This is a genomic window from Roseibium sp. TrichSKD4 (assembly GCF_000148725.1).
Lineage (GTDB): Bacteria > Pseudomonadota > Alphaproteobacteria > Rhizobiales > Stappiaceae > Roseibium.
Window position 1 is genome coordinate 57,672 of the sequence record NZ_GL476315.1, and the last position, 55,976, is coordinate 113,647.

Consider the following 55,976-nt stretch of genomic DNA (forward strand, 5'->3'; position numbering starts at 1 on the left):
GCGATGGCCCGTCAAATGAAGGCCGAGCGTGAAAAGCGGGCAGCCATTCTCGAAGCTGAGGGTAAGCGGCAGTCCGAAATCCTGAAAGCCGAAGGCGAAAAGCAATCGCTGATCCTAGAGGCTGAAGGCCGCAAGGAATCTGCTTTCCGCGACGCTGAAGCCCGCGAACGTGAAGCGGAAGCTGAAGCCAAGGCCACACAAATGGTCAGTCAGGCAATCGCCACCGGAGATGTTCAAGCCATCAACTACTTCGTTGCCAACAAATATGTCGAAGCGTTCAAGGAACTGGCAACCTCCAGAAACCAGAAGACCTTAATCCTTCCAATGGAAGCCTCGTCCCTGCTTGGATCGCTCAGTGGAATCGGTGAGATCGCCAAGGAAGCCTTTGGGCGAGATGGAGACAGCAACAAGTCCTCTTCTGGCCGGGTGCCGACGATGAACCGCAATGACAGCGGAGACGGCGCATGATCATGCGCTTGATTGAAGAGCTGGGTCCGTGGAGCTGGTGGCTCCTCGGACTGTTGCTTCTAGGGCTGGAAATACTGGTCCCCAGCACCTTTTTTCTCTGGTTCGGCCTGTCCGCATTTGTTGTTGGCGCATTGGGGTTTTTCACTGATTTTGCCTGGCAAGTTGATCTGGTGATCTTTCTTGTGCTGTCGCTTGCTGCCCTGCTGATTGGCCGCAAATATATGGCAAAGGGTGATGATCAGTCCGGTGATCCAAACCTGAATAAACGCGGCAGCCGTTATGTCGGTCGTCATTTCGTTTTGGCAGCACCCATCTTGCAAGGGGAGGGCAAGCTGTCCGTCGACGATACTGTCTGGAGAATTTCTGGGCCAGACCTGCCCGCTGGAACCACGGTGGAAGTCACCCAACTGGATGGTTCCAAACTGGTTGTTGACGCTGTGACGTCTGAAAATCCAACTGCTGAGAATTAGGGATTATGACCCGGTGGGATTGGTGGGGCTTCTGCTTTCAGCAGGATCTCCACCCGCCGGTTTGAGGCGAGATAAGGATCGTTCGGGAAGAGCGGTTCGGAATCAGATTTCCCGATTACAGCATAGAACTGGTTTGACGGTACCCCGTATTCCGCCAGAATTTGTCGTGCAACATTTGCGCGTTCGGCGGAGAGATCCCAACCTGTATAGGCTGGATCAACTGAACGTCCGCCCGCGGTCGTATGTCCAGTGATTTCCACCCGATTTGGCATCTGGGACAGGACAGGTGCCATTTTTGCAAGAAGGCGACGGGTTGTCTCATACGGATACTTGGAGCCTTCGCGGAACATGGATCGACCGTCCTGATCGACCAGCATGATGTTGAGGCCTTCTTCGCTTTCTTCGAGAATTATATTGCTTGAGATTTCGGTGATCTCGGGCATTTCCTGCCAGGCTTGGCGAAGGGATGCAGCAGCTGTGGCAAACTGACGAGGGCGCTCGATTTCAGCCTCTTCCGTCTCGTGCGTGTTTGCTTCCGGGCCTTGTTTACGCTTTCTGTCATGGACCTCCTCGGAAAAATCCGAATCCATGTCCTGCTCAACCTGGCTGATATCCTTCATGTATTGGCGGATCGGAATGCCTTCCACCTCGATAACACCTGTTTTTCGGGAGTTCTCCTTCACACCAAAGGCTTCTGCCATTGAGCCAGCGACGACTTGTAGTTTCTCCTTGTCCTGAATGGAGAAGGAGATGATGAGAACGAAGAAGCACACAAGCAGAGACATAAGGTCGGCAAAAGTCACAAGCCATTCTGGAGCGCCGCCGCCGCCTTCCTTTTTCTTCTTTGCCACGTGGTGTGCCTCCGGTTGGGATTAGGCTGCTTCGGCGAACTCTGCCCGAGCTTTCTCTGGCAGGTAGGCCAAAAGCATTTCCTGAATAAGAGCCGGGCTCTTGTTCTCCCGGATTTGGAGAACCCCTTCGATAATCAAGGTCTGGTTCAATTCGTCGACGTCGAACTTTGCGTCCAGCTTTTCCACCAAAGGCAGACAGAGAACGTTGGAAAGGAGCGCGCCGTAGAGAGTGGTCAAGAGCGCAACCGCCATGGACGGGCCAATTGCGGCTGGGTCGTCCATGTTGGCAAGCATCTGCACCAGACCGACCAGCGTTCCAATCATGCCGAAGGCAGGTGCTGAATCTCCAAGAGCCTTCATGACGCGCTTGCCCTCTGACAATCGGGTCAGATTGAGATCTCGCTCGCGCTCCATGGAATCCTTGATGAATTCCGTCTCGTAACCGTCGGCGATGTACTGGACACCCTTGGCGAGAACGGGGTCAGAAATGTCTACGTTCTCAAGGCCTAGTGGGCCTGACTTGCGAACAATGTCGCCGAGATTCGTGATTTCCGCAATCAGGTCGCGCGGGTTGGCGGCCTTGCCAGTGAAGGCGCATTTAAAAGCTGTGATAAAGGCCGTCGCAATGTCATTCAACTGAAACCGGATCAAGGTGGCCAACAAACCACCACCGATAACGATCAGGATTGACGGAACGTCGATGAACTGACTGAAGCTGCCGCCCAACAGGATAGCGGTCGCCACAATACCGAAGGCGCCGAGAACACCGATTAGAGTTGCTAAATCCATCAAGCACACCAAACTCGTGGGCCTAGGCCCGTTAACTGCTGATGCTTAATGTAGGTAGAACTAGGCTAATCAATTCCTAACCATAAAGAAGAAAGTGCTCTTCCAGGGTCGGATTTTTGAATTCTTCGTCAGGCAGCGCCAATTCGCAAAAGATCATGAAGATGAACGATGCCAACCGGTTTTTGTTCTTCAACAACGAAAACCGAGGTAATCGATGAACTGTTCAACAACTCAAGAATAGCCGCTGCCATCATGTCGGAGCGAATGGTTTTCGGGCCGGCCGTCATAATTTCTGAGGCCGGAAGATCCAGGAAGTCTGAGCTGATGTGACGGCGTAGATCACCGTCCGTTATGATGCCGACAAGATTTCCGGTTTCATCAGTAACGCCAAGAGCGCCAAATCCCTTTTGTGTCATCAACACGATGCCTTCACGCATCGGCGTGGAACTGTTCACAAGGGGCAAAGTCTCACCCTTGTGCATGATGTCTCGTGCATTTGTGAGGCTTGCACCGAGCTTTCCGCCTGGATGGAAAACCCGGAAATCCTGAGCTGAAAAATCTCTGCTTTCCAAAAGAGCGACGGCCAGTGCGTCGCCCATAGCCAGTTGAGCGAGGGCTGATGTTGTTGGGGCAAGACCATGAGGGCACGCCTCGGTGACCTTCGGCAGGTTTAAGACAACATCTGCGGCTCGGCCTAATGTGCTGTCCAGGCGAGAGGTTACGGCTACCAGTGGCACCTTGAACCGTCGGGCATAGGCAACAATTCCGGCGAGCTCTTGCGTTTCCCCAGACCATGACAGAGCAATGACAACATCATTTTCCATGATCATGCCAAGATCGCCGTGACTGGCTTCACTGGCATGGACAAAGAATGCTGGCGTTCCGGTGGAGGCGAGGCTGGCGGCCAGCTTTGTACCAATGTGACCGCTTTTCCCAATCCCGGACACAACAACACGGCCCTTGCTTTCTTTGATCAGGCGAACCGTGTCTGCAAAGGGTTTGGCCAGACTGTCCTTCAGAGCCGCGCGCAGTGCGCTGAGTCCCGCAATCTCTGTTTCTAGCGTTCGTTCTGCAGAAACCAGACTTCTTGATTGCAGATCATCAAGCTCGTTTTGTCCTGTTTCTGAAGTTTTCGTGGTCATGCAGGTGCTCATTTGTTCGGCTGTTTGCTTGCAGACCCATAAGGTGTTCTGAGAGGTGCTGCAAGCTGGTGCGTTTGGGTCGTTCGGATAAAGGCTATTGAATTACGTGTGTTGCAGGTGGGATTTTCGCTTTTTGCAACAGCTGGAAACAAAGCATTAACCATAGTTTGGGAAGTATTAAGGCAGAAAACCTCTTATTATATGATCCAGGACCGGAATGCCGCGCCTTTCCAAGTACTTTCTGACCGTTTGGCTTGCCATGGGCACAGCTGTGTTCGCCCAGGACGCGGGTCTGGATTTGCGTGGCTCCGTGGCAGATGACAATCTGGGTCCGCTGGCGGAAGATCAGCCGGAAGCTGGAACTGCGCAAAGAAACCCAGCTCAAGCAGATGTCGGGCTGCCCGGCGCCTCCAATACAGCCACCGAAGAAGTTGGCTCTACCGGTTTGCGATTGGGTAATCGGGCCACACCTGTGCGGCCGTTTTCTGACCGTCTGGCTGCTGTGTCGCGGATAGGCGGCAACGAGAACCAATTGGATCCTGGTGTTTATGGTGGGGACACCACCTTCGATGAAGCGCGCGGTTTGCGGGTAGGGACCTTCACTATATTCCCTGAGCTCACTCTCACGGGTGGGTGGACGGACAATCAGTCCGGCTCTGCCAATGGTGAAAGCGGTCAGCTTTACCGGATAACTCCGAACATCACAGCGACATCAGATTGGTCCCGCCATCAGCTGGATCTTGCACTGCGCGGAACTTATGTCGGTTATCCCGGATCAACTGATGATGATGAAGGTAATGTCCTTGCATCTGCTCGTTTGCGTCTCGATGTTTCAAACCGCACGACGGTCAATGGCGGTCTTGCCTATACCTACTCTCAAGAAGATGGCTCCAGCCTTGAGAGTGCCAATGGCACGGACGATGTCCACTCTATTTCTCTTGACCTTGGTGCAACTCGGGATGCGGGGCTACTTTCGGTAACCGCAAGTGGTGGTGTCGATCGGAGCATCTACACAGCAGATGATACAAATAGCGCGACCAATTCCAGCTCCAGAGACAATACGCTTTATTCCGCGAACCTGAGGCTTGATAGCAACGGTGGGGGCGTGTTGTCGCCTTTTGTTGAAGGTTCATTTTTGTGGCGCCGGTTCGACAAGACATGCAGTGACGCCATTTGTGAGGATCGGAACTCGAAGGGATATGCGCTTCGCGGCGGTGTTGTTGTTTCGTCTGGTCCCAAGCTGAACGGTGAAATTAGTGCCGGTTACCGGATTGAGGATCTGGATGATAAGCGGCTGGAGGATCTAGCGGGGCTTACCGTGGATGCCTCACTCGTTTGGTCGCCGAGCCGTTTGACAACGGTTACTGCAGGGCTCGGTACAAACTTCGATACCACAGATGTGGACGGTGCCAGTGGCTCGATCATTTATTCAGGCGATTTGCGAATCGCGCACGGATTTAGCGATCGGTTCGCAGCGGAAGCCGGGATTGGCTATGAGCTGCGTGACTATCAGGGCATTGATGTCGAAGAGCGGACGGCGACCGGCCTTTTGGGGCTGACTTACGCGATTTCCCGCAATGTCGCTTTGACAACACAATATACGCATAGACGTTTCGACAGCAGCGACAACGGAAGTGATTACACGGAAAACAGCATCGAGGCAGGCGTTCGTATTCGCCATTAAGGCTTTGGTTACCGTTTTCGTCGATTTGCTTAGGGACAGTCACGATGCTGGGGGGCACGTTACCGCGTCATGGGCACCGGGAGGCTAGTATGAATTTCAGAGTTGTTGATCCACACATGCGTCTCAGCGGATTTAAATGGTTCTCACGCCTTAAGGTGAGCCTCTTCAGCCTTGTCTTCCTGTGCACGGGCCTCCAAGCCCAAGCGGACCCGGGCTTCAATCAGTTCCTACGGGACTTCTGGCCAACAGCCCAATCGTATGGAATTCAGCCAGACGTCTACAACAAGGTTTTTATCGGCATGACGCCAGACAAGGACACACTCCGCTTGATGAACAAGCAGTCGGAGTTTGTGAAGCCAATCTGGGAGTATCTCGACAGCGCTGTCTCTGAAACACGTGTAGAGCGCGGACGAGAGTTGCTGGTCGAATACCGTGACGTTTTGGCTGCAATTGAGGCGCGTTATGGCGTGGACCGGGAAGCCGTGCTGGCGATCTGGGGCATGGAGACCAACTACGGCAGCTTCATGGGCAAGCATAACGTCATTCAGGCACTGGCGACCTTGGCTTATGGCGCACCGCGCCGCCAAAAGTTCTGGCGTAAGGAACTTTTGAAAGCGCTGGCGATTGTCCAGGGCGGGCACGTAAAGTTTGAGGATATGGAAGGCTCCTGGGCCGGAGCCATGGGCCATACCCAATTTATGCCAACCAGTTGGAATGCCTATTCTGTCGACTTTGACGGCGATGGTCGCCGCGATATCTGGACGACCATCCCCGATGCCCTTGCTTCAACGGCCTTCTATTTGAAAAAGCATGGCTGGCAAACCGGCAAGACATGGGGCTATGAGATCTCTCTGCCGCGGAACTTCGACTTCCGCCTTGCTGACGACGACACCACGCTGACACTTGGCGAATGGGCACGACGCGGTGTTGGCCGGGTGAATGGTCGTCAGTTCCCGCGTCCTTCAGACCGGGCTGTGCTCGTGATGCCAGCGGGCGTGAATGGCCCGAAGTTCCTGATGCTCAAGAATTTTTACGTCATAAAGCGGTATAATAATGCCACTGCATACGCTCTGGCCGTGGGACACTTGGCTGATCGTTTGATCGGCGGTGGGCCTTTGGCGGGCGATTGGTCTCGGGAGCATTTGCCACTGAAACGCAGTGAAGTTGCCGAGCTGCAAAACGCGCTCAACCGGAAGGGCTTTAGCGTTGGTAGCGCTGACGGAAAGGTGGGTCCTGCAACACGGCGTGGTATCCGGGCTTTCCAGCGCTCTCGTGGCTTGATCCCGGATGGGTATGCTTCTGTGGTTTTGCTGGCGAAAGTCCGTCAAGGCAGTTAAACTCGTCGGAAGTTTAACTGTTGGAGCGGATCTTGGTGGCCGGACCAAGCTTCAAATTTGAAAACCACAAAGGTGGCTGGACATTCAGCCACCTTTTGTGCGTCTTGATGCTCATAACCGCTTTTGCCGCGACCGGGTCCATTCAGAGTGCCGTTGCGCAGAGCTCCGGCGGTTCGTTCCAAGTGGCGCAGAACAATCAGGGCTTCAACCCGTTTCGTTCGTTCTTTGGTATCTTCAAAGGTAAACAAGAGCCGAAAAAAACAAAACGCAAAACCAACAGGCGTCGGTCTGCACCTGCAGTGCGGGCGGCGCCACAGGTGGTGGAGCTGCCCAAAGACCCGAATGCGGGGGTCATCCTTGTTGTTGGCGATCAAATGGCTGACGGCGTTGCCGACGGTCTTCGCCGCGTTTTGGCCGAACAGCCTGCTGTCAGGGTTGATCGGCTTATTCATAAAAGCAAGGGATTGGCTGGGATTGAGGTTCCCGATTGGTCGACCGAGATATTGTCCCGGATCCGTGGGTCAGACGTTGAGGCTGTCGTCGTCATGTTGGGTCGATATGACCGGCGTGAGCCAATGCCCGGAGATCCGCCTATCCCGTTTCTTGAGCCGGGTTGGGACACAGCTTACCTAAAGAAGGTTCAGTCCATCGTCGCTACAGTGCGCCGTGAGCGGTTGCCGATCGTTTGGGTCAGTCTTCCACCAACGGGTGCCCGCAAACGCAACGCTGATTTCTTGGCGCTGAATGATAATTACCGACAGGCTGCAGAAGATCGGCGGACACGTTTTGTCGATATCTGGGACATCTTCTTGTCCGAAAACGGCAATTACACCTCGTTTGGTCCGGATGTGGATGGTCAGCGGCGACGTTTGAGAAGTCAGGACAAGATCGGCTTCAACTGGTCAGGCAACCAAAAGGTGGCCTTCTTTGTTGAACGCGAGCTTCTTCGCTTGCTCGGCGGCTATGGAGGTTTGGCGTTTGAGGGGGTTGAAGATGACCCGAATTTCATCGTGCTGACAGGGCGGACAACCTCACCGGAAGCGGAACTTTTGGGTGGTGATGCTCGCACTGAAGATCCGGATGCAGATGGCGCCACATATGGTTTTCTGGTGCGCGGCGAGGCTTTGCCGCGGGTCGAGGGCCGGGTTGACGATACGCGATTACAATAAATCGTAGCCCAATAAAAAGCCGCCAGCGGATTCCGCTGGCGGCTTTTTCATTCGTGATTTTCATCGTTTAGCGAGGTAGGTCGCTTGATCCGGTCAGGAACTCGTCGACAGCGCGGGCTGCTTGCCGGCCTTCGCGGATTGCCCAGACAACCAGTGACTGTCCACGGCGCACATCGCCTGCAGCAAAAATCTTGTCCATGCTTGTCTTGTAGTCTTCGGTGTTGGCCTTGACGTTGGTTCGGCCATCCAGCTCCAATTTTTCTCCACTCTGGGAGACAAATGTATCGAGCAATGGACCGGAAAAGCCAATAGCCGCCAGAACGAGATCAGCACGAAGAATAAATTCAGATCCTTCGATTGGAGCGCGCTTCTCATCGACCCGAGCGCATTTTACGCCGGTCACGCGCCCTTCCTCGCCAAAAAGAGCGAGGGTGGCTGCAGAAAATTCACGTTCTGCCCCCTCGGCTTGCGAGGAAGAGGTTCGGAACTTGGTCGGCCAATACGGCCAGAAGGCCATCTTGTCTTCCTTGATCGGCGGGATCGGGCGGATATCGAGCTGTGTGACAGAAAGTGCACCCTGACGGAATGATGTGCCAACGCAGTCAGAGGCTGTGTCGCCGCCGCCGATGACAACGACGTGTTTTCCACCTGCCCAGATCGGAGCTTCACCGGTTTCCGGTTCGCCACCAACCCGGCGGTTTTGCTGTACCAGATACTCCATGGCCCAGTGGCATCCTTCCAGCTCCATGCCGGACACGCCCGGATCACGCGGGCGCTCAGCTCCAGCACACAGAATTACGGCATCATGACGATCTGCCAGGTCTTCAAGGGTTTCATTGACCCCGATGTTCACACCGTAATGGAATGTGACACCTTCAGCTTCCAGCTGTTCAACGCGGCGGTCGATATAGTGTTTTTCCATCTTGAAGTCGGGAATGCCATAACGCAGGAGGCCGCCTGCTTTCGGCTCGCGCTCATAAACGTGCACGGTATGGCCAGCCCGGGTTAGTTGTTGCGCTGCGGCCATGCCTGCAGGACCTGCGCCAATAACAGCGACAGCTTTGCCGGTTTTGATTGCAGCGGGCTGCGGGACAATCCAACCCTCAGCAAAACCCTTGTCGGCGATGGCTTGCTCAACGGATTTGATGTTAACCGGCACATCTTCCAGATTAAGCGTGCAGGCTTCTTCGCATGGGGCGGGGCAAATTCGACCCGTAAATTCCGGGAAATTGTTGGTGGAATGCAGGTTCTGCAGCGCCAGTTCCCAGTCGCCCTGATAGACAAGGTCATTCCAGTCCGGAATCTGGTTGTTCACCGGGCAACCGGTCGGTCCGTGGCAGAAGGGAATGCCGCAGTCCATGCAGCGTGCGGCTTGATTTTCAATCTCCGCCTCTTTGAGCGGGATTGTGAACTCGCGAAAATGGCGAATACGGTCTGATGCTGGCTGGTACTTTTGTTCCTGCCGGTCGATTTCCAAAAATCCGGTAACCTTGCCCAAGGTGACCTCCTCAGTTGCTTGGCTTCACTTGGAGAGCTGCCATCGGGTGCTTGAGCACCCGAGAGCTTTCCGTGTGGTGGCTTGATTATTCGGCGGCGACCATACCCAGACGCTGCTGTTCCATTTCGCGCAAGGCGCGGCGATATTCAACTGGCATTACCTTCACGAATTTCGGTCGGAAGGTTGCCCAGTCATCCAGGATTTCCTGAGCACGCGTGGAGCCTGTGTACTCGACATGCTTTTGCAGCAGTTGCCGCAAACGCTCGTCATCGTGACGGGTCATGTCGCCGGTGACGTCTACACGGCCCTTGTGCTCAATATCCCCGCCATGGTGGTGGAGCTTTTCGAGAAGATCGTCTTCTTCGGAGACTGGCTCCAGTTCAACCATGGCCAGATTACAGCGTGATCCGAAGGAACCGTCCTCGTCCAGCACATAGGCGATGCCACCTGACATACCAGCTGCAAAGTTGCGTCCAGTTTGCCCGATAACGACAACTACGCCGCCGGTCATGTATTCACAGCCATGATCGCCAACGCCTTCAACGACGGCAACTGCGCCGGAATTGCGAACCGCGAAACGTTCGCCAGCTACCCCCCGGAAGTAACACTCACCGGTCGTTGCACCGTAAAGAACGGTGTTGCCGACAATGATGCTGTCTTCCGGAACAATCCGGGTGTTTTCAGGTGGGCGAACAATAATGCGGCCACCGGAAAGGCCCTTGCCGACATAGTCGTTGGCATCGCCTTCCAGGTCGATTGTGACGCCCTTGGCAACGAACGCTCCGAAGGCCTGACCGGCAGTGCCTTTCAGATTGATCTTCAAAGTGTCGTCTTTCAGGCCTTTGCTGCCGTAACGCTTGGCGATTTCACCAGACAACATGGCACCAACAGACCGGTCGACAGAACAGATGGTCTCGTTGACGACGGTCTGTTCCTTGTTCTCGATTGCGGGCTTTGCAGCTGCGATCAGACGACGGTCGAGAATATCGTCAATCGGGTGTTCCTGGGTCATCGTCCAGCGGATGTCTTCTGCAGGAGCATCCGGCATGTGGAAGATCCGGGAGAAGTCGAGGCCCTTGGCTTTCCAGTGCTCGATGGCGGCTTCCTGATCAAGGAATTCTGTCTTGCCAATGATCTCATCGAGTTTGGCGACACCAATCGATGCTATCATTTCCCGCAGCTCTTCTGCAACAAAAAAGAAGTAGTTGACGACCTGCTCGGGAGTGCCCTTGAAGCGCTTCTGCAGAACAGGGTCTTGCGTCGCAATTCCAACCGGGCAGGTGTTGAGGTGACACTTGCGCATCATCAAGCAACCCGCTGCGATCAGCGGAGCGGTTGAGAAGCCGAACTCATCTGCGCCAAGCAAGGCACCGACTAGCACATCGCGTCCTGTTCGCAAACCGCCATCAACCTGCAGACAAACCCGTGAACGCAGACCGTTCAAAACCAAGGTCTGTTGGGTTTCCGCAAGGCCAATTTCCCATGGGCTGCCTGCATGTTTGATAGATGTAAGCGGGGATGCGCCCGTTCCGCCATCAAAACCGGAAACGGTGATATGGTCTGCCCGTGCCTTAGCCACACCGGCGGCGACTGTACCAACACCCACTTCGGACACCAATTTGACCGAGATGTCTGCAACCGGGTTCACATTTTTAAGGTCGTAGATCAGCTGAGCCAGATCTTCGATGGAATAAATGTCGTGGTGCGGTGGTGGTGAAATCAGACCCACACCCGGTGTTGAATGGCGTACCTTTGCGATCACGGCATCGACCTTGTGACCGGGCAACTGACCACCTTCACCAGGCTTTGCACCTTGGGCCACTTTAATCTGGATCATATCGGAGTTGACCAGATATTCAGTGGTGACCCCGAAGCGACCGGACGCGACCTGTTTAATAGCCGAGCGTTGCGGGTTTGTTGATCCATCTGGTAGCGGATTAAAGCGCTCTGGCTCTTCGCCGCCTTCACCAGTGTTCGACTTGCCGCCAATCTGGTTCATGGCAACGGCCAGCGTGGAGTGCGCTTCCTTGGAAATCGATCCAAAGGACATCGCCCCTGTGCCGAACCGCTTGACGATGTCTTGCGCGGGTTCGACTTCGGAAATGTCGATGGGCTTGCGGCCCAACTCATCGGCTGACTTGATGCGGAACAGACCGCGGATCGCAAAACGACCGCTCTCTTCATTCACTGACTTGGCAAACTCGCGGTATTTCTCCGGCAGATTGGAGCGAACCGCATGTTGGAGATGAGCGATGGAATCCGGCGTCCACATGTGGTTTTCACCGCGGATCCGATAGGCATATTCGCCGCCAACTTCCAGAGACCGCTTGAGAACATGAACGTTGCCAAAGGCTTCGTTGTGGCGGTCGACGGTTTCCTTGGCAACTTCATCAAGGCCGATGCCTTCGATCATGGTTGCCGTGCCGAAGAAGTATTTTTCAACGAATGTGTTTGACAGGCCGATAGCGTCAAAAATTTGAGCGCCGCAATAGGACTGGTAGGTCGAAATGCCCATTTTGGACATGACCTTCAAGATGCCCTTGTCGATCGACTTGATGTAGCGATGGACAACCTCGTCCGCGTCCACTTCTTCCGGGAACTCAGTGTCGGCATGCATGGACAGGAGCGTCTCGAAGGCAAGATACGGGTTGATCGCTTCAGCGCCATAACCTGCCAGAACACAGAAGTGATGAACTTCACGTGCTTCGCCAGTTTCAACAACCAGACCGACAGATGTCCGAAGACCTTTGCGGATGAGGTGATGGTGGACTGCTGCGGTTGCCAAAAGGGCCGGGATTGCGATCCGGTTCCGCGAGATCATGCGGTCAGACAGGATGATGATGTTGTCACCATCACGCACGGCTTTTTCAGCACGTTCGCACAGACGCTCGAGAGCGCCTTCCATGCCACCTGCACCCTTTTCGGAGTTATAGGTGATATCCAGCGTTTTAGCGGAGAACTGGTTGTCGCCAATGTCGCCAATAGCCCGGATTTTCTCCAGATCTTCATTGGTCAAGATCGGTTGGCGAACTTCCAGACGCTTGGACGTGGAGGCGCCTTTAAGATCAAAGATGTTCGGGCGTGGGCCGATAAACGACACCAGGCTCATGACAAGTTCTTCGCGGATCGGATCGATCGGTGGGTTGGTCACCTGCGCGAAGTTTTGCTTGAAGTAAGTGTAAAGTGGCTTCGATTTGTCAGACAGGGCAGACAGCGGAGTGTCAGTGCCCATAGAGCCGATGGCTTCCTGACCAATTGTCGCCATGGGCTGCATCAAAAGTTTGATGTCTTCCTGACTGTAGCCAAAGGCTTGTTGGCGGTCGAGCAGGCTTTCGCCGGCAACAGGGGCCCGGCCCCGCACACCCGGCATGTCTTCCAGAACGATCTGCGAGCGGTGCAGCCAGTCTTTATAAGGATTGGCCGTGGACAAATCGCGCTTGATTTCATCATCAGAAATGATGCGACCCTGCTCAAGATCAAGAAGCAACATTCGGCCCGGCTGTAGGCGCCATTTCTGAATGATCTTTTCTTCTTCAACCGGCAGAACGCCGACTTCAGACGACATGATGACAAAGCCATCGTCGGTGACGATATATCGGGCAGGGCGCAGGCCGTTCCGGTCAAGCGTTGCGCCGATTTGACGGCCATCGGTAAAGGCTACGGCAGCTGGACCGTCCCACGGCTCCATGAGCGCTGCGTGATATTCGTAGAAGGCGCGACGGTTGCTGTCCATTAGCGGATTGCTGGCCCAGGCTTCCGGGATTAGCATCATCGCTGCATGTGCCAGCGAGTATCCACCCATGACAAGGAACTCGAGCGCGTTGTCAAAGCAGGCTGTGTCCGACTGGCCTTCGTAAGAAATCGGCCAGAGCTTGGAAATGTCCGAGCCAAGCAAGTCGGATGAGACGGACGCCTGACGTGCGGCCATCCAGTTGACGTTGCCGCGCAGAGTGTTGATCTCGCCGTTATGGGCAACCAGCCGGTAGGGGTGAGACAGATCCCAGGACGGGAATGTGTTGGTGGAAAAGCGCTGGTGGACGAGTGCCAGTGCTGAAACAAAACGGTCGTCGCTCAGGTCTTTATAATAGGCACCCAGCTGATAGGCGAGGAACATGCCTTTGTAGACGATCGTGCGGCTGGATAAGGATACGATGTAGAAGCCGTGCTTCACTGCATCAGTTTCAGCGCGAACCTGATTGGAAATCACCTTGCGCAGAACATAAAGGCGTCGCTCGAGCGCGTCCTGATCTTCGTCGCTGCGGCGCTGGATGAACAGCTGCTTGGAGACAGGTTCCGTTGCCGCAATATCAGGTGTTTTGGAAAGGCTGGAATTGTCGACCGGAACTGTCCGCCAACCGATCAACGTATGGCCTTCCTGCTCGATGACCCGAGAAACGATCTCTTCGCACTTGGCCCGAAGGGTATCGTCTTGCGGAAGAAAGAAAAAGCCAACACCGTAGGCACCCTCTTCCGGCAGCTCTGTTCCGGCTGCTGCCAGATCTTCCTTGAAGAATGAATGCGGGATCTGCACGAGCATGCCCGCGCCGTCGCCCATCAACGGATCGGCGCCGACCGCACCGCGGTGAGTCAGGTTTACAAGAACCTTGAGACCATCAGCGACAACCTTGTGGGATCGCTCGCCATTCATGTGGGCCACGAAGCCCACACCACAGGCATCGTGTTCACGTGACGGATTGTAGAGCCCTTTTTCGGCGGCCAGATCAAGGCGAGTTCGCAGGGCTGTTTTCGGCGTTGTTGCCGTTTTGCCCGCGTTCCTCAAGCCCATGCCGGTCGTCAGCTCGTGTTTCGTCATGTGTGCGCCCTCAAATGTCTTCGCCACCTCCTTTACAGCGTCGGGTCCCGTTCGGGTCGCGTTTTTTCAAAAACGCGGCTCGTGCGACACCCTGGCCGTTGGCCGTGGCTTTGCCGAAGTATGTAACGTTTCGCCGCTCCCAGGCGAAGCGCTCCCTTTGACGCAGCGAACATTTTTTCGCTGCCGGAAAACGTATTTCCCCACGGCCCCGCCGGAAAATCGGCAATTTGCCATGCACTCGATTATTAATCTTCAACTGTCACCCATCTTGAGAACGGGTGTGTAAAAGGGACAGTGATCCTGTCCTATTCCGAGCTGGCGGACAATGCCATGTTTCACGCATCGGGGCAAGGGTGTTTATTCGCGCGCGAATTATACTTATTCCAATGCCGCGTGCCTATTATTTCTTATTAGTCGATTTGACTGGCTTTTGGGTAATAAAATTGCGCGCCGCTTCGTCGCTCACTTTTTGCTCGCAGGAATGTCAGCTGCTTTTATTTCCAATCCGTGACGAGAAGTTCCAGATTTGTGATTGTGGCAATTGCCCATGTGTGCATTGCTACCCAGAGTTCATACTTCCATGGAGGAGACTGTAATGAAAAACAAAGCCATGTCCGCCGCCGTTGTTGCTGGTGCTGTCGCAACAGCTGTCGCCGGTTTGACCGCATCTGCCCCTGCTCACGCTCAGGCAAAAGAAAAGTGCTACGGCATCTCGTTGAAAGGTCAAAACGACTGTGCAGCGGGTCCGGGAACGACATGCGCCGGGACGTCCACCGTTGATTACCAAGGCAACGCCTGGACGCTTGTTCCAAAAGGTGACTGCGTGAAATACGGTGTTGATGGTAGTGATTTTGCACTTCCGGATGGCCGTAAAGGATCCTTGGAAGAGCTGGACCGTGATCTTCCGAAGGCTTGATTCTCAAGTCTTGTCTTTTGAGTGAGAGGTGCGCTTCTCACTCAAGGCCCTGTTAAACATCTGGAGATGATGATGGGCACCCTTGGAGCACATTACCCTGCCTTTGCACGACCGCTGCGCGCAGGTGTCGGGCTGAAACTGGAACACCTGCCTGAAATCTTGACGCAGAAAGATCAGGTCGGTTTTTTTGAAGTCCATGCGGAAAACTACATGGGCGCCGGAGGTGCATCGCACCGGGCTTTGGATGTTATTCGACAAGCCTATCCGCTATCTCTGCACGGTGTCGGTTTGTCTATCGGCGGGGAAGGTCCGCTTGATGAAGCGCATCTTTCTCGTTTGCGTGATCTGAACCAACGGTATGAGCCTTTTCTGTTTTCTGACCATCTGGCTTGGTCGACGCATGATACCTCTTATTTCAACGACCTTTTGCCGGTGCCTTACAACAAAATCACCCTGTCTCGTGTCTGTGAGCATATCGACCGCGTGCAGGAGGTTGTTGGGCGGCAGATGTTGCTCGAAAACCCCTCGACCTATGTCGCGTTTGAACAATCCACGATAGGGGAGATCGACTTCCTTAAAGAGATTGTGCGGAAAACCGGGTGTGGTCTTTTGCTGGATGTGAACAACGTCCATGTGTCTTGCACCAATCAGGAATGGGATGCTGAGGCCTATCTGGAGGCATTTCCGATGCAGCATGTTGGCGAAATCCATCTAGGTGGGCATGCGCCAGATGTAGACGATGTAGGACGCCCGCTACTCATTGATGCACATGATCGTGAGGTTGATGCCGCTGTGTGGGCACTTTTTGAAAATGTGATAGCCCGGGTTGGGCCAATCCCCACACTTGTTGAATGGGACAATGATATTCCGGCTTGGGACGTTCTGGTTTCCGAAGCTCAGGCTGCTGACTCGATTTTGGACAGAGCTGTTCGCGCTCAAGATCTGAAACAGGTCGGGTAGTTGATGACGGAGCCGCTCAAAAACTCCGAGTTTGGAGCCGCTTTGTTGAATGCGGGTCACCAAATGCCTGCTGGTGTAATCGGACCTGACGGAGCACCTGCCCCTAAGCGGTTTAACGTTTATCGAAACAATGTGGTTGTCAGTTTGACGGAAGCACTGGCGGCGACTTATCCGACGCTGCAAAAGCTGCTTGGCGAAGAGTATTTCGCAGCTTTGGCGCGCGAGTATATCGGGAAATATCCTCCCAAAAGCCCGGTACTGATTTGGTATGGGCAGGAACTTGCGGACTTTGTTGAGAGTTTTCCGCCGCTGTCAACGTATCCCTATCTTGCAGATGTCGCTCGATTCGAATGGGCTTGGCTGCAAGCTTACCATGCGGCGGATCAGGTCGCTCTTGACCCTGCGGCGCTGGCTGAAATTGCAGCTGACGCCTTGGCGGATATCCGCTTCCGCGCGCACGCTGCAACGCATCTCTTAACGTCGTCATGGCCGATATATGATCTTTTACAGGCCAATCGCTTCGGGGCATGTTCCCCTGAAGACGTTGATATGAAATCGGCTCAGTCAGTTCTCATAACACGCCCGGATATCGAAGTTGTCATTAAGCCGTTGCGCTCGGGTGGGCATGAATTCTTTTCAGCCCTGATCAATGGCGAAACTCTGGGTCTTGCTGCTGGTGTCGCAATGGAAAAAAGCTCGACATTCGACTTGTCAGCCAATCTGAGTGATGCTCTGGAAAGCGGAGCATTTGTTGAAATACTGTAAAGGAAGTTGTAGCGGATATCTGATCTATCCAGCTGCAGGGAGGCACTATGAGTAGTCTGATTGGATTTTTGTACCGTCTTTACAACGGCGTTTTCGATTTGCTGGAACGCCTGACAGACGGATGGTTTCTCGGCCTTGCTTCCCGTTTGATCTTTGCAGCCGTTCTGTTTCAGTTTTTCTGGAACTCAGCGCTGACCAAAATCGGCGGCAGCATCATGAACATCTTTACACCAACCTCCGGTGCTTACGTTCAAATGCTGCCCAAGATGATGGAACAGGTTAGCTATGACATTAGTCAGATCGCTTTTTTCCCTTACGGCCTGATCGTCCTTCTAGGCACCTGGGCAGAGTTTATTCTGCCTGTGATGGTGGTGATTGGCCTGTTCACGCGAGCTGCCAGTCTCGGAATGATCGTCTTTATCATTGTCATGTCAGTGGTGGATGTCACGGGACATAGTGTGGATGCCAAGACGATCGGAGCGCTGTTTGATGGTGATCCGTATAGTGTCATTTCTGATGACCGTCTTCTTTGGATCTTCCTGTTGCTTGTGCCTGTGCTCAAAGGACCGGGCTATCTTTCGCTGGATACGATTTTGGGATCCTACTACCGTAAGCGCGAACAGTATTATTAAGCGATCAGCTTGCCAGATGAAGACCCGGTCTTTAGATCGGGTCTTATGAATTTTGCGAGCGACAATTGGGCAGGTGCAAGCGATGCCGTGATGGCAGCTCTTGCGCGCCATAATGCGGGACCGGCCCCGGCCTATGGGTCCGATCCCTTGACTGTGTCTATGACCGAGCGCTTCTCGGAGCTTTTTGAGCGCGAAGTCGCTGTCTATTTTGTGGGGACTGGAACGGCAGCCAATTCGCTGTCGCTTGCTGCTTATGGGAAACCGGGCGGGGTCATCTTCTGCCATCAGGATTCGCACATTCAGGTTGATGAATGCGGCTGTCCGGAATTCATGACCTCAGGAGGTAAACTCGTCGGCGTGCCGGGTGAGGGCGGCAAAATGACCCCCGGTGGCTTGCGCGAGAAAATGAGCGCGTTCCCGGACGGGGTTGTTCATCACGGTCAAGTCGCGGCAGTTTCGCTGACACAAGCGACAGAAAGTGGCACGGTTTACAGCCTTGCTGAAATAGAAGCGATAAAATCAGAGGCTGCCGCGCGAAATGTCCCCCTCCACATGGATGGCGCGCGCTTTGCCAATGCACTTGTCTCTCTAAGTGTCACTCCTGCCGAAATGACCTGGAAAACCGGTGTTGATGTCTTGTCCTTCGGGGCAACGAAAAATGGCTGTTGGTGCGCTGAAGCGGTCGTCTTCTTCGATCTTGAGACTGCCAAAGGCTTTGAATACTTCCGGAAACGCGGCGGGCATCTGTTTTCAAAAAGTCGTTTTGTGGCAGCCCAATTCGATGGGTATTTTGAGAATAACGCGTGGTTGGAAACAGCGCGCCATGCAAATGCAATGGCGTCAAAGCTTGAAGTAGGAATTCAATCAGCGGGCGGACGTTTTCCATGGCCGGTTCAGGCCAACGAACTGTTTCCAGTGATCAAACGATCCCAGTTCGGAGAACTCAAAGAAGTAGGGGCTCATCTTTATGATTGGCCGTCTTCCGGGCTTCCTGAGAGTGAGCGCCCTTCAGATGATGAGGTTATGGTGCGTATGGTGGCGAGCTTCGCGACAACCGAAGCCGAAGTCGAAGAATTTTTGGCCCAACTCAAGGGCTGAGACCGCATCGCTTTCAAAATAAAGGCGCCCGAAAATTCGGGCGCCACTTCTTTTTCTCAATGCTGATGTCAATCAGCGGATCCAAACACACGAATTAGTGCGGTTTGGTCTCGATCTGTTTGGCCGAACCGGTTCCGATTTCGATCTTGCGAGGTTTCATCGCTTCGGGGAGTTCACGCACAAGGTCAATGTGAAGTAGGCCGTTCTCGAGTTGGGCACCGTCTACACGGACATATTCGGCCAATTGGAACCGGCGCTCAAAGGCACGCGACGCAATACCGCGATACAGGACTTCGCGGTCGCTTTCGCTATCTTCCGCTTTCTCACCTTTGATCGTGAGTGTGTGCTCTTTTGCTTCCACATTCAGATCTTTGTCGGCAAATCCGGCTACGGCCATTGTGATCCGGTACGCATTTTCGCCTGTACGTTCAATATTGTACGGCGGGTAGCTCGGTGTGTCCGAGTTGCTGGAATCCAGCATGGAAAACAGACGGTCGAACCCAACGGTGGAGCGATACAGCGGAGAAAAATCATAGTGACGCATGGTTTCGTGTCCTCATCTTGAGCAACATGATGTCAATTTGCTTATTAGCCCCCCAGTGTTGGCGGAGCTGTTCAGCATATTTGCTGACCCGATCTGCGGCGCCAACAATAAAACAGATGGGGATTGCCAAATTTGCTTTCAAGAGGTGTGTCGCTTCAGAAAATGCATCTGCCTCATTTCGCTGAATGCCCGATGAACAAGTGCTTCTGATTGAGTTCAACCGGTCACGGCTAATGTCTCCTCAACGCTTGAAAACGCAGGCGTCGAGCAGGAGACAGATCATGAGCATATTGCAGAAGTCAGCGCGGTCCATGTTTGCGGGCCTGATTATTGCCAGCACGGTCCTTACCGGGTTTCAGGCGCAAGCCGCGTCTCCGATGCTTCTGGGAGGTGGAAAGTTGTTTGCTCAAGGCGAACACGCCAAAGGTCCGGTTAAAACGATCCACGACAAGAAGCGGCGTCACAATCACCGCGGGGATGGCCGCCACTGGCATGATCATGGTTCACGTTGGGATGTGCGGCCACTTCGTCCGCGCCAAATTCGCAGAAGTCTGCGTCATCGTGGATTTCGCGCCATTCAGATTATAGATCGCCGCCGTGGAGCTTATGTCGTTCGAGCCGTTGGTTGGCGTGGTCGCCCGGTGAAGTTGGTTGTGGACGCAAGACCGCCCAGATTATTCGCCGGAAGCCGATTCGTCGCGGATATCACTGGAGCTATCATTGGTGATTGAGGGATTGGCGCGGATTGATCCCCAATTTGCGCCCTTAATCGCTTGTGGCCGACAGCGAGCAGGGATAACAATTGTTCATCCAATCGCTTGTGAAGCCTAAATGAATCTAACCGATCATCCAGACAATCCAGTGCCACCTGACGCAAAGGTGGGTTTTGTGACAACACAGGACGGGCGGAAGCTGCGCTATGCCCATTGGCCTGCGTTGGGATCCGTTCGCAAGGGAACCGTGACAGTTCTGCAGGGACGGGCCGAGTTCATCGAAAAGTACTTCGAGGTTATCAGCGATCTGCGAAGCCGGGGGTTTGCAGTCATCACCTTCGATTGGCGCGGGCAGGGTGGTTCGGACAGGGGCACCCGAAATCCCAAAAAGGGTCACGTTTTTTCTTTTGCAGCTTATCGGGAAGACCTCCGGACTGTTTTGAAAAAGGTTTCTCTGGCTGAGTATCCAGGGCCGCATTTCGCGCTAGCTCATTCCACTGGCGGAGCCATCCTCCTGTCTGATTCAGCGCGGCTTAGAACGATGCTGGATCGTGTTGTGGTCATTGCCCCGTTGTTTGCCCTGCCAGCAGGCGAATTTGAGCGAAAAGTAACGCGTGTTTTCGGAACGATCCGCCGTGTTTTGACGCTCGGGCGCTATCAGGTTCCCTATTCCAAACGCCGGTCTGGTAGGCCATCCAAAATCATTGAAGCCTTGGCGTTTCCGCTTGCACGCTTTCTGGGTTTGATCGGGTTGGGGCGATCTTTTGTTCCGGGCGGGAGCGGCGAGGTGTTTGTTCCATTTGAAGAAAACCGACAGACTTCTGATCCTGTTCGGTTTAAGCGCTTCGGAGAGGTGTTAAAGGCCAATCCTGATCTTGGCATTGGTGCTCCGACAATTGGTTGGGTGCGGGCTGCATCCAAATGCATGGCTCGTTTTCGCCAGAGGGACTTTGGCCCATCCATGAAATTGCCGTGCCTTGTCGTGGCCGCAGGTGCGGACCGGATTGTGTCTACTCCGGCTATTGAGGAATTTTGTTCGCGTGTCAAAGCAACAGGTTATCTGGAAATAACCGGTGCCGCGCACGAGATTTTGATGGAACGGGATGAATATCGAGATCAGCTTTTTGCAGCCTTTGATACCTTTATTCCCGGCAAGGATAGCTAAAACGACATAGCCACCAGCGTAGGAACCAGCCCCTATGCAGGAACCTGCGCCAAACGAGAAAGCAAAGCTTCATGCAGCTCAGGATCACCGCTTGCCAGAACGCGACCGCCATTTGCAGGTGATCCGCCGGTCCAAGAGGTCACGACACCACCTGCTCCTTCGATGATGGGGACAAGTGCGACGATGTCATAGGCTTGAAGCCCCGATTCGATGACAGCATCTGCAAGGCCCGCGGCCACCATGCAATAGCCATAACAATCCGTGCCGTAGCGCGCCAATTGTGCCTCAGCTTCAATTTCATCGTAAACCACGCGCTCAGCCTTTGTGAACAAGGCGGGAGTGGTCGTGAAGATCGTTGCGTTTGTAATATCAGAACACGCGCGCGTTTTGAGTGTGCGGTTGCCCAACGGGCCAGTATACCAAGCGGATGTTCGGTCTCCCGCATATCGTTCGCCAACATATGGCTGGGCCATCATGCCCAGACTTGGAACGCCGCTCACTGTGAGGCCAATCAAAGTTCCCCATGTTGGAAGACCGGTGATAAAGGCCCGTGTTCCGTCGATTGGATCAAGAACCCAGACCTTTTCCGCATCCTCATTCTCGGTCCCGTATTCTTCCCCCAATATTCCGTGATCCGGATACTGGCTGTTAATCAGGGCCCGCATGGCTTTTTCCGCTTTGCGATCTGCAATCGTGACCGGATCAAAACCCTCAGCCAGTTTGTTTTCGACGGAATGTCCTGACCGAAAATGCGGCATCGTTACTTTTTCGGCTGCATCAGCAAGCTTGTCCAAGAATTCGGGCAGGGAAGGTTTATGCGGCATAAGAGGCCTCATCAGGGCTATTGGGGATAATTTTCACCTTAATGGCACATCAAAGGGATAGATTCAGCAATTCGTTTGGTTGAATACGCGCGGGGGCATGTACGCAAAAGTGTCCATGAGACATGTTTGGAAATAAAGTTCCTTTACGTCCGATTTTTGCTTGACCTTTGTGCGTTGCGGTGTAGATTTATTGCAGTGCAAAAGACGCTTCGCGCTTTGCACTATCGCCCTTTTGGGCGTTTCCTCCCTAGACTCCGGCCGCCTTCGAGGCGGCCTCTTTTTTATGTGAGGGCTATTCAGCCGCAATAGCACCTGCTGGAAGTGATGCATCCGGCATGGCTGTCAGTTCTCTAGCAAAAACAGTCAGATCCTCACGCAGCTGGTGAAACCCCGGATGAAGGGTCTGGTTATCTTCATTCAAATAAAGACCACGGTTTATTTCCAGCTGGAGGGCGTGAAGACCGCTGTTGGGGCGTCCATAATGCTCGGTGATAAAGCCGCCTGCATAAGGTTTGTTACGGCTGACCTGGTATCCCATGCCTTTCAAGATGTCATAGGCAAAGTTGGTCAGGTCACACGAACAGCTCGTCCCGTAGCGGTCACCAAGTACAAAATCGGGTCGAACATCGCCGGATTGGGTTTTCACCGTGGACGGCATGGAGTGACAGTCGATCAGAACCGCATGGCCGAAGGTCACATGGGTTTGGGCCAATAGGCGGCGCAAAGTGGTGTGATACGGCTTGTAGATTTCCTCAATCCGGAAGAGAGCCTCTGAAACGGGAAGCCTATGCCGATAAATCTCGTGGTTTTCGCTGACAATCCGCGCGACCGTCCCCAAGCCTCCAGCAACCCGAATGGAGCGCACATTGGCGTAAGATGGAAGCCGTCCATCAAACATTTTTGGGTCGAGTTCATAAGGTTCCCGATTGACGTCGAGATAGGCGCGGGGGAAGTGCGCCCGCAACATGGGGGCGCCCAAGGACACAACATCCTTGAACAGATCATCGACATGCGCATCTTCCGAGCGCCGGATAGACACTTCATTGAGGCGCGAGGCTTCCAGAAAGCTTGACGGATATTGCCGACCGGAATGGGGTGAGTTGAACACGAAAGGCAGCCGCTGATCAGCGGGTGTTAGGACCTCAAAAGGTGGATAGCTGTTGAAATCCGGTTGTCCCACGTGTCCCCACGACTGCGTTAACAATAATTCGGACTGTTGCCGATGCCCACTGGATCAGTATGGTGCCAAGGAATTAACATGACGTCCACAAATTCTGGAAGGATTCCTCTGGATAGCCGTTTCACCCTATCTTTACGGCCAGTAACGACTATAACCGGCTATCGGTACATCCGGCTGTTTCCGCTCCGGTCCACTTAAACACTTGCACGATGATGGTTTGACACAATGCCGCGTATTCTTCTTGCGGAAGATGACAATGACATGCGCCGCTTTCTGGCCAAGGCTCTCGAAAATGCCGGGCATGATGTGGTGTCCTTCGATAACGGGAAAAGCGCCTATGAGCGCCTTCGGGAGGAGCCGTTTTCGCTGCTCTTGACCGATATCGTGATGCCGGAAATGGATGGCATCGAACTGGCGCGTCGGGCGACCCAGCTGGATCCCGATTTGAAGGTGATGTTCATCACCGGTTTTGCCGCTGTTGCGCTGAACCCGGAATCCGATGCGCCAAAAGACGCCAAGGTCCTGTCCAAGCCGTTCCATTTGAAGGACTTGGTGCAGGAAGTGGAAAAAATGATGTCGGAGTAAGAGGCGCGCTGCCGGATTTTTCCCCATCTGTGAAGTTCTTTCACAGTTCTGCAAAATGGGGACTTGCGCGGGCGGCTGAACCTCGTTATACCGCACTCCACCACGGCGCTGGAGCGCCGATGGCCGAAGGAATTCGGGCGTGTAGCTCAGCGGGAGAGCACTTCGTTGACATCGAAGGGGTCACAGGTTCAATCCCTGTCACGCCCACCATTTTCTGGCTTCTGGACTATCTGGGAAGCTGCGAACCGGTCCTCTGAAAGACTGGCTTGAGCGACAGGAAACTGTCGCCGCCTGACTTGAGGATCAGACAAATGAGCGCCTAAGGCGCTCTTTTTATGTTGAGTCAAGTGAGGCCCTTCCGGGGGACAGTGTCATGAAGATTAAAAACTCGCTCAAAGCTCTGATGAGCCGTCACCGCGAAAACCGCATGGTTCGTCGCAAGGGTCGTGTTTACATCATCAACAAAAAGAACCCGCGCTTTAAGGCTCGTCAGGGCTAAGTGTTTGTCGCTCTGCTTGAAGCAGGGCATGGGACAAACTCTTTTTTGCAGGTTCCACCGGTTGACCGCCGCGCCCAGTGCTTCATAATCACTGGCATGCGGCTGTTTCTGTTATATTTCGGTCTATATATTTTGGCTGCGCCTTCATTGGCGCAACAGGTTCCTGACCTTGGTCCGGATGCCACACCGCCATCTGTTGATGACCTACACGCTCTTCCTGAGCTTGATGAGGAAGAAGGTGCGAAGGTTGTCGCTGACGGAGCAGCCGAAGCAGACAAACTTTCTGCTTTGTACGATAGCTTGGCGAATGCCCAAACCAAGCCCGAAGCGGACAAGATCGCTCGGGACATCCAGATGGTTTGGCTGGATTCCGGCAGCGATACTGTGGATGTCCTGATGAAGCGCGCTGCTGTCGCCTTGCGGTCAGACAAGGCAGGCCTTGCGCTTGACCTTCTTGATATCGTTGTCACCCTTCGTCCTGAATTTGCAGAAGGGTGGAATCGCAGAGCTTCTGTCTTTTACATGCAGGAACAATTCGGCAAATCTCTTGCCGATATTGAGCGCACGCTTGCGCTTGAGCCGCGGCATTGGGGCGCGCTCTCGGGCCTTGCGATCATTCAAAGACGTCTCGGACGTGAAGAGCAGGCGTTGGAAACATTCCGCCGTGCACTGACCATTCATCCAGAACTGGAAAATGCGAAATCTGCTGTCGAAGACCTTTCTTCGAAGGCCGAGGGTGAACCTGTCTGATTGTCTGAGAAGTGCGCCTTTTGCAAATTTTTTCAAACTTGATTGCGCCAGGTTCGCCCTTAAAACAATTGTATGATCTATCTTCTTCTAGCCACCGTTCCTTTGGCGGTAGCGGTTTGTTATACGGCGTTTCAAACCCGCAAAATCTCCTCTGCATATCCAGCAGATGGTGCATTTGTCGAGGTGAATGGCAGACTGCTTCACTATCACCATATCCCCGCTGCCATCGAAGATCCCAAGGCTGATCCACTAACCCTTGTGTTCTTGCATGGGGCGAGCGGGAATGCCAAAGACCCTCTGCTTGCCTTTGGAGATAAGGGGGCAGGACGTTATCCGATGCTGTTTTTTGATCGGCCAGGGCTTGGGCATAGCACGCGGGAATTGGTTGGGGATGCTGCGCCAAAAGCGCAGGCCAAGCTTCTGGCGGCTGCATTGGCGAAAATGGGTGTGGAACGATGTGTCGTGATTGGCCATTCCCTTGGTGCATCAATTGCAGCAGCCTTGGGTCTCCTGGAGCCGGCTCGGGTTAGGGGGCTGGTCTTTCTAGCGCCAGCAACGCACCCTTGGCCGGGCGGCGTGAGTTGGTACTACCGCGCGGCAGCTCTGCCGGTCATCGGTCCGATTTTCTGTTGGACATTGACGCTACCCATTGGTCGAGTGTTGGCTCCCAAATCCATCGACAATGTGTTCGCGCCTTCTTCCCCACCGGACGGGTATGCGGATGCTATCCATCTGGATCTGCTCTTCCGGCCGCATTCGTTCCGTGCCAATGCGCTGGATGTGGCCCATTTAAAGCCGCATCTGCAGGCGCAATCTCAAGACTATACTTCGCTTGAACAACCTGCGTTGATCTTTACCGGGACGAAGGACACGGTGGTCTGGCCGAGTATTCACAGTGATGGTCTGAAGCGGGATCTACCTAATGCGGAGCTTTTTGTTTTGGACGATGCGGGGCATATGCCGCACTTAACGCATTCAACCGAGATATTTGCAGCCATCGAAGAGCTGGCGGATCGCGTGGAGCATGACAGGGCGGCGCGTTCAGTTGCGCAATAAAAAGGCGGCTCGGGCCGCCTTCTTGAATTCGGGTTTTTGTGCTCGATTTTAGACGGCGCTTCGCCCGTCACTTCCAACGAATGCAATGCGCAGCATGTTTGTTGTGCCGGGTGTTCCAAAAGGAACGCCCGCGGTCACAATCACACGTTGGCCCGGCTTGGCAAAGCCCTCTTCATGGGCAACGTGGCAGGCGCGATCAACCATGTCATCTTCATTCGCTGCATCTTCACTCACCACGCAATGAAGCCCCCAGGCAAGAGCCAATCGCCGCGCTGTTGAAAGCACAGGGGACAGCATGATCAATGGGGTTGATGGGCGTTCGCGAGAGGCACGCAGGCCGGTAGCGCCGGATGTGGTGTAGCAAACAACCGCAGCAAGGTTCAGTGTTTCAGCAATCTGCCGCGCAGCTGCTGAAATTGCATCGGCACCGGTTGCTTCAGGATCTGTACGCTGCGAATGGATAATTTGCAGGTAGTTGCCATCCTGCTCCACCTGCTGTGCGATCTTGTCCATGGTGCTGACCGCTTCAACTGGAAATGATCCTGCCGCAGATTCTGCTGACAACATAACTGCGTCGGCACCCTCAAACACAGCAGTTGCCACGTCAGAGACCTCCGCCCGTGTTGGCACAGGAGCTGAGATCATGGATTCCAGCATCTGGGTCGCAATCACGACAGGCTTACCAGCGCGGCGAGCTGCGCGTGTGATTTGCTTCTGGAGGCCGGGGACCTGCTCAAGTGGCATTTCTACGCCAAGGTCACCGCGCGCCACCATGATGGCATCAGACAGCTCGATGATCTCGTCGAGGCGGCCAATGGCCTGGGGTTTTTCAATCTTTGCAAGAACGCCCGCGCGACCGCGTGTGATCTTGCGAACCTCGGCAATGTCGTCCGCGCGTTGCACGAAGGACAGGGCAACCCAGTCCACATTCTGGTCCAGTGCAGCCAACAGATCGCGATGATCTTTTTCGGTCATGGCGCTGGTTGCGATTTCAGAATCAGGAACGCTTACGCCCTTACGATCTGACAATTTACCGCCCACGATGACTTCAGTAACTGCGCGGGTCGCACTTGCTTCGGTGACGCGAAGCTGGATCTTGCCATCGTCGAGAAGCAGGCGGTGTGTCGGCTCAAGTGCCTTTAGAATTTCCGGATGCGGAAGATGCACGCGGTTCTGATCGCCAGCGGCCTTATCGTTGTCCAGAGTGAATGTGGCACCATTTCGAGCATGACAGGGCCGTCGCCAAAGGTGCCAACGCGCAGCTTTGGGCCTTGCAAATCTGCAAGAATGCCAATTGGTCTTCCAACTTTCTCTTCAGCAGAACGAATGCGTTCAACAAGCATCGCCAGACGATCATGATCAGTGTGGCTCATGTTGATGCGGAACACATCCGCACCAGAGCGCCACAGGCTTTCGATGATGTCTTGTTCTGAGGAAGAGGGTCCGAGAGTTGCTAGAATCTTGACTCGTCGGTTACGCCTCATCGCCCACCTGTCCCCTGTTGCACGGGTTCGGTGAGCTGGACGGTCCAGCTGCTTTGTTCGCCCGTGTCTATTTCAAAAAAACCTGTTCGTTCATAGCCGCGGGCGACACAATCTTCGATCCCTCGGATCGTAAACTCCTTGTCGCGTGTGCACATGAATGCACGTCCGCCCCATTCGCCCAGCTGGTCATAATCAACTGCGTAAATGTAATAGTAACGTGACACAAGCGCGCCAGGGAAAAGGGTTTCACAACTGTTTGAGGAGATGTTCCACCAACCTTCTGTCACCCAACCGGCCTTGTCCTTATATCCAATTGCAACACCGACTTTGCTTTCGGTCTTATTGCAAAGGCGTAGATCAGCCCAAGCGGTACTGTTCCCCAAAAGCAGGGCAGCCCAAGTCAGGCTCGTCACGGCGAGCGCTTTAGAAAGGAACCCGAATTTACTCCGGGTGACGGCTTGACGCCGTTTTATAGTTTCAAGCATCGCTGACCATTCGTCTTGCGGCTCTGTAGACATAAGCTTTTTGCGCGTCTACTTGGCTATTGTCAACGTTCGAGTGCTCAAAGTCGTTGACAGGTGGCTATGAAAATCAATGAGTAAAGTGTTTGGGCAAGCAACATGTGCCCTCCAGCTTTATAACTCGTATGATTGCGGCGTTTAAATGGCAGTTGTCATCTTTTGATGGCTGCTGTTCGGAATTGAAATACTTGTACCCTTGGTTGTATTTTTCGCCCGATTTTTCAGTTCATTTGATTCTCGCATGCGAAAGCTAATTTTGCCTTGCTAAGCGGCAAGTTCGGCAGATATGCACGGTTTTCACAATGGTCGAAAATTTGGGCAAGGTTGGCTTTTCGGCGCAAGAAAATTCCGGTGTTTGAACAATAGGGCTCCATTACAACATGACGCGCACTTTGGGTTCCGAACATAATGCAGAAGCCTGGGCACCCATTGAGATGGTGACTGGGCGGCTTGATAGCGGGTTACTTCTTCTGTGTGATCATGCAAGCAATGCGGTGCCAAATGGATATGGTGATCTTGGGTTGCCCAAAGAGCAGTTTGATCGTCATATCGCCTATGATATCGGGGTTCGTCCGCTCACTCTTGAGCTCGCCAAACGCCTTGAAGCGCCCGCATTGCTGACAACCTATTCTCGCCTGTTTATCGACCCCAACCGCGGGGAGGATGATCCCACCATCGTCATGCGTCTGTCAGACGGCGCGGTGGTGCCCGGGAATGCAAAGGTTGATGATGCTGAGCGTCGTAAACGGATTGAGGGGTATCACAGGCCATATCATCAGAAGATCGATCAGGTGCTGGATGATATGATCAAGGTGTCTCCGCCGCCGGTGATTGTCTCGATCCACAGTTTTACACCCAATTGGCGGGGCACGCCGCGTCCCTGGCACATTACGGTTTTATGGGATTCCGATGACCGGGCGGTCCAGCCCCTTCTCACCGCATTAAAAGCGAACGAGACATTGGTGGTGGATGATAATGAACCTTATGATGGCGCGTTGAAAAACGATTGCATGTATCGGCATGGGACGTCGCGAGGTCTTGCGCATACGCTCCTGGAAATCCGGCAAGACCTTATCGCCGATGTGTATGGCGTGAACGAATGGGCGGATAGGTTGGCTCCCATCTTGACTGATGTGGCCAAGCGGTCAGAATGCCGCGAAATTCGTCACTTCCCTTCGCGTTGCGACTAATTTTCGACGCAATACATGACGAATAGACCCTTCACAACGAAAGAGTGACTGACGTGGACGATCAAACGAAAACCGAACTTGAAGCCGCCGCTTTTCGTCGTCTTGTAAGCCATCTGCGGGATCGCACGGATGTGCAGAACATCGACATGATGAACCTTGCCGGGTTTTGCCGGAACTGCCTCTCCAACTGGTATCTGGATGCAGCTGAAGCAAAGGGCGTCGAGTTGGACAAGGCCGGGGCACGCGAGATCGTTTATGGCATGCCATATGATGAGTGGAAGGCGAAGCACCAAACAGAAGCCAGCGATGAGCAAAAGGCGGCTTTTGAAAAGAACAAGCCGGCTCATTAAGGCTGTATCAGCAATCACGACCTAAACAGGTATCGATGACGATTCGGGGCGTGCCTTCCAAAACCCGTTGGGGTGTTGGGCATGCCTTGCACCATAAGAAGGAGAACATGAATGTCCGATCCGGGCGCAGTCGCAGGCGATCAACTTCGCGCATTTATCGAGCGCATCGAGCGTCTCGAAGAAGAAAAGAAAGTCATTTCTGATGACATCAAGGATGTTTACGCAGAAGCCAAGGGCAATGGCTTCGATGTGAAAATCTTGCGTAAGGTTGTTTCCCTTCGCAAGAAGCAGCCACATGAACGTGAAGAAGAAGAAGCGGTTCTGGATCTTTATCTGCAAGCATTGGGCATGACAGGTCCTGCAGGCTAAAGCCTGTATGCAGCTGAAACGAACAAGGGCGGCTTTGTGGGCCGCCCTTTTCTTTTGATTATTTCGCGAAGGTGACTGGCAGCACCACGATGGCGGGGCCTTCAAATCGGTCACTTCTCAAGTTTCCGTAGGGCCGGGAATTAAAACCGCCTTTTACAAACCGGTTGCTGGGGGCAAAGAAGTTCTTCAGACGACGCTGATCCGGATGACGGAGGGATGCAAAGAGCTTGCGACGCATCGTGCCGTCGCCAGACAGCAGCTGTGGAGCGCTTTTGTCAGGCAGCCCGACAAACCCGGACAACGGATCCTGAATTTGGGCCTTCGGAATACGACCCGACAGGGTCTGCTGTGGTTTGATAGATTTCCGAACTGCAGGTTTTTGTGGCGCGCGGGCAATGGCTTTGGACGCCAGGCTCGTGCGCAACGCCGTTTGCGTTGCTGCAGCCGATGCATAGGCCAATGTCGCTGGTGGGCGAGCCGGCATGGGAGCAGGTGTGGCGGTTCCGCCGGTTACAGCTGCTATGGCGGAGACTGCATTGTCAACCGGAGACGCTGGCGGGATCGGAATGCCGTCCGCAATCTGCTTTTTCTTTACAGCTTCATTCAAGCTTGCCGTGATTAAAGCGGTCTGCGGTTTTTGGTTTGGAATGATACCCGCAACGTCAAACCGGTCCTGCGCTGGTACGGGTGGAATGGCTGGATTTGGTGCACCTTGCTCAAGTGCGACTCGTTGCGCGTCCAAAGTTCCTGGAACAACAGGTGCGGTGCTTGCAACTTGAATTGGCGCGGCAATCAAGCCCTTTGGTTTTGGTGCGGGCGCAATGTTAGCGAGAATAACCCGGTCCTCGATCACCGGCTCTGGTGCCTGCTCTGGTGTTTCAGCCGGAGCATCAGGTGTTTTTGCGAGAGGAACTGGAGGGGCTTGTACGACCGGAGAGGGCGCAGCAGCTGGTGTTGCCCGCGTTGCAATCGCACCTGGTGGGGTTGGACCGTCAGAAGCGCCGCTGTTTCCGCCAGTGAACAAAGAAGCAAGCAAGTTGCCACCGTCGTTGGAAGAGTTCCGTGGCGCTGCTGTCGGACGAATGACGTCGCCATTGGATACACTCTGCCCGGTCGTGCGCGCGCGCGGTGTTGCGTTGGTGGAAACCGCTGATGGCCGGATCACGTCACCACTGTTTGCTCGCGACCGGGGTGCGGTATTGGATGCGATCGCTGTCCGGCTGCCAAATCGACCTTTGTTGAGCTTTTCCAGCTTGCCCGCCCGCTCAAGTGCCAACGCCTCTTTATAGCGCTTCATGGGCTTGCGATCGGTCGGCATATGCAAGGTCTTGCCATCAGGGAAAACCCGCGCCAACTGGCTGCGGCTCATACGTGGCCAGTGACGCACGCTGCCTGTGTCCATGTGCACGAAGGGGGAGCCGGATCTTGGGTAATACCCAACGCCGCCCACCTGTTTCAACATGCCGGTTTTGCGCAGCTTCGACAGGTTTACGCCTGGAATGTAAAAGTCCATCGCTTTGCCGAGGGTGTGCTGGCTTTTCTTAGCAACACCCTTGGAGCGTTTGCGGAGCATATTGTTCGTTGCCGGAGAGCGGTAGCTGGATACGACGTAAATATAATCGCGGGCGCCGACTTCCTTATAAACCTCCCAGACGAGGTCGAGAAGCTTAGGATCGATCTTGGTGATTTCGTTACGGCGCCAATCACGCAAGAAGCGGTTTGCTTCGCGCAGACCGGACGAGACGTAGCGCCCGTTCTTCTTAAACGTGACAGAGACTTTTTCCTTAGTATGCGTGTTGTATAGCTTAAGGGTGCGGGTTTCAGCCTCTGCCGCCCCTTGAAACACGCCAAACAGAAATGCAGCACAAATCACAGCAGCTGCTGTGAAACGCTGCACCTTACTCACGGCACGATATGCACCTGACCGATTACGCAATAATTCGTCTCGCCGTAAAAGAGTTGGCCCAGCAGGCCACGTCCCGATAGATCCCTACATCATCGAAATCTTAGCCCTGTCAGGTTAAGAAGCCTTTACCTTGATTGTAAGTGCTCGAAGATCGTGGCAGAATTGCAACGCCTCCACAGAATTTGCAGGAAATTAGCGCTCATAGCTATTTTGCGCAAGACAGCGGTTCGAATCACACCGAACAAGGTTAAGCAGCTTCCCCTTCGCTGCTTTCTTCCAGGCCATACTCCTTCAGCTTCCTGTAAAGCGTCGACCGACCGATACCGAGCCTCTTGGCAACTTCCGTCATCCGTCCAGAGTAATGATCGATGGCTGCCCGGATCAGTTCTTCTTCAATGGCTGACAAGGATCGAATGTGCCCTTGATCATCAAGGTTGGGCATAAATCCAAACGGAGCGCCAGAACTGAAGCCCGCCGGTGGTGCAATCTCATTCTCACCTATGACGTGGCTTTGAGGGGCCGTTTGAGCGTTAGAGGATTGCTCCAATGGTGCTTGGGCGTGTTTGTCTACAGGAGGTGTCGGAGGACGCGATACTGCAGCACTTGGTGCCTGTCTGGTGCGGACCGGATGAGGCCGGTCTACAGCTGCCGCGATTTGGGGAAAGTCGTCCACGGTGAGCTGTGCTCCGTCGCACAGAACAACCGCCCGGAAAACGGCGTTCTCCAGCTGCCGAATGTTGCCCGGCCAGTGATAGGACTGAAGCAAGTCGAGGGTATCGGTCGCAACGCTGGCGACCTGTGGCTTGCCTTCTTCAGCGGAAAAGCGTGCCAGAAAATGATGCGTGAGCGCCGGAATGTCTTCGCGTCGGTCGCGGAGCGGTGGAATCCAGATCGGAAACACGTTCAAGCGATAATAGAGGTCCTCCCGGAAAACACCGTCCTTGACCTCTTCGATCAGCCGCCGGTTCGTTGCAGAAATCAGCCGGAAGTTGACTTTCACTGGCCGTTTGGCACCAATCGGATCGATCTCGTTTTCCTGCAGTGCGCGCAGCAGTTTAACCTGAACATCCTGTGGTAGCTCGCCAACTTCATCCAAAAACAGCGTGCCACCATTTGCTTCCTGAAACTTGCCAACATGCTTTTCGTTCGCCCCTGTGAAGGCCCCTTTTTCGTGGCCGAACAGGATCGATTCAACGAGGTTTTCCGGTATCGCGCCGCAGTTGACGGTGATCATGGGCTTGGATTTGCGGTCACCAGAGCCTTGAATGGCGCTGGCAATCAGCTCCTTGCCGACGCCGCTTTCCCCTTCAATCAGGATCGGGATTTGGGAGGAGGCCGCCCGGCGTCCGAGATTGATCACCCTTTCCATGGCAGGGGAGTGGGTGATGATGTCGTCAAAGGTCAGGGTGCCGGATGCCTGTTTGCGGAACCGGGTGATTTCGTCTTCAAGTGCTGATGTTTTCAGAAGGTTGCGGATGGAAACATTCAGGCGTTCCAGCGAAACCGGCTTAACCGCAAAGTCCTGTGCGCCTGCGTTCATTGCATTGACGACAACATCGATGCCGCCTTGAGCTGTTTGCACAATCACTGGTGTGGCGATCTTCTCGGATCGTAGTTTGGTCAGCACGCCGAGACCGTCAAGCTCCGGCATCACCATGTCGAGGACAATGAGGTCAATGTCGTTGCCATCTGGCCCCATCATGATCTCAATAGCCTGAACACCATTTTCGGCGGTTCGGCTTTTGTAGCCAGCTTTTTTGACAGCTTCCTCCAGCAGGCGGCGCTGGATTGGATCATCGTCCACTATAAGTATTCTGCCGCCACTTGCCTGCATTGGGGTTTCCTGTCTCGGATCTGGGTGATTTGTCTCAATTCGGTCCAGTCTGGTCGTAAATTGGTAAATAAATCTTGCTGTCTGCCCCAAAAAATGCCGGTGAGGGAATTGCGGTCATTTTCAAAAGAGTCCAACGCTGACCAGTGCGTTTCCACATGCTATTGGTGGACCACCATTTGATCATTCTGGAGTGAAATGTATGCCTTCTGCGGAAATTGCCCGTGCCGCCGACGCTCAGGAAACTAGTTCGTCTATGGGAGAATTGCCCAATTGGGATTTGACCGATCTTTACCCGGCACTCGATTCTCCGGAAGTCAAAGACGATTTGAAGGGGGCTGAAGAGAAGGCCAAAACTTTCGAAACGGCCTATAAAGGGCGTCTGGAAGAGCTGGCGACTTCCAATGTCGAGGGGCTTGTGACAGCGATCCGTGCTTATGAGGCTTTGGAGGACGGTCTTGGACGGCTCATTTCCTATGCCGGGCTGGTTTATGCTGGAAGTACAACTGACCCGCAGGTCCAGAAATTTTATGGTGATGTTCAAGAGCGCATTACCGCTGCCAGCACGCACTTGCTGTTCTTCACGCTGGAGTTCAACCGGATTTCCGATGAGACACTTGATCAGGCGATGAAGAATGAGGGGCTGGCGCATTACCGCCCATGGATTGAAGATCTTCGCAAGGATAAGCCCTATCAGCTGGAGGATCGTGTCGAGCAACTGTTCCACGAAAAATCCATTACGGGGCGCGGGGCTTGGAACCGTCTATTTGACGAGACCATGGCAAGCTTGAGTTTCGAGGTTGAAGGCAACGAACAAACTCTGGAGCCGACACTCAACCTGCTTCAAAGCTCCGAACCGGAAAAACGAGAAGCGGCCTTCAAGGCGCTAACCACGACCTTTGGTGAGAACCTGAGGACGTTTTCCTTGATCACCAACACGCTTGCAAAAGACAAGGAAATATCGGATCGCTGGCGTGGGTTTGAGGACATTGCCGACAGCCGCCATTTGGCAAACCGCGTCGAGCGTGATGTTGTCGATGCGCTCGTGTCGTCGGTGCATGACGCCTATCCGCGTTTGTCTCACCGCTATTACAAGATGAAAGCGCGCTGGCTTGGGTTTGAGACCCTCAATGCCTGGGACCGGAATGCACCTTTGCCAAAGTCCGACAATCGGATCATTTCGTGGGAGGACGCCAAGACAACCGTTTTGGAGGCTTATGGCGGATTTTCCGGTGATATGGCCGAAATCGCAGGCCGCTTTTTTGACAAGAACTGGATCGATGCGCCTGCCCGTCCCGGCAAAGCGCCGGGAGCATTCGCCCATCCAACGGTGCCTAGCGCACACCCTTATGTTCTCTTGAACTATCAGGGCAAAACGCGGGACGTGATGACACTGGCCCATGAACTTGGCCACGGTGTGCATCAGGTCTTGGCGGCTGAAAACGGTCCATTGATGGCTCCGACTCCGCTCACATTGGCCGAAACCGCCAGCGTATTTGGCGAAATGCTGACGTTCAAGGCGCTGCTTGCCAAGGCTGATACGGTTAATGCGCGCAAGATCCTGTTGGCTTCCAAAGCCGAAGACATGATCAACACAGTTGTCCGGCAGATCGCGTTTTACAGCTTTGAACGCAAGCTGCATGAAGAGCGACAGAAAGGCGAACTGACATCCAATCAGATTGGTGACCTCTGGATGTCTGTTCAGGCCGATAGTCTCGGGCCGGCGATCCGGCTGAATGAGGGATATGAGACGTTCTGGACGTATATCCCGCATTTCATCCACTCGCCGTTTTATGTCTACGCCTACGCCTTTGGCGACTGTCTGGTGAATTCGCTTTATGCTGTCTATGAGGAAGCGGAAAGCGGTTTTCAGGAGAAGTATTTTGATCTTTTGAGAGCCGGAGGCACGAAGCATCATTCAGAACTGCTGGCTCCGTTCGGCCTGAATGCCAGTGATCCGGCGTTCTGGAAAAAGGGCTTGTCCGTGATTGAGCGCATCATTGACGAGCTTGAGGACCTGGATAGCTGACGGAGGTGCCCTTGGTGCTTACCCACACGCCCTATGACGGCTCGAGCCGACCCTTCACGGTCGGCTTGAAGCCAATAGAGGACCGGGAGTGGTTGGAGCCTGATGCTCGTCTCGAAGCGCACCTTCTTGAAAAACAAAGGCTGTTGTCTGGTGCTCATGGGCGCGTATTTCAGGCAGAACCTGACACTGACGAGGCGCAGGAGGAAATCCTGAACCTTGTCGTCCAACATCTCAAGTCTGTCCATGGCGAACTTTACAGCTTCAATGAGACAGGTGCGATTGTTGGCGATTTGACCATTCCTCTCTCAGGCAGACCTGCTTTGGAAACAGCGGCGCGTCTCATACAGGAAGACCTTGTCTTGATGCGCTCCAGTCCTGATGTATATCGGTTGGCTGCTGCGTGCTTGTGTTTTCCCTCTTCGTGGTCGCTTCGGGAAAAGTTCTCCCAATCCATGCATGCCATTCATGAAAACGTTCCGGGTTTTAATGACGGGCGCATGGGAGCTGTCGTTGAGAGACTTTTTGAGAACTTGAAGGTGGGGCAGTTGGTGTGTCGTTATAACTGGTCGATTTATGACGATGCGGACCTGCACCATCCTGAGCCAAAACAGCTTGCGCCTCAGATCTCAAATGGCGATGCGTCTGCGCTCGCTTCTCTTTTCATGAGGGTCGAGCGCCAGACATTGCGCCGACTGGCCCGAAGCGGAGACATTCTTTTCACCATCAAGATCCATCACGACCCGCTCGCTGAACTGGAGCGTCATCCCGAGCGGGGCAGGCTTGCACGAAGCCTTTCTGACCAGCTTGCTGCGCTCAACACCGATCAGCTTGTCTACAAAGGACTGACACGCCACCGGGAAATTTTGTGCCAAGAACTGCAAGCGCTGGCGCAATAGGATCTTTCGCACTGGTTCTTTGTCTAAAGAAAGCTAAATAAAGTGGCGCGGGCCCAAGAGAGGCCCAGCAAGATTAAGTGGTGGTTGAATGGCGAGAGATCGGGAAAGCAATCGTTTATCGGCCAGAGTAGGGCGTTATGCTCGCGTTGGCACCAATGTTGGCGGTATCGCCGCAAAGGTGGCCGGGGCACGGCTGTTTGGCGTTGGGCTGGATAACGAAAAGAATGCTGCTGAACTTGCTGCCGCGCTTGGTGGTCTCAAGGGACCGCTCATGAAGGTTGCGCAGCTGCTTTCGACCATCCCGGATGCATTGCCGCCAGAATATACGGCCGAACTTGCCAAGTTGCAGGCCAATGCACCGCCCATGGGGTGGGCGTTTGTAAAACGGCGCATGCGGGCAGAGCTTGGCGCAAACTGGCACGAAAAGTTTGACAGCTTTGATAAGGAACCAGCCGCTGCGGCTTCCCTTGGTCAGGTGCACAGAGCCTATGGCAAGGACGGGAGGGCTCTGGCCTGCAAGCTGCAATATCCGGATATGGCATCGGCGGTCGAAGCGGACTTAAAACAGCTCCAGATGCTGTTTTCTGTTCACAGGCGCATGCAGCCAGCCATTGATACGCGGGAGATAGCGAAAGAAATTAGCGCCCGCGTTCGTGAGGAACTCGATTACGAGCGCGAGGCGGCCCACATGGCCATCTATCGCTCCATTTTTGAAAATGAGCCTCGCATCAGGGTGCCTGATCTGATTGAGCCACTGTCGACCAAGCGCTTGCTCACGATGGGATGGCTGCATGGGCGACCTTTGCTCGATTACAAAGAGCACTCGTTGGAACAGCGGAACCTGTTGGCCGAGTGCATGTTCCATGCCTGGTGGCATCCATTCAGCCATTTTGGCGTCATTCACGGGGACCCCCATCTGGGCAACTACACCGTCTATGGAGAACAAGACGCGCCGCATGGGATTAACTTGCTCGATTATGGCTGTATCCGCATTTTTCCACCCGGCTTTGTGCAAGGCGTGGTTGACCTCTATCGCGGGCTTTTGGAAGAGGACGAAGCGCGAACCGTGTCTGCCTATGAGCGCTGGGGGTTCAAAAATCTATCTCGTGAAATTGTTGATGTTTTGAACATCTGGGCGCGGTTTATCTACGGGCCATTGTTGACAGATCGTGTGCGCTCTATCGCCGACGGCATCAGTCCGGCAGAGTATGGGCGCCGCGAGGCCTTCAAAGTGCATTCAGAGCTTAAACGGCTGGGCCCTGTTACCGTACCTCAGGAATTTGTTTTCATGGACAGGGCTGCAATTGGGCTGGGTGGGGTCTTCTTGCATCTACGTGCAGAGTTGAACTTCTTTCAGTTGTTCAATGAGCAGATCGAGCGATTCGATTTGGATGAAGTGGCGCGCCGACAGTCTGATGTTTTGGCGCAATCCGGACTTTTGCCGATGGGTATGTCAAATTGACGCTCATTTAGACGCCAAACTGCGTCAATAGCACCTAACGGAGAGATTGCCCTTTGCAATAGCTTTATTGTAAAGAGAGCAACTGATGATCTTTTTCAATCGGGGGACTGAATGTCTGACGAAACAGCACCGGCAATGGATTATGCCGAGCACGAGCGCACATATGACGCTTTCATCAACTTTTCGAAGATTGGTGTTGTTGCAATCCTCAACATCGTTCTGTGCCTGATCCTGTTCGCCTTCGGTGGCTCCGCTGCCTTCTTCTTCGGCTGGGTGATGCTGGTCGCAACTCTCGCTGCATCCGGCATTGGCATGGCACTGGGCGAGTCCGGCTGGATTCCGCCAACTGCAATTTTTGTTTTGACGGTCCTGATTTCCATCGTGACTGTCTAACGTCTGCATAGCAGATGGTGTGATCCTCTGTAGGGTCAATTCACAAATGGCGCGGGGCAACTCGCGCCTTTTGTTGTTAGGCTCACCGGCCATGAGCAAAGCATGAACAACCCCAGCCCACCGAAGTTTGTCTATCGTCCACCGATGGAGCCTTATCTGGAGGTTCTCCATGTCGATCAGGACATCCTCGTGGTGAACAAACCAAGTGGCTTGTTGAGTGTGCCGGGCAAGGCTGCAGAACATGCAGATTGTGTTGAGCAGCGCGCGCAAGAGCAATTCCCTGATGCGCGAATTGTGCATCGTCTTGATCTGGATACATCCGGCGTTTTTGTTTTGGCGATGAACCGAGAGGCGCATCGGCATCTGGGGCTTCAGTTTGAGCGCCGGAAAACCTCAAAAACCTATGTTGCCCGGGTTTCTGGAGTTCCGGTGACCGAAAAGGGGCGGGTAACGCTGCCGCTTCGTTGCGATTGGCCGAACCGACCGAAGCAAATGGTGTGTTTTGAACACGGCAAGGCAGCGCACACGGATTGGCAGGTCATGGAGCATGACCTAAAAACGGCGAAGCTTCGCTTAATCCCGATCACGGGCAGGTCGCATCAATTGCGGGTTCATTTGCTGGCAATTGGGCACCCGATCCTGGGGGACCGGTTCTATGCGCAAGGGGACGCTTTGACAGCGTCCGACCGGTTGCTGTTGCATGCACAAACTCTGACCTTGCATCACCCTTCAAACGGGGAGCGTGTCACGTTTACTGTGCCGTGTCCGTTCTAGCAGTATTGATCAGATTGCCCGTTGACCGCGGTTCAAGCGGCCAAGATTTTCCCGCGCCAGCTTGTTGTTTGTGTCAAGCGTGAGCGCCTTGGTGTAATTGCGGCGTGCATCGACTTCCTTGCCCAAAAGCTCCAGTGCCAGACCACGGTTGGCCCACGCAACCGAGGACTTCTTGTCCAGGTTGACGGCCATGGACAGGTCAGAGAAAGCAGCGTTCGGATCGTTCAGCTGAAGATAGGAAATGCCACGTGCTGTATAAGGCGCTGCCGCCTTCGGATTGAGGCCGATGGCAGTGGCAAAATCTTCCACGGCCTTCATGTGCTGGTTCTGAGACTGGTAGATCAGACCACGATTGTAAAAGGCTCGGGCATCCGCGCTGTTTTGAGCAATCGCCGCATTAAAATCGTTGAGCGCTGGACCGTTTTGGCCAAGCTGCCGATAAGCATTGCCTCTGCCGACCAGTGCAGGACGATAATCGCCTCTGATATTCAAGGCCCGTGAATAGTCTTGAATGGCCGGTTGCAGTTGTCCCTGGCGACGCAGCACGAGGGCGCGATTTGTGTAGGCCTGATAGGAATTGGGATTGAGGTTCAAGGCGGCGTTGAAGTCAGTCATCGCCTGATCCAGTTTTCCGGCCTGGCCATAGGCAATTCCGCGCGTGTTGTATGCGTTCGCGTCTTGAGGATTGGCTTCAATAACAGACGTCAGCGAATCAATGTTGGCGGAAGACCCAACGGCACGATTGATCGGTACGCCGGAATAAATGCCATCGCTCTGACAGCCGGCCAATACGAGTGCAGACAGGAGTATGGCTGCAAGGTGTTGAGTTCCAAGGGTAAAACGTGAAACGAGTGCTTCGTTTAATTCTGTCATGACCGCTTTTCGACTCAACTCGTGCCTGGGTTACTTACAAACAAAGAGCCGACCGTTGCCCGATCGGCTGCTTGAAGGCCACAATGTGGCGTAAAGTCATGGCCCTAATAGGGCAATCTTAGCGGCGAGCAGCCTTGCCGGGCAAGAGGCCTTCGCGCTGGGCCAGTTTGCGGGCCATCTTGCGGGCGCGGCGGACAGCTTCCTGCTTCTCACGAGCCTTCTTTTCAGATGGCTTTTCAAAACGGTTACGAAGTTTCAACTCGCGGAGAACACCTTCCCGCTGGAGTTTCTTTTTGAGAACCCGAAGGGCCTGATCGACATTGTTGTCGCGAACCTGAATTTGCACGCGTTTGTTCCCATAATGTGGTGCTGCGTTGGTGCAGCATCTGAGATTTAACAAGGAGTTTGAAGTTCGCGCTCTAAGGCTACCTCTCTCTGTTGGACTGCCCGATGAAGGCAAAGACACAGATTTTTCAGGTGGCCACTGACGCGTCGTTCACTTTGGCGCGTCGTCTAGCAGAACACCTTCATTTTGTCCACATGGCACCTGCAGAAAATCCGCGCTCGCACGCGTTCGGATTGATGGACACTGACAATCATCACAGGTATTGGTTTTCGATTGGTTTTTCTGTCCTTCGGTCGCTGCCACCTGAATGTAGCTTAGCGACCTTTATCCTTTGGAGTTCCCATGGCCGGGTTTAGCGGTCTGACGGCCGTTTCTGCAGCCGGGTTTTGGCGCAGCGACATTCGTCCCACATTGATGCTTGGCATGCCCTTGGCCGGTGCCCAGTTGGCGCAGATGGCCATCAACACGACGGATGTGTTGATGATCGGTCGGCTCGGGGCAGAAGAACTCGCCGCATCCGTTTTGGCTTTCAACGTCTACATGATGACCTGGTTCTTCGGAATGGGTGTCATTCAGGCGGTTATTCCCTTGGCGGCGAAGGCGCGCGGGCAAAAGGACTTAAGGGAAATGCGCCGTGCGGTGCGCATGGGGTTCTGGGTTGTCAGCATCTACTGTATCCCGGCTTGGGTGGTCATGTTCTTTACCGGTGACCTTCTGGTCTATCTTGGGCAGGAAGCCGATGTGTCCGCGATGGCTGGCACCTATATGCGTTATTTGCAATGGTCGCTGTTTCCGGCTCTTTTGATCATGGCCATCCGTGGCTTTCTAACAGTCATGGAAATGGCCAAGATCGTCCTGTATGCGACCATCTGCGGTGCCATCGTCAATGCGATCCTGGATTACTTGCTTATCTTTGGTCATTTCGGCTTTCCGCGCCTTGAACTGATCGGGGCTGGCATCGCCTCGGTTGGGAGTTCGCTGGCAACCTTTATTTATCTCACCGTCTATGTGCTGCGCCATAAGAGGCTGAGGCGGTACAATATTTTTGGACGCCTTTGGCGCAGTGACTGGCCGGTTTTCTTTCAGATCTGGAAGGTCGGATTGCCAATCAGCATTACGATTGTTGCCGAGGCAGGCCTATTTGCAGCTTCTGCGATCATGATCGGCTGGATTGGCACCTTGCCACTCGCAGCCCATGGCATTGCCCTTCAGCTGTCCTCGCTCACATTCATGGTGCCTGTGGGACTTAGTCAGGCGGCGATGACGCGGGTCGGTCTGGCGGCTGGGCGCGGCGACAAAGAAGCGGTTGGACGAGCCGGATGGTCTGCCCTGCTGGTGACCTTGAGCTTCATGTTCGCTTTTGCTGTGTTGTTCTGGACGATCCCGGAGCAGCTGGTGTCGCTCTATCTGGATTTCGAAAACCCGCAGGCCGAAGCGGTTCTTGCGCTTGGTGTTTCCTATTTGATCGTGGCGGCGCTTTTTCAGCTTGTTGATGGCGGGCAGATCATCGGCGTCAATAACTTGCGTGGCTTGGGGGATACGACCATCCCGCTTATTTACGCCTTGGTCGGCTATTGGGTGATCGGTATTGCTTTGGCCCTGTCCTTAGGGTTTGGAGCTGGCTGGGATGGTGTTGGCATTTGGTGCGGGCTGGCCGGTGGCTTGGTAACTGTCGCCATTCTGGCCAACTTACGCTTTTATCGCCGTGAGGCTCTTGGTCTTATTCAAGAGCCTGTCAAAAAGTCACGCACGCGGTGAGGTCCGATTAACGTGGCCCATCTTGCGCCCCGGGCGGGCTTCCGCCTTGCCGTAAAGATGCAATTTAGCGTTTGGTTCGGAAAGGATATCTGCATAGGCATTGACCTGATCTCCGATCAGGTTCTGCATGACAACGTCTGAATGTCGTTCGCATGACCCAAGTTTCCAGCCCGCGACTGCACGAATGTGTTGTTCAAATTGCGAGCACAGGCAAGCGTCTTGCGTCCAGTGTCCAGAGTTGTGAACGCGTGGTGCAATCTCGTTCACCAGTAGCTGTTCCTCGCCGCCGTTCTCCGCAGGAACAACAAACATCTCAGCGCCCATCACACCGACATAATTCAGTTTGTTGGCAATCTGGACAGCCATTTCCTTTGCCTTGCATCTCAAATCCTCAGAGGCGTTTGCAGGCACGGTTGATGTGTCGAGGATATGATGCTCGTGCCTGTTCTCGGTCAGCTCATAAGCTGCGCATGTGCCGCTTGCATCCCGCGCAACAATGACAGAGACTTCACGGTCGAAAGCAATTAGTCCTTCTAGCACAGCCGGTGCATTGTTCAGGTGCGCCAGTGCGCCCTGCGCACCCGACGCCTCGCGGATCATTACCTGTCCCTTCCCGTCATAGCCAAAGCGGCGAGTTTTCAGGACACCCTTGCCACCGAAGCGAGAAAGAGCTGTTTGAAGATCGGCTTCGTTCTTAATGTCCGCAAATGGGGCGATGGCCACACCCGCTGAGGTCAGAAACTCCTTCTCAAACAGGCGATCTTGAGAAACTTCCAGTGCCTTGGCTCCGGGGCGCAAAACGCATTGGCTTTCCAGAAAGGTAGCCGTTTCGCCCGGCACATTTTCAAATTCATAGGTGATTGCGCAGCAGCTTTTTGCAAATCCTTCCAGAGCGTCCTTATCGTCGTATGCAGCCACTGTGTAGGTGTAGGCGACATCAAATGCAGGGCTCGCCGGGTCCGGGCAAAAAATATGCGTTTTTAGTCCCAGTGTGGCCGCTGCCTGCGCGAGCATGCGACCCAATTGACCGCCGCCAAGAATGCCAATCGTATCGCCGATTGCCAGAGATCTGGTGTCTGACATTGTGGCTACCCTTTTTCTGGAAACTGCAAGATCAGGCGTCGACCGGCTTTTCGGCAACGCCAGCTGTGCGGGCTTGTCGGTAAGCGGTCAGACGGGTGTCTATTTCGTCATCAGACAGCGCAAGTACCGCTGCTGCCAAAAGTGCAGCGTTTGTTGCACCGGCCTTGCCGATGGCCAAGGTTCCAACCGGAATCCCGCCCGGCATTTGAACGATGGAAAGCAGGCTGTCCTCGCCGGATAGAGCACGGCTTTCAACTGGAACCCCGAATACGGGAAGGGATGTAAGCGCGGCGGTCATGCCCGGTAGATGTGCTGCGCCACCAGCGCCGGCAATGATAACCTTGAAGCCTTCGTCTTTGGCGCCCTTGGCGAACTCATACATTCGCTCTGGTGTTCGGTGCGCAGAGATGATGCGCGCGTCGTAAGCGATGCCCAGCTCATCCAGTGTGTCGGCGGCATGTTTCATAGTCGGCCAATCTGATTGGCTACCCATGATGATGGCGATGGCTGGTTTGCTCATTGGCTGCTCCCTGGCGCGGAAATCCCGCAGAAGGCGGCGGAGTATAGGTCCGAATTTGTCAGATGCAACCCGGACCAGAACGGAAAATCAGGAGCGAAAGTATCAGGCGATAATGTCCGGAAAGAGCTGGTCTTCAAGGCGTGAGATCTTATCCTTGATCATCAGCTTTTTCTTTTTCAGCCTTTGCAGCTGCAGAATGTCCAAATTTGCGGACCCGGCGAGGGCTGTGACCGCGGCATCAAGATCTCGGTGCTCTTGACGAAGTTCAGCTAGTTCTGCCCGAAGGAGCTGTTCGGTAGTAGGGGCCATTTACTCGTCCCTGACCTTGGTGATGACGATCTTCCTAGATCACAAACACATTAAAAAACAAGAGCCAATGCCGACCTATGCGAACTAAATTGATACCTGGGCAAGTGCCTTTGGAGCAATGCAGCCGCGGCATTTGGGTGAAGGATTTGTTTACCGAGCAAGAAAATTTGTCTCAACCTATACGGATTTTGACGGCAAAATTTTCAAGCTATGCAAAAACCGCAATCGACAAGCGGGTTTCCGTTGTGGCACGATCCTCCAGTTGACCAACCAGACAGGAGGTAAATTCCATGTCACTTCAGTCTCATCTCGCCGAGCTGCAGCGTCGTCATGCGGAAATGGAACGGAAGATTGAGGATGCCGCGCTTCATCCGAGCACGGACTCACTAGAGTTGGTTGACATGAAACGACGGAAGCTCAAGCTCAAGGAAGAGATTGAACGAATACGTCATGATCCCCCCCTTCATTAGGGTGGTTAAAAGGCGCCGCGGAATTCCGCGGCGCTTTTTCTTTGGTCTATTTATTGATTGGGCGCTACAACGCTTTTGCGCGCTCGCGAAGCTCGAACTTCTGGATTTTCCCGGTCGAGGTTTTGGGCAGTTCACAAAAGACCACGGTTCGGGGCGCTTTGAAGTGTGCGAGGTTCTCGCGGCAATAAGCGATAATGTCAGTTTCTGAGACTGAGCTGCCTGGAGCGATTTCGACAAAGGCGCAGGGCGTTTCGCCCCATTTGTCATCCGGTCGTGCAACAACAGCAGCCCCCTGAATGTCGGGATGTTTGTAAAGAACGTCTTCCACCTCGATGGATGAAATGTTTTCACCACCTGAGATGATGATGTCCTTGGATCGGTCCTTGAGCTGAATGTAACCGTCTGGATGTTTCACCCCGAGATCACCTGAGTGGAACCATCCCCCCGCAAAGGCCTCATTGGTGGCGTCTTCGTTTTTCAAATAGCCCTTCATCACGACATTGCCGCGGAACATGACCTCGCCAAGGCTGGTCCCATCTGCTGGCACGGGCTGCATGGTCTCCGGGTCAAGGACATCCAGCCCTTCAAGTGCAACATATCGCACGCCTTGCCGTGCCTTCTTGCTGGCCTGCTCGGATGCTGTCAGTCCATCCCATTCGCGTTTCCAGTCATTGACGACCGCAGGGCCATAAACTTCAGTCAGACCATAGAGATGGGTGACGTTGAAGCCAGCTTCCTTCATAGCGGCCAAGACGCTTTCCGGCGGTGGGGCAGCTGCAGTGAAAAACTCAACAACGTCGTTTAGGTTCCGAACATCTTCCTTAGGCGCATTGAGCAGTGTCGACATGATGATCGGGGCACCGCACAGATGGGTCACGTTCTCATCTGCAAGCAAATCCCAAAGAGCTTTCGGGCGAACCCACCGCAAGCAGACATGAGTTCCGGCCACCACAGATAGGGACCATGGGAAACACCAGCCATTGCAGTGAAACATCGGCAATGTCCAGAGATACACCGGATGCTTAGCCATGGACGCGGTGATGATGTTGGCTTGAGCCAGCAAATAAGCGCCGCGATGGTGATAGACCACGCCCTTGGGATTGCCCGTGGTGCCGGATGTGTAGTTCAGCGAGATCGCATCCCATTCGTCATCGGGGAGTGACCATGCGTAGTCTGGGTCTCCGGATTTTAGAAAGGTTTCGTAATCGTGGGTTCCAAGGGGTTCGCCGTCTTGCGGAAAGACAGGATCTGAATAGTCGATGATGACCGGATTGACTTTCGCCAGAGCCAAAGCCTCTTTCATGGTCGTTGAAAACTCTCGATCCGTGATCAGCACCTTTGTATTTGCGTGATCCAGTTGAAAGGCGATGATGCCCGCATCCAGCCGTGTGTTCATGGAATGCAAGACAGCTTTGGTCATAGGCACGCCATAGTGGGCTTCCAGCATCGGGGGTACATTGGGCAGCATGACGCTCACCGTGTCTCCCTTGCCGATGCCGAGACCTGCAAGTGCGGAGGCCAGTTGGCGGGAGCGCTGGTAAAAAGTCTTGTAGTTCTGGCGGCTGGACCCATGAATAATGGCCGTTTGTTCCGGAAACACATCGGCGGCACGTACCAGAAAGCTGAGTGGGCTGAGGGCCGCATAGTTGGCGTCGTTTTTTCCAAGCCCGATATCAAACGGGTTCACCATCGTGTCCAAACCATCCTCCCACATTGGTTATTTTCCGGATGAAAGCCGGAAAACTGGTTTGATGCAATGAGGTTTTGTTTTGGGGTCAGCCAATTAGACCGATCAGGCCGTCGAAGACGAGTTTCAAGCCTATTACGGCCATGATTGCGTAAATCAGCTTGTAGAAAAGCTCCTGATTGATGATGCGAACGAGCCGCACACCGGCCAGCGTCGCCAGAGGCGCAAGGGGCAGGAGGACCAGCGAAGTCATCAGGTTTTGGCTATCAAACTGGCCGAGCAGGAAATACGGCACGAGCTTGATGGCGTTGACGACCGCAAAGAAAATGACGGCTGTTCCTGCAAAGAGTGTTGGCGTTAGCCGAAGTGGAACTGTGTACAGCTGATAAGGTGGGCCACCGGTGTGGCTCACAAAGCTGGTAAACCCTGTGATGGTTCCCCAAAAAACGCCCTTCTTCAGGTCGTGATCGGCTGGCGCGAGGTCTCGTTTGCGCTTGATCAGATAGTCCAGAACAAAAATGAGTGACATCACGCCGATCAGTAACGTGACGAATATCTCGTTGACGTAAGCAGCAGTTGCCCAGCCGATTCCGATGCCAATGACAGCAGCGGGGAGTAGATAAAGCAGGGTTTTATTATCCGCTTCGCCCTTGTAGGCGAAAAGGGCAATTGCATCCATAAGCACCAAAATGGGAAGCATGATGCCGGCTGCCTGCACGGGCGATACCACCAATGCCATGCTGGGAACGCCGAACATGGCCAACGTGCCTCCAAAGCCTCCCTTGGACAGGCCAACGATAATCACAGCTGGAATGGCAGCTGCATAAAACCAAGGGTCTGTGATGGGTGTCATTCTTAGAGGGTGTCCGTAGAAGGCAGGGTGGGAGCAGGACTTTAATCACCTAAGCATGGGGAAACCAAATACGTAAAGACCCCTCCCTTCGAATGTCGTATCGGCAAGTTGTTGCATCTGAGGCTAAAACAGAACTCAATACATGTTTGTTCTGGCCCAAGATGGAGGGCTAGACGTGGCTCTGGGAGGATGTCGAGACCATGGCAAGCCGCTATCATGAAGTTTACGCAGGCTGGAAAACTGATCCCGTCGGGTTCTGGAAAGATGCTGCGGATGAGATCGACTGGGTTTCGAAGTCTGACACTGTCTTTGATGCGGATATGGGCCAGTATGGACGCTGGTTTCCTGATTGGGAATGTAACACTTGTTACAATTGTCTGGACCGACATGTCGAGCGGGGGCGTCCGGGCCAGCCGGCCCTGATCTTCGACAGCCCGATTACTGGGGACAATGCAACCTACACGTATGAAGAGTTGCTTGAACGGGTTCAGGCTTTGGCGGCCGTCCTGCAAGACCGCGGTATTCAAAAAGGGGATCGGGTTATCATCTACATGCCGATGATCCCTGAAGCTGCGATGGCCATGCTTGCCTGCGCGCGCCTTGGGGCGATCCACTCTGTGGTGTTCGGCGGCTTTGCGGCCAATGAGCTGGCTACCCGGATTGATGATGCGCAACCAAAAGCCATTATTGCTGCGTCGTGCGGTATCGAACCGGGCCGTGTGATCGCCTACAAGCCTTTGATTGATGCTGCGATTGAGCAATCTGCCCATAAGCCGCAATCCTGCCTGATCTTCCAGCGTGATCAACGCCCGGCAGACCTGATTGAGGGCCGTGATTTTGATGCAGGTGCACTGATGTCGGATGCCGACATTCAGGGACGAACCGTTGAGTGTGTGCCGGTCAAGGCGACCGACCCGCTTTATGTTCTCTACACCTCCGGGACCACTGGTCAGCCAAAAGGGGTTGTTCGGGACAATGGCGGCCACATGGTTGCGCTGAAATGGACGATGCCGAACCTTTATGGTATTGATCCGGGTGAGGTGTTTTGGGCGGCTTCAGATGTGGGCTGGGTTGTGGGGCACTCCTACATTGTTTATGCGCCGCTGCTTCATGGATGCACGACCATCATGTTTGAAGGCAAGCCGGTGGGAACGCCGGATGCAGGTGTCTTCTGGCGCGTCATTTCCGAGCACAATGTCGTGTCGCTCTTTACAGCGCCAACAGCATTTCGCGCCATTCGCAAGGAAGACCCGGAAGGGCAGCTGATCGGCAATTACGATCTCTCGCAGTTCCGGTCTCTTTTCCTTGCTGGGGAGCGTGCTGACCCCGAAACAGTGAACTGGGCGATTGACCAGTTGAAAGTGCCTGTCATCGACCACTGGTGGCAGACCGAAACCGGTTGGGCGATGGTTGGCAATCCGTTGGGACTTGGAAAACTGCCAGTGAAACCCGGTTCGCCGACCGTCCCGATGCCGGGATACGATGTGCAAATCCTCGATGATGCAGGTCATCCTCTTCCTGCAAATACGCTTGGGAATATCGTGGTCAAGTTGCCGCTGCCTCCGGGCTGTCTGCCGACGCTCTGGAGCGCAGACCAGCGATTCAACGACGCTTATCTCGCTGAGTTTCCGGGGTACTACAAGACATCTGATGCCGGCATCATGGATGATGATGGCTATCTGTCGATCATGGCTAGGACCGATGACATCATCAATGTTGCTGGCCACCGGTTGTCAACTGGAGGTATGGAAGAAGTTCTTGCCCAACATCAGGATGTTGCCGAGTGTGCAGTGATCGGTATTGCTGACAAGCTGAAGGGGCAGCTGCCATGTGGCTTTGTGGTTCTGAAGGCCGGTGTTGATCGTGAGCATGCCGAGATCGAGGCAGAGTTGATCAAGCTTGTTCGTGAGAAAATCGGCCCTGTTGCGGCGTTCAAGATTGCGATCACTGTGGAGCGTTTGCCGAAAACCCGGTCTGGCAAAATCTTGCGCGGAACCATGCGGCAGATTGCCGATGGCGAAACCTACAAGATGCCAGCAACCATTGATGATCCGGCCATTTTGGATGAGATTATTCAAGCGTTGCAGACGCACGGGATCGGCACGACCGCTTAACGCGGTGAAAGAACTTGTGCGTGCCCATCGACACGAGGCGCGTACCGTCCTATGGTCAGGCCGTTTTGCGGCCTGTCCTTTTTGTTGGGCCTGTTGAATTTTAATCAGATCCGTGAGGTTTTTTCGTGTCTCTTGAAAACAAGGTGGCCATCATCACTGGTGCGGCCAGGGGAATCGGCTTTGCTGTTGCAAAGCGGTTTGTTTTGGATGGTGCGAAGGTTGTTATTGCCGATGTTGATGATGCAGCGGGGGAGCAGGCCGAAGAGGATCTGAAGGCGCTGGGTGAAGCGACCTACATCCATTGTAATGTTGCCGAACGCCTTGATGTGCGGAATCTGGTTGCCGAAACAATCAACGCTTATGGCGAGATTGATATTCTGGTGAACAATGCCGGCGTTGTAGCTGGTGCTGATTTTCTGGAACTTGAGGAAGAGGACTTTGACCGGGTCCTGTCGATCAATCTGAAAGGCGCTTTCCTGTGTTCTCAAGCCGTGGCTCGCCATTTCGTGGAGCGCATCGAGGAAGGTGGTACACCGGGCTGCATTATCAACATGTCGTCGATCAATGCTGTTGTCGGTATCCCAAACCAGATCCCTTACTGCGTTTCCAAGGGTGGCTTGAGACAATTGACCAACACAACAGCTCTTGCACTTGCGCCGCACGGCATTCGCGTCAATGCCATCGGGCCGGGCTCGATCATGACGGAAATGCTGGCGTCGGTGAATTCTGATCCGGCGGCTCGCAACAAGATCTTGAGTCGCACGCCATTGCAGCGGGTTGGAGAGCCTTCGGAAATCGCCAGCGTAGCCGCATTCCTCGCTTCAGATGAAGCGAGCTACGTCACTGGCCAAACTATTTATGCAGATGGTGGTCGGTTGCCGCTTAACTACACGGTTCCTGTGCCAGACGCTGACTAAAGCGCAGTTTTGACATTACGAAACTGAAATACCAAAAGACCCCCGGATGAAGGGGCCTTTTTCGTGTGACTGCTATGAAGCGGGTGAACATCAGGCGTTCTCCGCTTCCGGCAGCCCTGCATTAAACTGCAGTCGCGCCAATTTGGCATATAGCCCGTTCTGGGCGCTGAGTTCTACGTGTGTGCCGGTTTCAACGATCTTGCCGCCGTCCATGACAATGATACGGTCTGCTTTCAGCACTGTTGCTAGTCTGTGGGCGATCACCAGTGTGGTGCGATCTTCCATCAAACGGTCCAGTGCTTTCTGAACGAGGCTTTCACTTTCAGCATCAAGCGCGCTGGTTGCTTCATCGAGCAGCAAAATAGGCGCATTCTTGAGGATGGCACGGGCTATAGAAATACGCTGGCGCTGCCCGCCAGACAGGGTGACGCCGCGCTCCCCGACAAGTGTGTCAAAGCCATCTTGAAGTTTTTCAATGAATTGCAGTGCAAGGGCTGCTTCAGCTGCAGACTGGATTTCATCGCGTGTTGCTTCCGGGCGCCCAAAGGCAATGTTCTCGGCAATACTTGCGCCAAAGATGGCCGTATCCTGAGGAACAAGCGCGATTTGTGCGCGCAAGTCCCGCGGGTCGAGCTCACGAATGTCTCTTCCATCGACACTTATGTGGCCTGATGTGGGGTCATAAAACCGCATCAATAAATGGAAGAGGGTCGATTTGCCTGCACCTGAAGGCCCAACCACGGCGATTGTTTCACCCGGAGTGATGTCGAGAGTGATCTCATCAAGAATTTGGAGTTTTTCTGCGGCCTGATAGGCAAACCCAATCTGATTGAAGCTGATCGCGCCGGTTGTTCGGTCCGGCAAATGCTGCGGATTTGCGGGTGCTGTAATGTCTGGCTGAACTTCCAGAAGGTCGCTCAAGCGTTCCGCTGCACCAGCTGCTTGCGACAGTTCCCCCCATACCTCTGACAGGCTGGCAAGTGCCCCGGCTGCCAGAATGGAATAGAGTAGGAACTGACTGAGTTCTCCGCCGGTCATGCGGCCATCAAAAACATCATTGGCCCCGATCCACAGAACGGCAACGATGCTGGAGCCGATAATCACGATTGCAAAGGCTGTTAGCGCCGCTCTGGAAGCTGTTGCACGGCGGGCGGCAGAAAAGGCTGATTTAACCGCGCCATGGAACCGAGACGCAGCTTGTGCCTCATTGGTAAAGGCTTGAAGAGTGCGCACAGCGCCCAGCATCTCATTCGCATAGGCGGAGGCGTCGGCAAGTGTGTCCTGCGCGTGGCGAGAGCGGCGGCGGACGGATCGGCCAAAGACGATCAAGGGCACAATGATCACTGGGATGGCGGCGAGCACAATTAACGAAAGTCGCGGGCTTGTGAACACCATCATCACCACAGCGCCAATGAACATGACGAAGTTGCGCATCGCCAGCGACGCCGTTGCGCCGAATGCAGATTTGATCTGTGTCGTATCCGCAGTCAGGCGGGAGAGAATTTCTCCGGAACGGGCTGTGTCATAAAACCCGGGGCTTAGTCGCGTTAAATGGGCAAAAACATCTGCACGTACTTCGGCAACAATCCGTTCGCCGATCCACATGACAAGGAAATACCGTGTTGCGCTTGCAACGGCGAGACCGGTTACCACGCCCATCAAGACAAAGAAATAAGCATCAATCAACTTTGGATCATCGGCCCCGAAACCGAAATCGATCATGCGCCTGACTGCTGTTGGCAAGATCAGGGTGATAATGGCAGCGGTTACAAGCGCCACAACTGCAGCGGCTGCCATCGCACGATGTCTGGCCAAGTATGGCAGTAATCGAACCAGCGGGCGGAGAGACTTTTTGTTTTTCGAGGCCGTGTCAGCGGTCATGTTTGCTTTCATATTCTACGAAATGAAGCCGTTACATACGCCAGCGGATAGAAGTCTGCCAGTCACTCTTATGAACTTGAGGTCATATCGGGCCTTATGACGCAGTGGGTGGGATTCAAAAATATTACGTGGGGGTTGTAATATTAGTTTATTTACGTAGGTGATTTTCCATATTTTTAGGAGTTTGATAACGGTCTGAGCTCAATTTCATACGTAATCACACGTATTTTTGGGGTCAGTGATGAGATTCTCTATCAAACAGAAAATGATGGCTGGGTTTGGGGCAGTGCTTGTTCTAACAGCTGGAATGGCTGGGTACGGCATTTGGAGTTCCTACTCCTCGGCCAGCTCCTTTGCCGATTACCGAACAACAGCCCGGCAAGCGAACTCCCTCAGCGGGATGACAGAAGCGATTTTGAAAGCTCGACTGGATGTTATGAAGTTCCGCCTTGGCGGGGATGCCGAACTGCTGTCGAATGTGGACACGCAAATCGCCAGCATTCAAAGCGGAATTGATCGATACAGAACCTTAGGTGGAGCCAAGGCAGAGGCGGCTGAGAAGATGAGCGCCGCTTACACCAAGGCCGAGGAGTACACATCGGCCTTCCAAAAGGCCGTTCAACTTCAAGAGCAGCGGCAGCAAGTCGTCAATGAAGTGATGTCGCCTACAGGTACGGATGCACGCAAAAAGCTAAGTGCGATCCTAACGAGCGCTTATGAAGATGGGGATGCAGATGCCGCCTATTACGCCGGAGAGGCGCTTGCTCGCCTGCTGTTGGCGCGTGTTTATGCAGAAAAATACCTTCTCGAGAATAGGGCTGAGGACCAGCTCCGGGTCCAAAGTGAGCTTGCCGCGACGAAGGATTGGTTTGCCAAGCTTCAAGGTGAATTGGACCATCCAGAGCGCGCGCAGCTTGCGGATAGTTTTGCTGCTGATCTGTCGGAATACACGAACGCATTTTCACAGACGGTTTCTTTAATTTCAGAACGAAACACGATCTATTTTGATGTTTTGGACAAGATTGGCCCTGAAGTTCTAGCCAAGTTTGACGCCGTACAAGACAGTAAGGTGGCAGAACAAGACCGCATAGGCCCTCTGTTGTCGGCCGCGTTTGCCGATAAGTAAATGATGCTGGCTGCTGTTTCCCTGCTTGTGCTTGCTTTGGGGGGCGGATCGGCTTTTGTCATCGGGAATAGCCTTGCTGGCGCTATCAACTCGCTTACTGCAGTCATGGGGCGTCTTTCCAAAAATGAGCTTGATGCAGAAATCACGGGTGATGAGCGAACCGATGAGATCGGTGATATGGCCAATGCCCTGAAAGTTTTCCAAGCGGGAATGATCGAGGCGCGTGACCTTCGGGCCGCTCAGGCTGAAGAGACGCGTCGCAAGGAATTGAGGCAGCAAGAGGTCGAGGCTGAGATCCAGAGTTTTGATGCAACGGTTCGCAACATCATGGACACGGTCAATCAATCGTCGACGGAACTGGAGGCTTTGGCGCAGACTTTAAGTGCGTCGGCGGAAGAAACATCTGTTCAGTCCAGCAATGTCTCCAATGCGTCTGACACAGCATCACATAATGTTCAAACCGTAGCCTTTGCGTCTGAAGAGTTGGCTTCGTCGATCACTGAAATTTCCAGACAGGTGCAACAATCAGCGGATATGTCGAAGCGCGCGGTTACTGATGCCAATTCAACAACGGAGCGTGTTCGCGAACTCGCAGACGCAGCCAACAGGATCGGTGAGGTTGTCAGTCTGATTTCCGACATCGCGGCTCAGACCAATTTATTGGCGCTTAATGCAACGATCGAGGCAGCTCGGGCTGGCGAGGCTGGTAAAGGATTTGCGGTTGTTGTAAGTGAAGACACTGGCGGAGCAGCCAGCCAAAGCGACTGAAGAGATTGGTCAGCAGATCGGTGCAATCCAGAGCGAAACCACAGCCAGCGTTGATGCAATCAGCAGTATTCGGGATTTGATAGACGAAATGGAAGCCATCTCGTCTACAATCGCTGCAGCTGTCGAGGAGCAGGGGGCTGCGACTGGAGAAATTGCAAACAGTGTGCAAAGTGCTGCGAACAGCTCTACCGAGGTTACACAGAATATTTCGGGTGTGAGTGAAGCAGCTGGGCAAACTGGAGCCGCCTCAGAGCAGGTTCTTGATGATGCGGGCAATCTTTCTCGCGATGCAACAACTCTTCGGAGCGAAATCTCTTCGTTCCTGGAAAAGATGCGTGCTGCCTGACTTGATCCTGTGCAGGTCATCAGCAAAGCCTCGGGCGGTTCCAACCGTACTCACCGTCCGGGGTCTTGTTTCTTGAGACTCAGAATCTCCTTGTTTCCCCTTGCGTCCTGAGGTATAGGGCGCTTTCAAGTTTTTAGGTGCTGGTGCCTTGTCGCTGGCGACAAAAAAGAAGACGCGCCTTTGGCGACCAGCCCCCTTGGGCAAGTCGTGGGGTGTAGGAAAGGAAAAGCCATGAAAGCGGATATCCATCCCGACTACCACACCATCAAGGTCGTCATGACTGATGGTACGGAATACACTACTCGCTCCACGTATGGTTCGGAAGGCGACACCCTTCAGCTGGACATTGACCCGACGTCTCACCCGGCATGGACCGGCGGTGACCGTCAGTTGATGGACCGCGGCGGCCGCGTGTCTCGCTTCAAGAACAAATACGCTGGATTCCTCGGTTCCTAATCGGACCGAAAATAACACGTTTCTGAAAACCCGGCCGTTGCGCCGGGTTTTTTGATTCTGGACAGAATTTTTGCGTCAGAACATGCAAAAAGGCCGGGCTGTTTAGCCCGGCCTGTTCAGCGTTAGCTGTGAATCTTTGTTTAGCCTGCGTTGCCAAAGGCTGCGTGGAGCTGGCTCAATTGTGATGCGACAGGGTTTTCATGATTGTCGTTGCTGTCCGCCTCTGCCTGATCTGCAGCACGGTAAAGCATTGCGTCCAGATGCACGATGCGTTCCTGAAGGCGAATGGACCGTTCGATCATGTAACGGAGTGTCTCAGGCAGATTGTCCCAAGATGGGCCACCAGTTGCGTTGGAGAGTTTGTCCAGACGAACCTTGTTCTTGTCGCTGCTCGCTTGTTCACGGGACATTTCGCCCTCGTTGACAGCGCGCTGCAAAAGCAACCAGGAGGCCAGCTGCATCAAACGTGTGGTCAGGCGCATGGATTCGGTTGCGTAGGCCAAAGAAGCCGGGCGTTCCAGTTGCTTGGCTTCAACTCGACCTTCACCGTCAAGATACATGGCCGTTTCTTCAACCAATGTCATGCCTTCCTGAAAAAGGCTCTGGAAGTTGTCGGAGTTTGCAAGACGATTGGCAAACTTTACGGGTTTTGGCCCCTCGGTGTAGCTGTGCTTGTCGTCCGTCATCTGTTCGATCCGCCTTCTTACTCGATACCTTTTCTCAGGTCCTGTGATGAGACGGTGTCTCAAATTCGGTTCTTGTGCCACTTTGGGACCTGATGAGAGTTCGACTACAGATATGCAAACCTTGTGCCATTTATAAGCTTTTCGGTAAGCTGCCTCTCTCCCCCTACAATAAACCTTCATGGCGGCAAAAAAAAGAGCCGCGTTACCGCGGCTCGAAGTCTTTAACAGGGAGGCGTCAAACAGAGTGGACAGGAGCCACTCCAAATCCAGATGACTGGATGACTCTGTTTATAATTTGGAAAGATTAATAACTAGTAAACGACTAAAATTTTAGGCATTTCGACAACGTCAATTTGAGGTTCTGGAGAGCGTTTTCTAAGTATTTGTACAAATTACAATCTATATTTTAAATACAGCGTCGGCATCACTGCGAATTTTACTACGTTTTTGCAATTCGCTTTCGGTTTTCTCAATCTCTGCCCGAAGCTGCTGGATGCGCTCACTTAATTCTTCCTCTGAATGACGGCTCAGATCCTCACCCACTTGAGGCGGATTGCCTTTTTTCGCAGTGGGAAGCTCATCATCGAAAATACTCACGGGTCTTGCTCCCTTGTCTGATTGTCATTCGCTCCACAGGTGATTACCACTAACCTTAACGCTTCAAGCAAGA

General features: G+C 53.9%; 53 protein-coding genes, 1 tRNA gene and 1 pseudogene (1 of these 55 only partly in view). 33 read left to right on the forward strand and 22 right to left on the reverse strand.

What is annotated here, in order from left to right; translation table 11 throughout:
• Both TRICHSKD4_RS13705 and TRICHSKD4_RS13710 read left to right on the forward strand, forming a co-directional pair.
• Positions 1 to 468, forward strand: the 3' end of a protein-coding gene (locus tag TRICHSKD4_RS13705) for an SPFH domain-containing protein (RefSeq protein WP_009467589.1). Its footprint begins 531 nt before the window's first position; the window shows 468 of its 999 coding nt (coding positions 532–999); its start codon lies beyond the left edge, outside the window; it ends in the stop codon at positions 466 to 468.
• Positions 465 to 938 (forward strand): NfeD family protein, encoded by a 474-nt coding sequence (locus TRICHSKD4_RS13710; protein WP_009467590.1) that lies wholly within the window; start codon positions 465 to 467, stop codon positions 936 to 938. The genes TRICHSKD4_RS13705 and TRICHSKD4_RS13710 overlap by 4 nt, the downstream gene beginning before the upstream one ends.
• Here the strand turns inward: TRICHSKD4_RS13710 and TRICHSKD4_RS13715 are convergent.
• The 3 genes from TRICHSKD4_RS13715 to TRICHSKD4_RS13725 form a co-directional block, all read right to left on the reverse strand.
• On the reverse strand, positions 935 to 1,789 hold the full coding sequence (locus TRICHSKD4_RS13715; protein WP_009467591.1) for a flagellar motor protein MotB: 855 nt from the start codon (positions 1,787 to 1,789) through the stop codon (positions 935 to 937). The two genes, TRICHSKD4_RS13710 and TRICHSKD4_RS13715, sit on opposite strands and share 4 nt — an antisense overlap.
• Positions 1,790 to 1,810: 21 nt before the next feature.
• Positions 1,811 to 2,578 (reverse strand): motility protein A, encoded by a 768-nt coding sequence (locus TRICHSKD4_RS13720; protein ID WP_009467592.1) that lies wholly within the window; start codon positions 2,576 to 2,578, stop codon positions 1,811 to 1,813.
• 128 nt (positions 2,579 to 2,706) lie between these two features.
• Entirely contained in the window at positions 2,707 to 3,720 is a 1,014-nt protein-coding gene (locus TRICHSKD4_RS13725) for an SIS domain-containing protein (protein WP_009467593.1), read from the reverse strand.
• A gap of 217 nt (positions 3,721 to 3,937) precedes the next feature.
• Between TRICHSKD4_RS13725 and TRICHSKD4_RS13730 the strand changes: the two genes are divergently transcribed.
• From TRICHSKD4_RS13730 to TRICHSKD4_RS13740, 3 genes are all read left to right on the forward strand, one after another.
• Entirely contained in the window at positions 3,938 to 5,404 is a 1,467-nt protein-coding gene (locus tag TRICHSKD4_RS13730; protein ID WP_009467595.1) for an outer membrane beta-barrel protein, read from the forward strand.
• 89 nt (positions 5,405 to 5,493) lie between these two features.
• Positions 5,494 to 6,741 (forward strand): lytic murein transglycosylase, encoded by a 1,248-nt coding sequence (locus tag TRICHSKD4_RS13735; RefSeq protein ID WP_009467596.1) that lies wholly within the window; start codon positions 5,494 to 5,496, stop codon positions 6,739 to 6,741.
• A gap of 35 nt (positions 6,742 to 6,776) precedes the next feature.
• Positions 6,777 to 7,910 carry a GDSL-type esterase/lipase family protein gene (locus tag TRICHSKD4_RS13740; RefSeq protein ID WP_208993097.1) on the forward strand — a complete coding sequence of 378 codons (1,134 nt, stop codon included), beginning with the start codon at positions 6,777 to 6,779 and terminating at the stop codon, positions 7,908 to 7,910.
• Between the two features lie 67 nt (positions 7,911 to 7,977).
• Here TRICHSKD4_RS13740 and TRICHSKD4_RS13745 read toward each other — a convergent pair whose 3' ends face one another.
• Positions 7,978 to 9,408, reverse strand: a complete 1,431-nt coding sequence (locus TRICHSKD4_RS13745) for a glutamate synthase subunit beta (RefSeq protein WP_009467598.1) — start codon at positions 9,406 to 9,408, stop codon at positions 7,978 to 7,980.
• Between the two features lie 85 nt (positions 9,409 to 9,493).
• Entirely contained in the window at positions 9,494 to 14,221 is a 4,728-nt protein-coding gene (gene gltB / locus TRICHSKD4_RS13750) for a glutamate synthase large subunit (RefSeq protein ID WP_009467599.1), read from the reverse strand.
• Positions 14,222 to 14,816: 595 nt separating this feature from the next.
• On the opposite strand from gltB, the gene TRICHSKD4_RS13760 reads away from it, so the two are divergent.
• From TRICHSKD4_RS13760 to TRICHSKD4_RS13780, 5 genes are all read left to right on the forward strand, one after another.
• Positions 14,817 to 15,137, forward strand: a complete 321-nt coding sequence (locus tag TRICHSKD4_RS13760; protein ID WP_009467600.1) for a DUF2282 domain-containing protein — start codon at positions 14,817 to 14,819, stop codon at positions 15,135 to 15,137.
• A gap of 72 nt (positions 15,138 to 15,209) precedes the next feature.
• Entirely contained in the window at positions 15,210 to 16,097 is an 888-nt protein-coding gene (locus TRICHSKD4_RS13765; protein ID WP_009467601.1) for a DUF692 family multinuclear iron-containing protein, read from the forward strand.
• 3 nt (positions 16,098 to 16,100) lie between these two features.
• Entirely contained in the window at positions 16,101 to 16,862 is a 762-nt protein-coding gene (locus tag TRICHSKD4_RS13770) for a DUF2063 domain-containing protein (RefSeq protein ID WP_040616886.1), read from the forward strand.
• A 47-nt stretch (positions 16,863 to 16,909) separates the two neighbouring features.
• Entirely contained in the window at positions 16,910 to 17,494 is a 585-nt protein-coding gene (locus TRICHSKD4_RS13775; protein WP_009467603.1) for a DoxX family protein, read from the forward strand.
• Between the two features lie 45 nt (positions 17,495 to 17,539).
• Positions 17,540 to 18,592 (forward strand): low specificity L-threonine aldolase, encoded by a 1,053-nt coding sequence (locus tag TRICHSKD4_RS13780; RefSeq protein ID WP_040616887.1) that lies wholly within the window; start codon positions 17,540 to 17,542, stop codon positions 18,590 to 18,592.
• Between the two features lie 94 nt (positions 18,593 to 18,686).
• Here TRICHSKD4_RS13780 and TRICHSKD4_RS13785 read toward each other — a convergent pair whose 3' ends face one another.
• Entirely contained in the window at positions 18,687 to 19,136 is a 450-nt protein-coding gene (locus tag TRICHSKD4_RS13785; RefSeq protein ID WP_009467605.1) for an Hsp20 family protein, read from the reverse strand.
• 281 nt (positions 19,137 to 19,417) lie between these two features.
• Here TRICHSKD4_RS13785 and TRICHSKD4_RS13790 point away from each other — a divergent pair, with 281 nt between their 5' ends.
• Together TRICHSKD4_RS13790 and TRICHSKD4_RS13795 are read left to right on the forward strand one after the other, a co-directional pair.
• On the forward strand, positions 19,418 to 19,867 hold the full coding sequence (locus TRICHSKD4_RS13790) for a hypothetical protein (RefSeq protein WP_009467606.1): 450 nt from the start codon (positions 19,418 to 19,420) through the stop codon (positions 19,865 to 19,867).
• A 100-nt stretch (positions 19,868 to 19,967) separates the two neighbouring features.
• Complete coding sequence (locus TRICHSKD4_RS13795; protein ID WP_009467607.1) at positions 19,968 to 21,014, forward strand: alpha/beta hydrolase; 1,047 nt, start codon at positions 19,968 to 19,970, stop codon at positions 21,012 to 21,014.
• Positions 21,015 to 21,046: 32 nt separating this feature from the next.
• Here the strand turns inward: TRICHSKD4_RS13795 and hisN are convergent, their stop codons facing one another.
• A complete protein-coding gene (gene hisN, locus TRICHSKD4_RS13800; RefSeq protein WP_009467608.1) occupies positions 21,047 to 21,838 on the reverse strand; it encodes a histidinol-phosphatase in 792 nt (263 codons plus the stop codon).
• A gap of 292 nt (positions 21,839 to 22,130) precedes the next feature.
• Positions 22,131 to 23,018 (reverse strand): N-formylglutamate amidohydrolase, encoded by an 888-nt coding sequence (locus tag TRICHSKD4_RS13805; protein ID WP_009467609.1) that lies wholly within the window; start codon positions 23,016 to 23,018, stop codon positions 22,131 to 22,133.
• Between the two features lie 225 nt (positions 23,019 to 23,243).
• Here TRICHSKD4_RS13805 and cpdR point away from each other — a divergent pair, with 225 nt between their 5' ends.
• The 5 genes from cpdR to TRICHSKD4_RS13830 all read left to right on the forward strand — a co-directional run bounded on the left by cpdR (position 23,244) and on the right by TRICHSKD4_RS13830 (position 25,908).
• Positions 23,244 to 23,603 carry a cell cycle two-component system response regulator CpdR gene (gene cpdR / locus TRICHSKD4_RS13810; protein ID WP_009467610.1) on the forward strand — a complete coding sequence of 120 codons (360 nt, stop codon included), beginning with the start codon at positions 23,244 to 23,246 and terminating at the stop codon, positions 23,601 to 23,603.
• Between the two features lie 135 nt (positions 23,604 to 23,738).
• Positions 23,739 to 23,813, forward strand: a tRNA-Val gene (locus tag TRICHSKD4_RS13815).
• A gap of 163 nt (positions 23,814 to 23,976) precedes the next feature.
• Positions 23,977 to 24,102 (forward strand): type B 50S ribosomal protein L36, encoded by a 126-nt coding sequence (gene ykgO / locus TRICHSKD4_RS13820; protein WP_009467612.1) that lies wholly within the window; start codon positions 23,977 to 23,979, stop codon positions 24,100 to 24,102.
• On the forward strand, positions 24,103 to 24,852 hold the full coding sequence (locus TRICHSKD4_RS13825; protein WP_009467613.1) for a tetratricopeptide repeat protein: 750 nt from the start codon (positions 24,103 to 24,105) through the stop codon (positions 24,850 to 24,852).
• A 72-nt stretch (positions 24,853 to 24,924) separates the two neighbouring features.
• Positions 24,925 to 25,908 (forward strand): alpha/beta fold hydrolase, encoded by a 984-nt coding sequence (locus tag TRICHSKD4_RS13830; protein ID WP_009467614.1) that lies wholly within the window; start codon positions 24,925 to 24,927, stop codon positions 25,906 to 25,908.
• Between the two features lie 48 nt (positions 25,909 to 25,956).
• Here the strand turns inward: TRICHSKD4_RS13830 and pyk are convergent.
• Positions 25,957 to 27,392: pseudogene (pyk, locus tag TRICHSKD4_RS13835) on the reverse strand (pyruvate kinase).
• The gene (locus TRICHSKD4_RS13840; RefSeq protein WP_009467617.1) at positions 27,389 to 27,910 is read right to left on the reverse strand and encodes a DUF1036 domain-containing protein; all 522 of its coding nucleotides are present in this window, start codon (positions 27,908 to 27,910) and stop codon (positions 27,389 to 27,391) included. Before TRICHSKD4_RS13840 ends, pyk begins: the two are co-directional and overlap by 4 nt.
• 383 nt (positions 27,911 to 28,293) lie before the next feature.
• Between TRICHSKD4_RS13840 and TRICHSKD4_RS13845 the strand changes: the two genes are divergently transcribed.
• The 3 genes from TRICHSKD4_RS13845 (at position 28,294) to TRICHSKD4_RS13855 (ending at position 29,822) form a co-directional block, all read left to right on the forward strand.
• A complete protein-coding gene (locus TRICHSKD4_RS13845; RefSeq protein WP_009467619.1) occupies positions 28,294 to 29,103 on the forward strand; it encodes an N-formylglutamate amidohydrolase in 810 nt (269 codons plus the stop codon).
• A 53-nt stretch (positions 29,104 to 29,156) separates the two neighbouring features.
• Positions 29,157 to 29,453 (forward strand): DUF1244 domain-containing protein, encoded by a 297-nt coding sequence (locus TRICHSKD4_RS13850; RefSeq protein ID WP_371256780.1) that lies wholly within the window; start codon positions 29,157 to 29,159, stop codon positions 29,451 to 29,453.
• Positions 29,454 to 29,564: 111 nt separating this feature from the next.
• Positions 29,565 to 29,822: a DUF2312 domain-containing protein gene (locus tag TRICHSKD4_RS13855; RefSeq protein ID WP_009467621.1), complete on the forward strand. Its 258-nt coding sequence runs from the start codon at positions 29,565 to 29,567 to the stop codon at positions 29,820 to 29,822.
• A 58-nt stretch (positions 29,823 to 29,880) separates the two neighbouring features.
• Here TRICHSKD4_RS13855 and TRICHSKD4_RS13860 read toward each other — a convergent pair whose 3' ends face one another.
• Positions 29,881 to 31,719 carry a DUF882 domain-containing protein gene (locus TRICHSKD4_RS13860; RefSeq protein WP_009467622.1) on the reverse strand — a complete coding sequence of 613 codons (1,839 nt, stop codon included), beginning with the start codon at positions 31,717 to 31,719 and terminating at the stop codon, positions 29,881 to 29,883.
• Between the two features lie 256 nt (positions 31,720 to 31,975).
• Positions 31,976 to 33,562 (reverse strand): sigma-54 dependent transcriptional regulator, encoded by a 1,587-nt coding sequence (locus TRICHSKD4_RS13865; protein WP_040616890.1) that lies wholly within the window; start codon positions 33,560 to 33,562, stop codon positions 31,976 to 31,978.
• Positions 33,563 to 33,761: 199 nt separating this feature from the next.
• Between TRICHSKD4_RS13865 and TRICHSKD4_RS13870 the strand changes: the two genes are divergently transcribed.
• The 5 genes from TRICHSKD4_RS13870 to TRICHSKD4_RS13890 all read left to right on the forward strand — a co-directional run bounded on the left by TRICHSKD4_RS13870 (position 33,762) and on the right by TRICHSKD4_RS13890 (position 39,113).
• The gene (locus tag TRICHSKD4_RS13870; protein ID WP_139052120.1) at positions 33,762 to 35,588 is read left to right on the forward strand and encodes a M3 family oligoendopeptidase; all 1,827 of its coding nucleotides are present in this window, start codon (positions 33,762 to 33,764) and stop codon (positions 35,586 to 35,588) included.
• A gap of 14 nt (positions 35,589 to 35,602) precedes the next feature.
• Complete coding sequence (locus tag TRICHSKD4_RS13875) at positions 35,603 to 36,484, forward strand: DUF3445 domain-containing protein (RefSeq protein WP_009467625.1); 882 nt, start codon at positions 35,603 to 35,605, stop codon at positions 36,482 to 36,484.
• Positions 36,485 to 36,572: 88 nt separating this feature from the next.
• The gene (locus TRICHSKD4_RS13880) at positions 36,573 to 37,946 is read left to right on the forward strand and encodes an AarF/ABC1/UbiB kinase family protein (protein ID WP_009467626.1); all 1,374 of its coding nucleotides are present in this window, start codon (positions 36,573 to 36,575) and stop codon (positions 37,944 to 37,946) included.
• A 111-nt stretch (positions 37,947 to 38,057) separates the two neighbouring features.
• Positions 38,058 to 38,339, forward strand: coding sequence for an aa3-type cytochrome c oxidase subunit IV (locus TRICHSKD4_RS13885; protein WP_009467627.1), 282 nt, complete (start codon positions 38,058 to 38,060; stop codon positions 38,337 to 38,339).
• 102 nt (positions 38,340 to 38,441) lie between these two features.
• Positions 38,442 to 39,113, forward strand: a complete 672-nt coding sequence (locus tag TRICHSKD4_RS13890) for a pseudouridine synthase (RefSeq protein ID WP_009467628.1) — start codon at positions 38,442 to 38,444, stop codon at positions 39,111 to 39,113.
• Between the two features lie 9 nt (positions 39,114 to 39,122).
• Here the strand turns inward: TRICHSKD4_RS13890 and TRICHSKD4_RS13895 are convergent, their stop codons facing one another.
• Both TRICHSKD4_RS13895 and rpsU read right to left on the reverse strand, forming a co-directional pair.
• On the reverse strand, positions 39,123 to 39,986 hold the full coding sequence (locus TRICHSKD4_RS13895; RefSeq protein ID WP_009467629.1) for a tetratricopeptide repeat protein: 864 nt from the start codon (positions 39,984 to 39,986) through the stop codon (positions 39,123 to 39,125).
• 118 nt (positions 39,987 to 40,104) lie between these two features.
• Positions 40,105 to 40,332, reverse strand: a complete 228-nt coding sequence (gene rpsU, locus TRICHSKD4_RS13900; protein ID WP_009467630.1) for a 30S ribosomal protein S21 — start codon at positions 40,330 to 40,332, stop codon at positions 40,105 to 40,107.
• A gap of 342 nt (positions 40,333 to 40,674) precedes the next feature.
• Between rpsU and TRICHSKD4_RS13905 the strand changes: the two genes are divergently transcribed.
• Positions 40,675 to 42,090, forward strand: a complete 1,416-nt coding sequence (locus tag TRICHSKD4_RS13905) for an MATE family efflux transporter (protein ID WP_009467632.1) — start codon at positions 40,675 to 40,677, stop codon at positions 42,088 to 42,090.
• On the opposite strand, the gene TRICHSKD4_RS13910 is transcribed toward TRICHSKD4_RS13905, so the two are convergent.
• The 3 genes from TRICHSKD4_RS13910 to TRICHSKD4_RS13920 all read right to left on the reverse strand — a co-directional run bounded on the left by TRICHSKD4_RS13910 (position 42,076) and on the right by TRICHSKD4_RS13920 (position 44,002).
• Entirely contained in the window at positions 42,076 to 43,173 is a 1,098-nt protein-coding gene (locus tag TRICHSKD4_RS13910; protein ID WP_009467633.1) for a 5-(carboxyamino)imidazole ribonucleotide synthase, read from the reverse strand. The two genes, TRICHSKD4_RS13905 and TRICHSKD4_RS13910, sit on opposite strands and share 15 nt — an antisense overlap.
• A 31-nt stretch (positions 43,174 to 43,204) precedes the next feature.
• On the reverse strand, positions 43,205 to 43,693 hold the full coding sequence (purE, locus tag TRICHSKD4_RS13915; RefSeq protein WP_009467634.1) for a 5-(carboxyamino)imidazole ribonucleotide mutase: 489 nt from the start codon (positions 43,691 to 43,693) through the stop codon (positions 43,205 to 43,207).
• 102 nt (positions 43,694 to 43,795) lie between these two features.
• Positions 43,796 to 44,002: a YdcH family protein gene (locus tag TRICHSKD4_RS13920; RefSeq protein WP_009467635.1), complete on the reverse strand. Its 207-nt coding sequence runs from the start codon at positions 44,000 to 44,002 to the stop codon at positions 43,796 to 43,798.
• A 290-nt stretch (positions 44,003 to 44,292) separates the two neighbouring features.
• On the opposite strand from TRICHSKD4_RS13920, the gene TRICHSKD4_RS13925 reads away from it, so the two are divergent.
• The gene (locus tag TRICHSKD4_RS13925) at positions 44,293 to 44,472 is read left to right on the forward strand and encodes a YdcH family protein (RefSeq protein WP_009467637.1); all 180 of its coding nucleotides are present in this window, start codon (positions 44,293 to 44,295) and stop codon (positions 44,470 to 44,472) included.
• A gap of 64 nt (positions 44,473 to 44,536) precedes the next feature.
• Here TRICHSKD4_RS13925 and TRICHSKD4_RS13930 read toward each other — a convergent pair whose 3' ends face one another.
• Together TRICHSKD4_RS13930 and TRICHSKD4_RS13935 are read right to left on the reverse strand one after the other, a co-directional pair.
• Positions 44,537 to 46,186, reverse strand: a complete 1,650-nt coding sequence (locus TRICHSKD4_RS13930; protein WP_009467638.1) for an acyl-CoA synthetase — start codon at positions 46,184 to 46,186, stop codon at positions 44,537 to 44,539.
• A gap of 61 nt (positions 46,187 to 46,247) precedes the next feature.
• Positions 46,248 to 47,012, reverse strand: a complete 765-nt coding sequence (locus tag TRICHSKD4_RS13935; RefSeq protein ID WP_009759592.1) for a sulfite exporter TauE/SafE family protein — start codon at positions 47,010 to 47,012, stop codon at positions 46,248 to 46,250.
• A gap of 200 nt (positions 47,013 to 47,212) precedes the next feature.
• Between TRICHSKD4_RS13935 and TRICHSKD4_RS13940 the strand changes: the two genes are divergently transcribed.
• Both TRICHSKD4_RS13940 and TRICHSKD4_RS13945 read left to right on the forward strand, forming a co-directional pair.
• The gene (locus TRICHSKD4_RS13940) at positions 47,213 to 49,126 is read left to right on the forward strand and encodes a propionyl-CoA synthetase (RefSeq protein WP_009759594.1); all 1,914 of its coding nucleotides are present in this window, start codon (positions 47,213 to 47,215) and stop codon (positions 49,124 to 49,126) included.
• 125 nt (positions 49,127 to 49,251) lie between these two features.
• Positions 49,252 to 50,043, forward strand: coding sequence for an SDR family NAD(P)-dependent oxidoreductase (locus TRICHSKD4_RS13945; protein ID WP_009759595.1), 792 nt, complete (start codon positions 49,252 to 49,254; stop codon positions 50,041 to 50,043).
• Between the two features lie 90 nt (positions 50,044 to 50,133).
• Here TRICHSKD4_RS13945 and TRICHSKD4_RS13950 read toward each other — a convergent pair whose 3' ends face one another.
• Positions 50,134 to 51,924 carry an ABC transporter transmembrane domain-containing protein gene (locus TRICHSKD4_RS13950; protein ID WP_009759596.1) on the reverse strand — a complete coding sequence of 597 codons (1,791 nt, stop codon included), beginning with the start codon at positions 51,922 to 51,924 and terminating at the stop codon, positions 50,134 to 50,136.
• A 241-nt stretch (positions 51,925 to 52,165) separates the two neighbouring features.
• Here TRICHSKD4_RS13950 and TRICHSKD4_RS13955 point away from each other — a divergent pair, with 241 nt between their 5' ends.
• The 4 genes from TRICHSKD4_RS13955 to rpmE all read left to right on the forward strand — a co-directional run bounded on the left by TRICHSKD4_RS13955 (position 52,166) and on the right by rpmE (position 54,620).
• Positions 52,166 to 53,050 (forward strand): MCP four helix bundle domain-containing protein, encoded by an 885-nt coding sequence (locus TRICHSKD4_RS13955; protein ID WP_040616892.1) that lies wholly within the window; start codon positions 52,166 to 52,168, stop codon positions 53,048 to 53,050.
• Complete coding sequence (locus TRICHSKD4_RS31695) at positions 53,051 to 53,818, forward strand: methyl-accepting chemotaxis protein (protein WP_009759598.1); 768 nt, start codon at positions 53,051 to 53,053, stop codon at positions 53,816 to 53,818.
• Positions 53,781 to 54,164 carry a methyl-accepting chemotaxis sensory transducer gene (locus TRICHSKD4_RS31700; protein ID WP_009759599.1) on the forward strand — a complete coding sequence of 128 codons (384 nt, stop codon included), beginning with the start codon at positions 53,781 to 53,783 and terminating at the stop codon, positions 54,162 to 54,164. The genes TRICHSKD4_RS31695 and TRICHSKD4_RS31700 overlap by 38 nt, the downstream gene beginning before the upstream one ends.
• Before the next feature lie 231 nt (positions 54,165 to 54,395).
• Complete coding sequence (rpmE, locus tag TRICHSKD4_RS13965) at positions 54,396 to 54,620, forward strand: 50S ribosomal protein L31 (RefSeq protein WP_009759600.1); 225 nt, start codon at positions 54,396 to 54,398, stop codon at positions 54,618 to 54,620.
• Positions 54,621 to 54,760: 140 nt separating this feature from the next.
• Here the strand turns inward: rpmE and TRICHSKD4_RS13970 are convergent, their stop codons facing one another.
• Entirely contained in the window at positions 54,761 to 55,306 is a 546-nt protein-coding gene (locus TRICHSKD4_RS13970) for a DUF1465 family protein (RefSeq protein ID WP_009759601.1), read from the reverse strand.
• A gap of 399 nt (positions 55,307 to 55,705) precedes the next feature.
• On the reverse strand, positions 55,706 to 55,903 hold the full coding sequence (locus TRICHSKD4_RS13975) for a DUF1192 domain-containing protein (RefSeq protein ID WP_009759602.1): 198 nt from the start codon (positions 55,901 to 55,903) through the stop codon (positions 55,706 to 55,708).
• Positions 55,904 to 55,976 lie beyond the last annotated feature (73 nt).

What these genes read in the sequence shown, in the direction of transcription:
- gltB (WP_009467599.1), bottom strand. Translation starts at nt 14,221, where the DNA reads ATGACGAAACACGAGCTGACGACCGGCATGGGCTTGAGGAACGCGGGC.
- TRICHSKD4_RS13970 (WP_009759601.1), bottom strand. Translation starts at nt 55,306, where the DNA reads ATGACGGACGACAAGCACAGCTACACCGAGGGGCCAAAACCCGTAAAG.
- TRICHSKD4_RS13840 (WP_009467617.1), bottom strand. Translation starts at nt 27,910, where the DNA reads ATGTCTACAGAGCCGCAAGACGAATGGTCAGCGATGCTTGAAACTATA.
- TRICHSKD4_RS13735 (WP_009467596.1), top strand. Translation starts at nt 5,494, where the DNA reads ATGAATTTCAGAGTTGTTGATCCACACATGCGTCTCAGCGGATTTAAA.
- TRICHSKD4_RS13770 (WP_040616886.1), top strand. Translation starts at nt 16,101, where the DNA reads ATGACGGAGCCGCTCAAAAACTCCGAGTTTGGAGCCGCTTTGTTGAAT.
- TRICHSKD4_RS13710 (WP_009467590.1), top strand. Translation starts at nt 465, where the DNA reads ATGATCATGCGCTTGATTGAAGAGCTGGGTCCGTGGAGCTGGTGGCTC.
- TRICHSKD4_RS13885 (WP_009467627.1), top strand. Translation starts at nt 38,058, where the DNA reads ATGTCTGACGAAACAGCACCGGCAATGGATTATGCCGAGCACGAGCGC.
- TRICHSKD4_RS13775 (WP_009467603.1), top strand. Translation starts at nt 16,910, where the DNA reads ATGAGTAGTCTGATTGGATTTTTGTACCGTCTTTACAACGGCGTTTTC.
- TRICHSKD4_RS13950 (WP_009759596.1), bottom strand. Translation starts at nt 51,924, where the DNA reads ATGACCGCTGACACGGCCTCGAAAAACAAAAAGTCTCTCCGCCCGCTG.
- TRICHSKD4_RS13790 (WP_009467606.1), top strand. Translation starts at nt 19,418, where the DNA reads ATGAGCATATTGCAGAAGTCAGCGCGGTCCATGTTTGCGGGCCTGATT.
- rpmE (WP_009759600.1), top strand. Translation starts at nt 54,396, where the DNA reads ATGAAAGCGGATATCCATCCCGACTACCACACCATCAAGGTCGTCATG.
- TRICHSKD4_RS13845 (WP_009467619.1), top strand. Translation starts at nt 28,294, where the DNA reads ATGACGCGCACTTTGGGTTCCGAACATAATGCAGAAGCCTGGGCACCC.
- TRICHSKD4_RS13940 (WP_009759594.1), top strand. Translation starts at nt 47,213, where the DNA reads ATGGCAAGCCGCTATCATGAAGTTTACGCAGGCTGGAAAACTGATCCC.
- TRICHSKD4_RS13955 (WP_040616892.1), top strand. Translation starts at nt 52,166, where the DNA reads ATGAGATTCTCTATCAAACAGAAAATGATGGCTGGGTTTGGGGCAGTG.
- TRICHSKD4_RS13895 (WP_009467629.1), bottom strand. Translation starts at nt 39,986, where the DNA reads ATGACAGAATTAAACGAAGCACTCGTTTCACGTTTTACCCTTGGAACT.
- TRICHSKD4_RS13795 (WP_009467607.1), top strand. Translation starts at nt 19,968, where the DNA reads ATGAATCTAACCGATCATCCAGACAATCCAGTGCCACCTGACGCAAAG.
- purE (WP_009467634.1), bottom strand. Translation starts at nt 43,693, where the DNA reads ATGAGCAAACCAGCCATCGCCATCATCATGGGTAGCCAATCAGATTGG.
- TRICHSKD4_RS13855 (WP_009467621.1), top strand. Translation starts at nt 29,565, where the DNA reads ATGTCCGATCCGGGCGCAGTCGCAGGCGATCAACTTCGCGCATTTATC.
- TRICHSKD4_RS13910 (WP_009467633.1), bottom strand. Translation starts at nt 43,173, where the DNA reads ATGTCAGACACCAGATCTCTGGCAATCGGCGATACGATTGGCATTCTT.
- TRICHSKD4_RS13780 (WP_040616887.1), top strand. Translation starts at nt 17,540, where the DNA reads ATGAATTTTGCGAGCGACAATTGGGCAGGTGCAAGCGATGCCGTGATG.
- TRICHSKD4_RS13935 (WP_009759592.1), bottom strand. Translation starts at nt 47,012, where the DNA reads ATGACACCCATCACAGACCCTTGGTTTTATGCAGCTGCCATTCCAGCT.
- TRICHSKD4_RS13925 (WP_009467637.1), top strand. Translation starts at nt 44,293, where the DNA reads ATGTCACTTCAGTCTCATCTCGCCGAGCTGCAGCGTCGTCATGCGGAA.
- TRICHSKD4_RS13830 (WP_009467614.1), top strand. Translation starts at nt 24,925, where the DNA reads ATGATCTATCTTCTTCTAGCCACCGTTCCTTTGGCGGTAGCGGTTTGT.
- TRICHSKD4_RS13905 (WP_009467632.1), top strand. Translation starts at nt 40,675, where the DNA reads ATGGCCGGGTTTAGCGGTCTGACGGCCGTTTCTGCAGCCGGGTTTTGG.
- TRICHSKD4_RS13720 (WP_009467592.1), bottom strand. Translation starts at nt 2,578, where the DNA reads ATGGATTTAGCAACTCTAATCGGTGTTCTCGGCGCCTTCGGTATTGTG.
- TRICHSKD4_RS13920 (WP_009467635.1), bottom strand. Translation starts at nt 44,002, where the DNA reads ATGGCCCCTACTACCGAACAGCTCCTTCGGGCAGAACTAGCTGAACTT.
- TRICHSKD4_RS13865 (WP_040616890.1), bottom strand. Translation starts at nt 33,562, where the DNA reads ATGCAGGCAAGTGGCGGCAGAATACTTATAGTGGACGATGATCCAATC.
- cpdR (WP_009467610.1), top strand. Translation starts at nt 23,244, where the DNA reads ATGCCGCGTATTCTTCTTGCGGAAGATGACAATGACATGCGCCGCTTT.
- hisN (WP_009467608.1), bottom strand. Translation starts at nt 21,838, where the DNA reads ATGCCGCATAAACCTTCCCTGCCCGAATTCTTGGACAAGCTTGCTGAT.
- ykgO (WP_009467612.1), top strand. Translation starts at nt 23,977, where the DNA reads ATGAAGATTAAAAACTCGCTCAAAGCTCTGATGAGCCGTCACCGCGAA.
- TRICHSKD4_RS13870 (WP_139052120.1), top strand. Translation starts at nt 33,762, where the DNA reads ATGCCTTCTGCGGAAATTGCCCGTGCCGCCGACGCTCAGGAAACTAGT.
- TRICHSKD4_RS13760 (WP_009467600.1), top strand. Translation starts at nt 14,817, where the DNA reads ATGAAAAACAAAGCCATGTCCGCCGCCGTTGTTGCTGGTGCTGTCGCA.
- TRICHSKD4_RS13880 (WP_009467626.1), top strand. Translation starts at nt 36,573, where the DNA reads ATGGCGAGAGATCGGGAAAGCAATCGTTTATCGGCCAGAGTAGGGCGT.
- TRICHSKD4_RS13765 (WP_009467601.1), top strand. Translation starts at nt 15,210, where the DNA reads ATGGGCACCCTTGGAGCACATTACCCTGCCTTTGCACGACCGCTGCGC.
- TRICHSKD4_RS13785 (WP_009467605.1), bottom strand. Translation starts at nt 19,136, where the DNA reads ATGCGTCACTATGATTTTTCTCCGCTGTATCGCTCCACCGTTGGGTTC.
- TRICHSKD4_RS13930 (WP_009467638.1), bottom strand. Translation starts at nt 46,186, where the DNA reads ATGTGGGAGGATGGTTTGGACACGATGGTGAACCCGTTTGATATCGGG.
- TRICHSKD4_RS13730 (WP_009467595.1), top strand. Translation starts at nt 3,938, where the DNA reads ATGCCGCGCCTTTCCAAGTACTTTCTGACCGTTTGGCTTGCCATGGGC.
- TRICHSKD4_RS31695 (WP_009759598.1), top strand. Translation starts at nt 53,051, where the DNA reads ATGATGCTGGCTGCTGTTTCCCTGCTTGTGCTTGCTTTGGGGGGCGGA.
- TRICHSKD4_RS13890 (WP_009467628.1), top strand. Translation starts at nt 38,442, where the DNA reads ATGAACAACCCCAGCCCACCGAAGTTTGTCTATCGTCCACCGATGGAG.
- TRICHSKD4_RS13725 (WP_009467593.1), bottom strand. Translation starts at nt 3,720, where the DNA reads ATGACCACGAAAACTTCAGAAACAGGACAAAACGAGCTTGATGATCTG.